General features: G+C 45.0%; 48 protein-coding genes (2 of these 48 cut by a window edge). 24 read left to right on the forward strand and 24 right to left on the reverse strand.

What is annotated here, in order from left to right:
* Window positions 1-726, reverse strand: partial view of an amidohydrolase gene (locus B3O12_RS15645; protein ID WP_189631058.1) — the 5' portion only. Its footprint begins 645 nt before the window's first position; 726 of the gene's 1371 nt are visible here — the first part of the coding sequence; it begins with the start codon at window positions 724-726; its stop codon lies beyond the left edge, outside the window.
* 11 nt (window positions 727-737) lie between these two features.
* The gene (locus tag B3O12_RS15650) at window positions 738-2432 is read right to left on the reverse strand and encodes an amidohydrolase family protein (protein ID WP_189631059.1); all 1695 of its coding nucleotides are present in this window, start codon (window positions 2430-2432) and stop codon (window positions 738-740) included.
* Window positions 2433-2655: 223 nt separating this feature from the next.
* Between B3O12_RS15650 and B3O12_RS15655 the strand changes: the two genes are divergently transcribed.
* The 3 genes from B3O12_RS15655 (at window position 2656) to B3O12_RS15665 (ending at window position 6383) form a co-directional block, all read left to right on the forward strand.
* Window positions 2656-4569, forward strand: a complete 1914-nt coding sequence (locus B3O12_RS15655; RefSeq protein ID WP_286756988.1) for a tetratricopeptide repeat-containing sensor histidine kinase — start codon at window positions 2656-2658, stop codon at window positions 4567-4569.
* A 2-nt stretch (window positions 4570-4571) separates the two neighbouring features.
* Window positions 4572-5336, forward strand: a complete 765-nt coding sequence (locus B3O12_RS15660; protein WP_189631061.1) for a LytR/AlgR family response regulator transcription factor — start codon at window positions 4572-4574, stop codon at window positions 5334-5336.
* 93 nt (window positions 5337-5429) lie between these two features.
* Window positions 5430-6383 (forward strand): LamG-like jellyroll fold domain-containing protein, encoded by a 954-nt coding sequence (locus B3O12_RS15665; protein WP_286756989.1) that lies wholly within the window; start codon window positions 5430-5432, stop codon window positions 6381-6383.
* 245 nt (window positions 6384-6628) lie between these two features.
* Here the strand turns inward: B3O12_RS15665 and B3O12_RS15670 are convergent, their stop codons facing one another.
* The gene (locus B3O12_RS15670) at window positions 6629-9112 is read right to left on the reverse strand and encodes a zinc-dependent metalloprotease (RefSeq protein WP_286756990.1); all 2484 of its coding nucleotides are present in this window, start codon (window positions 9110-9112) and stop codon (window positions 6629-6631) included.
* 114 nt (window positions 9113-9226) lie between these two features.
* Here B3O12_RS15670 and B3O12_RS15675 point away from each other — a divergent pair, with 114 nt between their 5' ends.
* Both B3O12_RS15675 and B3O12_RS15680 read left to right on the forward strand, forming a co-directional pair.
* Window positions 9227-10141: a sterol desaturase family protein gene (locus B3O12_RS15675; protein WP_189631064.1), complete on the forward strand. Its 915-nt coding sequence runs from the start codon at window positions 9227-9229 to the stop codon at window positions 10139-10141.
* Between the two features lie 105 nt (window positions 10142-10246).
* Window positions 10247-10762 (forward strand): hypothetical protein, encoded by a 516-nt coding sequence (locus B3O12_RS15680; RefSeq protein WP_286756991.1) that lies wholly within the window; start codon window positions 10247-10249, stop codon window positions 10760-10762.
* 11 nt (window positions 10763-10773) lie between these two features.
* On the opposite strand, the gene B3O12_RS15685 is transcribed toward B3O12_RS15680, so the two are convergent.
* Window positions 10774-11424 (reverse strand): protein-L-isoaspartate(D-aspartate) O-methyltransferase, encoded by a 651-nt coding sequence (locus tag B3O12_RS15685; RefSeq protein ID WP_286746391.1) that lies wholly within the window; start codon window positions 11422-11424, stop codon window positions 10774-10776.
* Between the two features lie 108 nt (window positions 11425-11532).
* Here B3O12_RS15685 and B3O12_RS15690 point away from each other — a divergent pair, with 108 nt between their 5' ends.
* Window positions 11533-12117 (forward strand): riboflavin synthase, encoded by a 585-nt coding sequence (locus B3O12_RS15690; protein WP_189631066.1) that lies wholly within the window; start codon window positions 11533-11535, stop codon window positions 12115-12117.
* Window positions 12114-13202 (forward strand): o-succinylbenzoate synthase, encoded by a 1089-nt coding sequence (locus tag B3O12_RS15695; protein ID WP_286756992.1) that lies wholly within the window; start codon window positions 12114-12116, stop codon window positions 13200-13202. Before B3O12_RS15690 ends, B3O12_RS15695 begins: the two co-directional genes overlap by 4 nt.
* A 3-nt stretch (window positions 13203-13205) precedes the next feature.
* Here B3O12_RS15695 and B3O12_RS15700 read toward each other — a convergent pair whose 3' ends face one another.
* Window positions 13206-15404: a DUF5916 domain-containing protein gene (locus B3O12_RS15700; RefSeq protein ID WP_286756993.1), complete on the reverse strand. Its 2199-nt coding sequence runs from the start codon at window positions 15402-15404 to the stop codon at window positions 13206-13208.
* A 242-nt stretch (window positions 15405-15646) separates the two neighbouring features.
* On the opposite strand from B3O12_RS15700, the gene B3O12_RS15705 reads away from it, so the two are divergent.
* Together B3O12_RS15705 and B3O12_RS15710 are read left to right on the forward strand one after the other, a co-directional pair.
* On the forward strand, window positions 15647-16708 hold the full coding sequence (locus B3O12_RS15705) for a sensor histidine kinase (RefSeq protein WP_286746398.1): 1062 nt from the start codon (window positions 15647-15649) through the stop codon (window positions 16706-16708).
* A gap of 4 nt (window positions 16709-16712) precedes the next feature.
* Window positions 16713-17441 (forward strand): LytR/AlgR family response regulator transcription factor, encoded by a 729-nt coding sequence (locus B3O12_RS15710; protein ID WP_286756994.1) that lies wholly within the window; start codon window positions 16713-16715, stop codon window positions 17439-17441.
* Window positions 17442-17464: 23 nt separating this feature from the next.
* On the opposite strand, the gene B3O12_RS15715 is transcribed toward B3O12_RS15710, so the two are convergent.
* The 7 genes from B3O12_RS15715 to zwf form a co-directional block, all read right to left on the reverse strand.
* Window positions 17465-18181, reverse strand: a complete 717-nt coding sequence (locus tag B3O12_RS15715; RefSeq protein WP_286756995.1) for an HAD family hydrolase — start codon at window positions 18179-18181, stop codon at window positions 17465-17467.
* Between the two features lie 50 nt (window positions 18182-18231).
* Window positions 18232-18837, reverse strand: a complete 606-nt coding sequence (locus tag B3O12_RS15720) for a protein-tyrosine-phosphatase (protein ID WP_286756996.1) — start codon at window positions 18835-18837, stop codon at window positions 18232-18234.
* Window position 18838: 1 nt separating this feature from the next.
* Window positions 18839-19297, reverse strand: coding sequence for a DUF6428 family protein (locus tag B3O12_RS15725; RefSeq protein ID WP_286756997.1), 459 nt, complete (start codon window positions 19295-19297; stop codon window positions 18839-18841).
* Window position 19298: 1 nt separating this feature from the next.
* Entirely contained in the window at window positions 19299-19637 is a 339-nt protein-coding gene (locus tag B3O12_RS15730; protein WP_286756998.1) for an ArsR/SmtB family transcription factor, read from the reverse strand.
* Between the two features lie 90 nt (window positions 19638-19727).
* Window positions 19728-21710 carry a monovalent cation:proton antiporter-2 (CPA2) family protein gene (locus B3O12_RS15735; RefSeq protein WP_286756999.1) on the reverse strand — a complete coding sequence of 661 codons (1983 nt, stop codon included), beginning with the start codon at window positions 21708-21710 and terminating at the stop codon, window positions 19728-19730.
* Between the two features lie 29 nt (window positions 21711-21739).
* Window positions 21740-22459, reverse strand: coding sequence for a 6-phosphogluconolactonase (gene pgl / locus B3O12_RS15740; RefSeq protein WP_286757000.1), 720 nt, complete (start codon window positions 22457-22459; stop codon window positions 21740-21742).
* A gap of 15 nt (window positions 22460-22474) precedes the next feature.
* A complete protein-coding gene (gene zwf / locus B3O12_RS15745; protein ID WP_286746412.1) occupies window positions 22475-24001 on the reverse strand; it encodes a glucose-6-phosphate dehydrogenase in 1527 nt (508 codons plus the stop codon).
* Between the two features lie 147 nt (window positions 24002-24148).
* On the opposite strand from zwf, the gene gndA reads away from it, so the two are divergent.
* On the forward strand, window positions 24149-25552 hold the full coding sequence (gene gndA / locus B3O12_RS15750) for an NADP-dependent phosphogluconate dehydrogenase (protein ID WP_286757001.1): 1404 nt from the start codon (window positions 24149-24151) through the stop codon (window positions 25550-25552).
* Here the strand turns inward: gndA and B3O12_RS15755 are convergent.
* Window positions 25549-26898, reverse strand: a complete 1350-nt coding sequence (locus tag B3O12_RS15755) for a GntP family permease (RefSeq protein ID WP_189631079.1) — start codon at window positions 26896-26898, stop codon at window positions 25549-25551. The genes gndA and B3O12_RS15755 overlap by 4 nt on opposite strands.
* 31 nt (window positions 26899-26929) lie before the next feature.
* On the reverse strand, window positions 26930-27418 hold the full coding sequence (locus tag B3O12_RS15760) for a gluconokinase (RefSeq protein WP_286757002.1): 489 nt from the start codon (window positions 27416-27418) through the stop codon (window positions 26930-26932).
* Between the two features lie 96 nt (window positions 27419-27514).
* Between B3O12_RS15760 and B3O12_RS15765 the strand changes: the two genes are divergently transcribed.
* Window positions 27515-27934, forward strand: a complete 420-nt coding sequence (locus B3O12_RS15765; protein WP_286746424.1) for an OmpA family protein — start codon at window positions 27515-27517, stop codon at window positions 27932-27934.
* A 193-nt stretch (window positions 27935-28127) separates the two neighbouring features.
* On the opposite strand, the gene B3O12_RS15770 is transcribed toward B3O12_RS15765, so the two are convergent.
* Window positions 28128-28682: a DinB family protein gene (locus tag B3O12_RS15770; RefSeq protein ID WP_189631082.1), complete on the reverse strand. Its 555-nt coding sequence runs from the start codon at window positions 28680-28682 to the stop codon at window positions 28128-28130.
* A 69-nt stretch (window positions 28683-28751) separates the two neighbouring features.
* Between B3O12_RS15770 and B3O12_RS15775 the strand changes: the two genes are divergently transcribed.
* The 5 genes from B3O12_RS15775 (at window position 28752) to B3O12_RS15795 (ending at window position 36424) form a co-directional block, all read left to right on the forward strand.
* Window positions 28752-29966, forward strand: coding sequence for an NAD(P)/FAD-dependent oxidoreductase (locus tag B3O12_RS15775; protein ID WP_286757003.1), 1215 nt, complete (start codon window positions 28752-28754; stop codon window positions 29964-29966).
* Between the two features lie 76 nt (window positions 29967-30042).
* Window positions 30043-33078 (forward strand): WD40/YVTN/BNR-like repeat-containing protein, encoded by a 3036-nt coding sequence (locus B3O12_RS15780; RefSeq protein ID WP_286757004.1) that lies wholly within the window; start codon window positions 30043-30045, stop codon window positions 33076-33078.
* Between the two features lie 47 nt (window positions 33079-33125).
* The gene (locus B3O12_RS15785) at window positions 33126-34481 is read left to right on the forward strand and encodes a YfcC family protein (protein WP_286757105.1); all 1356 of its coding nucleotides are present in this window, start codon (window positions 33126-33128) and stop codon (window positions 34479-34481) included.
* A gap of 117 nt (window positions 34482-34598) precedes the next feature.
* Entirely contained in the window at window positions 34599-35753 is a 1155-nt protein-coding gene (gene argE / locus B3O12_RS15790; protein ID WP_286757005.1) for an acetylornithine deacetylase, read from the forward strand.
* Entirely contained in the window at window positions 35750-36424 is a 675-nt protein-coding gene (locus B3O12_RS15795; RefSeq protein WP_286757006.1) for a peptidoglycan DD-metalloendopeptidase family protein, read from the forward strand. The genes argE and B3O12_RS15795 overlap by 4 nt, the downstream gene beginning before the upstream one ends.
* Here B3O12_RS15795 and B3O12_RS15800 read toward each other — a convergent pair.
* Both B3O12_RS15800 and B3O12_RS15805 read right to left on the reverse strand, forming a co-directional pair.
* Window positions 36421-36798 carry a response regulator gene (locus B3O12_RS15800; protein WP_286757007.1) on the reverse strand — a complete coding sequence of 126 codons (378 nt, stop codon included), beginning with the start codon at window positions 36796-36798 and terminating at the stop codon, window positions 36421-36423. The two genes, B3O12_RS15795 and B3O12_RS15800, sit on opposite strands and share 4 nt — an antisense overlap.
* A complete protein-coding gene (locus B3O12_RS15805; RefSeq protein ID WP_286757008.1) occupies window positions 36795-40289 on the reverse strand; it encodes a PAS domain-containing protein in 3495 nt (1164 codons plus the stop codon). The genes B3O12_RS15800 and B3O12_RS15805 overlap by 4 nt, the downstream gene beginning before the upstream one ends.
* Before the next feature lie 579 nt (window positions 40290-40868).
* On the opposite strand from B3O12_RS15805, the gene proC reads away from it, so the two are divergent.
* The 4 genes from proC (at window position 40869) to B3O12_RS15825 (ending at window position 45184) form a co-directional block, all read left to right on the forward strand.
* A complete protein-coding gene (proC, locus tag B3O12_RS15810) occupies window positions 40869-41711 on the forward strand; it encodes a pyrroline-5-carboxylate reductase (protein ID WP_286744993.1) in 843 nt (280 codons plus the stop codon).
* Window positions 41712-41714: 3 nt separating this feature from the next.
* On the forward strand, window positions 41715-42494 hold the full coding sequence (gene proB, locus B3O12_RS15815; protein ID WP_189631090.1) for a glutamate 5-kinase: 780 nt from the start codon (window positions 41715-41717) through the stop codon (window positions 42492-42494).
* A 10-nt stretch (window positions 42495-42504) separates the two neighbouring features.
* The gene (locus B3O12_RS15820) at window positions 42505-43704 is read left to right on the forward strand and encodes a glutamate-5-semialdehyde dehydrogenase (RefSeq protein WP_286757009.1); all 1200 of its coding nucleotides are present in this window, start codon (window positions 42505-42507) and stop codon (window positions 43702-43704) included.
* Window positions 43705-43858: 154 nt separating this feature from the next.
* Window positions 43859-45184 carry a dipeptidase gene (locus B3O12_RS15825; protein ID WP_286757010.1) on the forward strand — a complete coding sequence of 442 codons (1326 nt, stop codon included), beginning with the start codon at window positions 43859-43861 and terminating at the stop codon, window positions 45182-45184.
* Between the two features lie 104 nt (window positions 45185-45288).
* On the opposite strand, the gene murB is transcribed toward B3O12_RS15825, so the two are convergent.
* Genes murB through B3O12_RS15840 form a run of 3 tightly spaced genes read right to left on the reverse strand, consistent with a single transcriptional unit; the run spans window position 45289 to window position 48470 of the window.
* Complete coding sequence (gene murB / locus B3O12_RS15830) at window positions 45289-46296, reverse strand: UDP-N-acetylmuramate dehydrogenase (protein ID WP_286757011.1); 1008 nt, start codon at window positions 46294-46296, stop codon at window positions 45289-45291.
* Window positions 46297-46302: 6 nt separating this feature from the next.
* A complete protein-coding gene (locus tag B3O12_RS15835) occupies window positions 46303-46755 on the reverse strand; it encodes a DinB family protein (protein ID WP_189631094.1) in 453 nt (150 codons plus the stop codon).
* Window positions 46752-48470: a phospho-sugar mutase gene (locus B3O12_RS15840; RefSeq protein WP_286757013.1), complete on the reverse strand. Its 1719-nt coding sequence runs from the start codon at window positions 48468-48470 to the stop codon at window positions 46752-46754. The genes B3O12_RS15835 and B3O12_RS15840 overlap by 4 nt, the downstream gene beginning before the upstream one ends.
* A gap of 293 nt (window positions 48471-48763) precedes the next feature.
* Here B3O12_RS15840 and B3O12_RS15845 point away from each other — a divergent pair, with 293 nt between their 5' ends.
* Window positions 48764-49186, forward strand: coding sequence for a hypothetical protein (locus tag B3O12_RS15845; RefSeq protein ID WP_189631096.1), 423 nt, complete (start codon window positions 48764-48766; stop codon window positions 49184-49186).
* Window positions 49187-49418: 232 nt separating this feature from the next.
* Here the strand turns inward: B3O12_RS15845 and B3O12_RS15850 are convergent, their stop codons facing one another.
* On the reverse strand, window positions 49419-51734 hold the full coding sequence (locus B3O12_RS15850) for a S9 family peptidase (protein WP_189631097.1): 2316 nt from the start codon (window positions 51732-51734) through the stop codon (window positions 49419-49421).
* A gap of 141 nt (window positions 51735-51875) precedes the next feature.
* Here B3O12_RS15850 and B3O12_RS15855 point away from each other — a divergent pair, with 141 nt between their 5' ends.
* Window positions 51876-53078 (forward strand): PQQ-dependent sugar dehydrogenase, encoded by a 1203-nt coding sequence (locus B3O12_RS15855; RefSeq protein ID WP_286757014.1) that lies wholly within the window; start codon window positions 51876-51878, stop codon window positions 53076-53078.
* A gap of 325 nt (window positions 53079-53403) precedes the next feature.
* Here B3O12_RS15855 and B3O12_RS15860 read toward each other — a convergent pair whose 3' ends face one another.
* Window positions 53404-54420, reverse strand: coding sequence for a pirin family protein (locus B3O12_RS15860; RefSeq protein WP_286757015.1), 1017 nt, complete (start codon window positions 54418-54420; stop codon window positions 53404-53406).
* 178 nt (window positions 54421-54598) lie between these two features.
* On the opposite strand from B3O12_RS15860, the gene B3O12_RS15865 reads away from it, so the two are divergent.
* Window positions 54599-55411 (forward strand): TolB family protein, encoded by an 813-nt coding sequence (locus tag B3O12_RS15865; protein ID WP_286757016.1) that lies wholly within the window; start codon window positions 54599-54601, stop codon window positions 55409-55411.
* Between the two features lie 50 nt (window positions 55412-55461).
* On the opposite strand, the gene mog is transcribed toward B3O12_RS15865, so the two are convergent.
* Window positions 55462-56007 (reverse strand): molybdopterin adenylyltransferase, encoded by a 546-nt coding sequence (gene mog, locus B3O12_RS15870; RefSeq protein ID WP_189631100.1) that lies wholly within the window; start codon window positions 56005-56007, stop codon window positions 55462-55464.
* Between the two features lie 68 nt (window positions 56008-56075).
* On the opposite strand from mog, the gene B3O12_RS15875 reads away from it, so the two are divergent.
* Window positions 56076-56672 carry a peptidylprolyl isomerase gene (locus B3O12_RS15875; protein WP_229838718.1) on the forward strand — a complete coding sequence of 199 codons (597 nt, stop codon included), beginning with the start codon at window positions 56076-56078 and terminating at the stop codon, window positions 56670-56672.
* Here B3O12_RS15875 and B3O12_RS15880 read toward each other — a convergent pair.
* Window positions 56669-57671, reverse strand: the 3' portion of a protein-coding gene (locus tag B3O12_RS15880; RefSeq protein ID WP_286757018.1) for an MFS transporter. 158 nt of this gene lie beyond the right edge of the window; only the last 1003 of its 1161 coding nucleotides appear in the window; its start codon lies beyond the right edge, outside the window — the gene reads right to left on this strand; the stop codon is at window positions 56669-56671. The two genes, B3O12_RS15875 and B3O12_RS15880, sit on opposite strands and share 4 nt — an antisense overlap.

Genomic DNA, 57671 nt, shown 5'->3' on the forward strand with positions numbered 1-57671 from the left:
CAGTACGTCTCCATTCAGAATGTCTACCAAAGTTTGTAGCCTGAGGTCGTATTCAGGAGCTACTTTTCTTGGATTCTTATCGGCTCTGTAGGCTTCCCATTTCTTCTTGTACTCTACAGCCTGCTGAAAAGAGGTACGCAGCATGTTCTCAACACCCATTCTACTCTGTGGTTGAATACCACGTGCTCTACCACCTCTTGTTGGGTTTTCTCCAAGTGCAAACTTGATGGTTCTCGGAGCTCCTTCAAAACGTAACTGATCGGGGTCGGTAAGTCCCCAACGGAGCTTCATGGTTTCATTTTGACCACCGATTACGTTGGCCGATCCGTGCATCAGGTGAATGCTTGTCACACCTCCGGCCAGGGCTCTGTATATGGATACATCGTAAGGGTCTACCACATCTTCCATGCTTACTTCAGAAGTTACCTGGCTTGTGCCTTCGTTGATGGCCGAGCCGGCAATGTGAGAGTGGGCATCAATAATACCCGGCATAAGGTATTTGCCTGTAATATCAATGGTTTCCACTCCATTTGGAGCTCTTAGTCCTTTGCCTATTCTGGCAATTTTTCCATCTCTTACCAACACATCGGTGTTTTCGAGAGTACCGTTGGTTACGGTGAGTACTGTACCACCTTTGAACAATACGTCACCTTTTGGTACCTGCTGCCCCCAGGCGGTGAAGCCTACTAGTAGGAGGAGGGATACCAGTATATTTTTAGTTTTCATAGTTCTGTTCATTATTGCTCGTCTTTGGTCGCTGTAAGGTTCATGCTAAAATCCTGTCCACCAAATGAGACAGTTGCAGTTGCATCGTAGGTTTTTCCGTTGATAGTGCCAACTACCACAATTTCTACAGACTGACCGCCAGCATCGATGGTGAAATCGAAAGCCAACTCATTGTTTCTGTAGCTAATGTTGTTCATGGTGTTGTCAGGGCTTCCGTCATCGCTGGTCAGGTAGCCGGAGTAGGCTCCATTTTCACGGCTGATCACCATTTTACCACCCTGGTCGCCCTGAGGGGTTTCTAATGTGTAAGACCACGATCCGGCCAGAGGATCGTTGCTTGTAGCAGCATTGTTGTTGGTGTTACGGCCATTACCTTTAGACTCTTTGGTTTCATACTCGAACTTGTCGCCATCAACAAACATCAGTTTTACCTGAGCATCTTTGCTAAAGATAGGAGCAGTACTTACCAATAGGTTGGCTAGTTTGCCTTGCTCTACTGTACCGGCAATGTTAGAAATACCAAATATTGAAGCTGGATTGGTTGTGAGTGCGGCCAGAGCAGCATCTTCCGAAAGGCCATTTTCAATATAGGTCCTTACATTTTTGAGTACAGCGTTGGCTCTTACGTTGCCTACTGAGAAGCCAAAGGGAATTCCGGCTTCTGAAAGTTTAGCAGCCTGAGAAACATGAATCTTGTAGAATTCCATTCTGCGGGCTTCAAGGGCTTTCATTTCGGCCGACTTATCGTCTTCTTTGGCATCTTTAGGCTCATCGGGAACATCGAGCGAAAGGAACAATGGTGTATTGCTGCTTTTAATTTCGTTGGTCAACTCCCAGGCTTGCTCAACACCGGCTACCATAAGAGGAAAACCAAGGTCTTTTTGCAGTCGCATGGCTCTACGTGCATCCAGCACACCATCTACATTGAACATAACGGGCTTTTGCTTAGCAATTACCGGGAAGAACGCCTGGCTAACTCGGTCGTTTTCCGGTCTCGGAAGCCCTGCCGGATTCTCTGCATATAGCTCAAAGTGCTTTTTATCTTGTTCGGCATTTCGGTAGAGGTTTCTCCATTTGGCCATCATACCCAAAATATTGCCAGGGTAGGCACCGGGTGCTCCAATCCACTGAGCAAATAAAGCCACATCTTTCTTTAGAATAATTTCGTCCGGATGCTCAGCATCGTTCAATAGAATAAGAGCTGTGCTTCCCGGTAGCATTCGTCCATAAGGCACTGCGTGCGAAATGGCAAAACCGGCTTCTCTCAGGCTTCCAATGCTGGAGTTGGTCACATCCAGTTGGGCAATAACACTGTTTTCTGGGGTTATTCCCGCATATTCATTGGGCGGATCGGGAGTGAATAGGTTTTGAGGTCTTTCCGGGTTTTCAGGTCTTTTGGCACCGGTATTTGACATACCGTCTATAAAAGCCGCATAAACGTATAGTTTAGAGGCATCTATAACCTGAGCCTCTGCCGGAATGGGTACATTCTTACCCACACGAACAATAAGACCGTCTTTAATGACCACGGTTGTTTCTTTCAATTCGGTGCCCGGTTTGGTTATTACCGTGGCGTTGGTCAAGGCATAGGTGCGGGTTACGGCCGACTCTCCGGTGGGGTCGCTTTGTGCCCTGCTACTCAATGCGATCACCGACATGGAAAGCAGCAACACAGCGTGAAGACATAACTTTCGGAGTGATTTCATATTTAGCAATTTAGTTTAGTATTTAATTCAAGCAGATAAGTTAAGTGAATCGCCATTTGATTTCAAAATCAAATATGAGAGTGGTAGCATAATCGTTTTGAGGGTCAATGTGTAGCACTGCGCTTGGCTTGCAATTATTCAGCAACACCCAACACTTATCAATCTTAGGCTCTTCATGTGCCCATTTTTCACAGGTTTGTTTTACTTTAATAGGATGGTACCAATGCGCGTGTGGTATTTGTGCTTATCGGCAAGCCTTTTTTTAGGCGGTTTTCCTCTGCTGGGTCAGGAAACTACCGAAGAGGCCATGATGAAGGAGCTCGATAGTCTCTATCGGGTTATTTTTACCTTTAATTATGCCGATGATACTACCACGATCAACGATTTTGAGAGTTTTGAGCATAGACTTTCGGTCATTGAAAGGAGAGCTTATGAACAGGAGTTGAACGCTCCCTATTTTCAGGCACGTAATATTTGGTTTCTACACTTTAAGTATCAGGAAATGCGCCAGGAAGCCACCCGGTTGCTTGATGAAACCATTGCCACGGCTCGCGAATGGCGCGATGAAGAAAAGGAGGTTAGGTTTGTCTATTTTAAGGGTAACCTTTCCTTTCGGTTCGATGATTTCGATTCGGCAGTCTACTACTTTCAGGATGCTCTCTCTATGGCCAGAGCCATGGAGAGCCTTTCTTTGCAGGCGGCTTCTATAAATGCTCTGGCGGTTTGTTATGCGCAGTTGGGGCGCGATATGGAGGCGACAACTTACTACAAAGAGTCTTATGCCATAGCCCAACAAATAGCCGATAAAAAGCAGGTTTTGACAGCTGCCCTAAACCTGAGCAATGTGTACGGCCGTCTGGAACAGGCCGACTCGGCACTTTATTTTGGGCAGGAGGCTTACCATTTGGCCATTGAACTTGACGAGACCTCACTCTATTGGAGTTGCCTCAATGCCCTGAGTGTGGCTCATCTCTTGAAAGGGAACTTCAGTCAGACTATTGCTTATGCTAAAGATTTGGAACAGGCCGTATTGCCTATTGGTGAAACCGGCTTTCTTATCACTTCTTATTTGACAAGGAGTAAGGCTTTGTTTGCCCTTGGAAATGCAGTAGAGGCCCTGTCTTATGCCGAAAAGAGCCGACTTCTGGCTATTGAGTATGGAGCGGTAGACAATGAGCAACGCACCTTAAAATGGTTGGTAGAGCTTAGCAGCTATCTCAATGACTTTAAGCAAGCACTGCACCATCAGCAAAGGCTTAGTTTTTTGGAAGATAGTCTAAGCCGAATAGCCGTGAATGAGCGGCTGGAAAAGCTAGCGATTGCCTATGAAACCGATAAAAAGCAGGCGGCTTTGGAAAACCTGGAGTTGCTTCAGGCCCAAACCGCACAGAAACTGAGGTTTCGAAACCTCATGATAGGGACCATTGTTATTGCAGGCCTACTGCTGGTGTTATGGTTGGTTTATTTCTTTAAGCGCAGGGTAGAAAAGGAGAAAATTGCCCAGCAAAAAGCACAAAACGAATTGCTTCGCACTCAACTCAATCCCCACTTTCTTTTCAATGCACTTTCTTCCATTCAGCTTTTCCTTATCAATCAGGGGCAAGGTAGCCATGCGCTTGAGTACCTCTCTAAGTTTGCTAAATTGATGAGGCGCATTCTGGAAAACAGCCGGAAAGATTTTGTATCCCTGGAAGAGGAGATAGTTACACTTCGCCATTACCTGGATTTGCAAAAGGTAAGGTTCGAAAATGCCTTTGACTATACGCTCGATGTAAATGTAGAAGACCATCTCTCTGAAATAAAAATACCTCCTATGTTTGCCCAGCCATTCATTGAAAATTCACTTGAACACGGTATCTCCAGTATTAAAAATGGGCTTATAGCCATCTCATTTCAACAGAAAGGGGATACCATGCTCTTTAAGGTAGAAGATAACGGTGTGGGGCTTAGCCGTTCGGCTGCACTCAGGCAAAATAAGGAACATGTTTCGCTGGCTACTAAGATTACCCGCGATAGAATTGAATTACTGAAAAGACAGCTAAAAAAGAATATCTCGTTTGTGGTAAAAGACAGGCTTAATGAAACCAATGAAGTGGTGGGAACAGAGGTGATTTTTGAGATTCCAATACAATTTTAAGCATGAAAACACTCATAATAGACAATGAGAAAAGCATTAGGGAAGGGCTGAAACAAATGCTGGCTACTTATTGCCCCAAGGTGGTGGTTGCCGGTGAGGCCAATAGTGTAGCGACTGCCAAAGAACAAATTTTGCAAAACCAACCAGAGCTCATGTTTTTAGATGTAGAACTTGGTGATGGTTTGGGTATAGACCTTATTCGTTCATTCAAAAAGCTAGAAACTCAGGTGATCTTCATTACGGCTCATCACAAATATGCCATAGATGCTTTTCAATGCAGTGCGCTCGATTTTTTGCTTAAGCCCATAGATCCGGAAGATCTGGTAAATGCAGTGCGCAAGGCAGAGCAGTTTAGTCTGGTAAAAGACCTTGAGGCCCAGCTAAAAGTATTGGAAGACCGGTTGAACAAAGCCAATCAGCTTCCTGAAAAAATAGTTCTTACTGATTCTGAGAGTATTTATCTGGTGAAAGTGAACGACATTCTTTGGTGTGGGGCTGAGGGTAGTTATACCCGTTTTACTCTGGCCGATGGCTCCGAAATACTGGTATCTAAGAACCTGAAAGCGTATGAGGGTATTCTGGAGGGAGACCGTTTTTTGCGCATACATCACTCATACCTCGTTAATATTCAACACATCAAGCGGTTCGAGCGTAGCGAAGGAGGACTTCTTGTGATGGACAATGGCCAGATATTGCCCGTTTCGGTTCGAAAAAAAGACAATCTCATGCAGTTGCTAAAGACCTGGAACGAAACACTTATTAAGTAAAAAAAGGCAACTGTCTACTTATTCCTTTCGATGGCTAAACCCTTGGGTATTTGGGCCATATTCTTAGCAAATTGAAGACTATACACTAGGGCTATGAAGTGGTTATTTTCTTCTGCTATTTTTCTTACTTCTCTTTGGTTTACATCCGGAAGTGGTACCCCAAACGGGCAGTACCTAAGGGTTTTTGCCGACTTTGAGGCAGAACAACTTACTGTTGAACAAGGCCAGAAGGTAAAGTTTATGGACAGGTCTAAAGGCCACCCTAACTTCTGGAGCTGGAGTTTTGAACAAGGATTGCCCAACCGGGCCATAGGAGCAACCCCCGAAGTGTATTATGCCAAAGCCGGGGTGTACGATGTAACTATTACAGTATCAGACGGGGAGAGTACAGACACCAAAGTAATGAAGGATTACATAAAGGTAAGGGGGGTGTTGCATAACCTGCGGTTTGACGGAATGCTCCGTGACGATGCCAATGTGAACACAGCGATTGAGTTTAATGCCCGGCCTCAGTTTGAAAGAGACAGAAGCGGAGCTGCCGGCAGAGCACTGCATTTGATTGGGCATGAGCGAATTAAGCTGCCACCTAACCAGAGGTTTAAAACCAATGAGCTAAGCCTTAGCCTTTGGCTTAAGGCTCCTAAGAAGCAAGATTCTCAGATGATTATAGTAGAGCAGTATGCGGGCCGTTCGGCCGACTTCGGTTTTCGGTTGTTGCTTACCAATGGCCACTTGCAATTTGAGGGCAGAGATGGCAGCCAGCTGATGCGAAGCAGCGGGCTTAGCCGCACTACTGTAGATGATAACGAATGGCACCATGTGGTTGCCGTAATGACTGCCGATAGCCAATGGCAGGTTTGGGTAGATGGCATTTTAGAAGCCCACAATGCATATACATACACAATACCGGAGCAATACAATCCGGCCAATTTAACCATTGGGCATTCAGAGCGTTTCGATTTTCGCACGTTTGAAGGCTTGCTCGATGAGGTCGTGATTTATAATAAAGCACTTAGCATGAGGTCCATTGTAGAATTGCTCAATTAAGAGCCATTCTGCGTTGACTCATGGTTTTGGTTGTGTCAATAGAGAGAGTGTCTTAAAAGCATTTGTCTGCTGTTGCTCCAACGTGTTTGGAAAGGTTCTATTGAGGTGGATTTGGTTGGTATCTATTCTCCTCAATGGTCAACAGTTTAAGCCCGGTGTTTTTGGTGCTCTCTTGGATTCTGGAATTAGTTGATTCTTGGAATGAGGTGAAAAGGAAGGTTCGTACGGAACCTTCCTTTTTCAATTTAGTTATCCAGGTCTAAAATTTCTTCTATTCTATCTTTCAGGTCAGCCAAGTGCAGGTTTCCTGCCCGGTCAGAGGTATATCTTCCTCTGGCCGATCCAATGTCTCTCAGCAGAGCTCTCAATTCGGCTTTTACCACCGGTCGAATGTCGGACTGTGAGATGTTGACCTCCCTGGCCTGGAAAGAACTGGCTTCATTTTTTAACAAATATTCCATTCGCTCCACAAAGGCTCGTTGCAAATTTCTTCGGTAAGTAGAAATAGGAGCACCGGAAGCCAACTCAGTAAAGAGTCCTTGGCGTACATCGGTCACCAATTGATATATGGTGTAGGTATTGCGACCTTTGAAAGCTTCGGCCTCAATCAGGCGTTGCATGCGCACAGGGTCTAGTACAGAGTTGAGGAACGATGACTGTGTACTTCTGATACGGTTCACTGCCCCAAAGTCTTCCAGCTTTCGCAACAGATTCTCATCTAAAAGCCAATCAGGAGTAGCAAAAGCATATTTCATTAGCCAGTTCACGGCCTCAGTTTGCTGGCTCTCCGGAACAACCTCAAAAACAGCTCCCTGCTGGTCGGTCGATTTTAGGTTTTCTGTTACACCTCCAATGTTGGTGATTACATGGCCTACAAACCTTCTCCACTGGCCAATTATTTCGCCATAAATTTCTTGAGTGTCATCATAGCTTTCACCGGCAGTAGTGGTCCACTCCAAAAGGTTGGGTACTACTTTCTTTAAATTTTCCATACCATAGGCGCTTGCCTTCATGGAGTTATCTCCCAGGTCTTCGGTTTGAGCCTCAGGGTTTGAGCCATTGCTAGATCCAAAGCGGAACATACCATCATTGGCCTTTTCTAAAATCCACCGATCGAGAGTATTGGTTTCGGCCTCCGGGCTATTTGCACCGGGAATTACCCGGTAACCCCAGTTGATCACGTATTTATCGTATGGTCCTATTTTTCGTATAAACAGTGTTACTCCATCGCCCGGCTGAGCAATGTAGTTAAGCCGAGCATAATCCATGATGGTAGGAGCAACACCATATTCTTCAGCAAACTCCGGGTTTCGAAGTGACTCAACAGGGTAGGCAGAACTGGCCTTCATGTTGTGGGGGAGTCCGAGGGCATGGCCTATTTCGTGGGCAATTACGGCACGCATCATTTCTCCAATGTCATCTTCGGGTGTATTGAGGGTGCGGGCCCTCGGGTTGGCCGCTCCGGTCTGAATCATGTACCAGTTGCGGTAAGAACGCAGATGGTTGTGAAACCAGATAATGTCGCTTTCAATAATTTCTCCGGTTCTGGGGTCGGCAGTGCTGGGGCCTACTGCATTTCGGGTCATACTGGCAATGTAACGCACTGTAGAGTAGCGGGCGTCTTCAGGACTCCAGTCGGGGTCTTCTTCTTTGCTGGGAGGGTCTTTGGCTATTATGGCATTTTTAAATCCGGCTGCTTCAAAAGCAACCTGCCAATCTTCTATTCCCAGCTTGAACCATTTCCTGAATTTTTCAGGAGTAGCCGGATCAAGGTAGTAGACAATCGGCTTTACAGGCTCCACCAGTTCTCCACGGGCATAGGCGGCCGGGTCTTTTGGCTCTAGTCTCCAACGTTTGAGAAAACTCACCTGATCGCCTTTGAGTGCATCGGAACTGTAGTTGATATTGCCTACGGTGAACCAGCCTACACGCTCATCGGCCAACCTGGGCATCATGGGATTTTCAGGGAGTTTAACCATCGATTGGCTCACCTTCATGGAGATTACTCCGGCCGATTCGTTGGAAGGAGGCCTGCCGGCATCGTACGTCATTACCTGGCGTACTTCTATATTAATGGGAAATGACTTTACCGATTCAACGTAGCTTTTGTCATTTTCCAGTCTTCTTATTTGCAGCTGGCTTCTCAAGCCCGAGCTCAGGGCGCTAATGGCTCTGGTGTCTTGATTGAAAAAGCCGGTAATATCAATAAGGTAGGCCGAAGAGTCTTTTGGTTGTCCTTCAATTTTAAAAGAGCCAATAATAGGCGCAAAGTTATTGTCGGCTACCGATTTATAAATGGCGTCTGTGCTGTCGGCCACATTGTTATAAGAGATCGATTTCAGGTAAATTCGCCCTTTTATTTCCTGCCACTGTACCACCTGCTCGTTCATTTTCCATCCCGAACCTAAAAACGGACTTAGGTTTTCAGGACTGGAAACCAGCCGGGTAATCCAGAGCATGTCTTTGTTGAGCTCCGACTTCGGGATTTCAAACATAATCTTCTCATCGTTCTGATATACCTTGAAGAGGCCATCATCGGCTTTCAGGCCTTTCACAATCGATTCGTATGTTTTTTCATTTTTTTTAGGAGCTTCTTGCTTGGGACTTTCAGGGGGAGTATCCTGCTTGTCCCGGTTTCTGCGTTGAGCATCTACATGAGTAGTGGTCAGAAGCAGAAAGGCCGCGGCCAGCAATGCCGCTGACGGTCTTAAAATGCGGGTGACTTTCATAGAATTGATAAATTTGAAATTTAGATGTAACCAAGTGAATTAACCCTTAGGAAAAAAAGTTATTCTTACCATTGGTTAGAGTTTAGTTTAACAGCGGGTTTAAAGCGGCTAATTGTGGAGAAGTATTTGGAAATAATTGCTAATGCATACCGTGGCTATGCTCAGTACTTGTGGCAAGAGATCACTTTTCAGTACGATTACAAACCCTGGTGGCAAAACTATTTTTGGGCGCTAATTCTTATTTCTGCCTTTTTTTTGCTCTGGGAGTGGCTCAGACCCTGGCGCGAAAACCAACCCCGCTTTAGAAAAGATTTTTGGCTCGATGCCTTTTACATGTTCTTTAACTTTTTCCTCTTTTCGCTTATTGTTTTCAATGCGCTTTCCGAAGTTGTTGTCAATGCCTTCAATGATTTACTGGCCGTTTTTGGTCTTTCCAATATAGTAGCTCTAGAAATTGCCTCCTGGCCTGTGGGCTTGCAGTTGCTAACCTTGTTTGTGATTAGAGACTTTGTACAATGGTGGACCCACAGATTGCTGCACTACGTGCCTTGGCTTTGGGAATACCACAAGGTGCACCACTCGGTAGAAGAAATGGGCTTTGCGGCTCATCTGAGATATCATTGGATGGAAACAGTAGTGTACAGAACCATTGAATACATTCCGCTGGCTATGATTGGTTTTGGTATTGACGACTTTTTCTTTGTACACATGTTCACACTGGCGGTAGGGCACTGGAACCATGCCAATATTCGGGTGAAACTGGGTCCCTTAAAATACATCTTCAACCACCCTAACATGCACATGTGGCACCATGCCCACGACTTACCTGCCGAAAGAGCACGGGGAGTGAACTTTGGCCTTACGCTTAGTGTGTGGGATTATATTTTTGGAACGGCTTACATACCACACTCCGGCAAATCCATAAAGCTGGGTTTTCCCGGAATCAAAAGGTTTCCTAAAACCTTCTGGGGGCAGATAACTCATGGATTTAAACGCTCGGAAGAGGCACAGGCAGCTAAGAAGCCCTAATTGATCGCTCCAAGAGAGTGCTTGAGCGTGTGTATGCCTGATATTTAGCAAGTACCACATTGGCTATATCTACTATATTTAGCTTCTGGATAATCTTCAACCATCATGAAAAAAGTAGCCTATCTATTCCTTTTTTGTGCCATAGGTTTTTCTAGCCAGGCTCAAACCGCCAAGCCGGAAGACGTAGCGTCTATGGACGCTATTCTTACGGCCTTATATGATGTTATTTCAGGCCCCGCTGGTGAAAAGCGTGACTGGGAACGCATGAAAAGCCTGTTCATACCAGAGGGCAGACTTATTCCTTCCGGCAAAAATCAGCAAGGTGATTTAGTGTACAGGTGGTGGTCGGTAGATGAGTACATTCAGACCAACGGGCCGGCCCTGGAACGCTCAGGTTTTTATGAAACGGAAATTGGCCGAAGGGTAGAAGAGTATGGCACTATTGCCCACGTTTTCAGCACCTATGAAACACGAAGGTCTGCCAGTGACAAGGAGCCATTTATGCGCGGCATTAATAGCATTCAGTTGCTCAACGATGGAAAACGATGGTGGATTGTGAGCGTAATGTGGATGGGAGAAAACCCTCAGTTTCCTTTGCCCGATAAGTACCTCAGGAAGTAGCCTTTGAATACTTACTTTCGCCATCCATCAGCGCCCAGCAATGGCACAAACTTAAAGTTGTCGAACGATTCTGTTCTCACCTTGTTTTCGGCTGTTTTTGTAATGCGGAGCATACGTTGGGTTTTGGCATCGCCCACAGGAATAACCAGTACACCGCCAACGCGTAGTTGATCAATGAGCGCATCGGGCACAGTAGGCGCACCTGCCGTAACAATTATCTTGTCGTAAGGGGCATATTGGGGTAATCCTTTGGAGCCATCGCCAAAGAAAAAATTGGGTTTATAACCCATGGAGGGCAAAAATCGCCTGGTTCGCTCATAGAGCTCCTTTTGGTATTCAATGGTGTATACATCGGCCCCAAGTTCGAGCAGCACTATGGCCTGATAACCCGAACCGGTGCCAATTTCAAAGACCTTGTCGCCCGGTTGTACTTGTAGAAGTTCCGACTGAAAAGCTACCGTGTAAGGTTGAGAGATGGTTTGCCCGGCCCCAATGGGAAAGGCCTTGTCTTCGTAGGCGTGTTCCAGAAAAGCATTTTCAAAGAAAAAATGTCTGGGTATTTTGCCAATGGCAGCCAAAACCCGCTCATCCTCAATGCCCTTCTCTCTGACAACCTTTACCAGTTGCCTTCTCATGCCTTTGTGTCTGTAAGAGTCTACCATAGAGCCTTCGAAGTTATTTCAAAAATCAGAGAACCATTCAAAAAAATGTCTGTTTTCATTAGAGTTAAAGAGAAAATTTTTTCTGAATTAATTCATTAACATTGCCCTATGTTTACCGGAATAATTGAAACCCTTGGTCAAGTAGTTGATATTCAAAAAGAAGGCACTAATGTGCATTTCGATGTAGAATCTGCCATTGGCCACGAACTAAAAATAGACCAAAGTGTGGCCCACAATGGCACCTGTCTTACCGTGGTTGCCCTCAAAGAGAAGGTGCACCGGGTAACGGCCATAGATGAGACTCTCAAGAAGACCACCCTTGGCAATTGGAAAGTGGGTACATTGGTTAATTTGGAGCGCTGCATGGTGGCCAATGGCCGTTTCGATGGGCATGTGGTGCAAGGCCATGTGGATCAGATTGGCACAGTTACGGCCATTGCCGAACAGGAGGGGAGTTGGTTGTTCGACTTTGCTTATGATGCTTCTTTGGGGAATGTGACGGTTGAAAAAGGTTCTATTTGCATTAACGGAACCAGCCTTACCTGTTTCAACTCTCAGCAAGGGAGCTTTAGAGTTGCCATTATTCCATACACTTTTGAGCATACCAATTTTAAAGAACTACGGGTGGGCGATAAGGTCAATCTGGAATTTGATATTATTGGTAAGTATGTAAAGAGACTTTTAGGCCAATGAGACTTAGGTTTCAGGTTATTCCTCATGTATTAAAGTTTCGGTTCGAAGCCGGTACTTCGCGTGGTTCTTTTACAGAGAAAACCACGTGGTTTATAAAAGCCGTTAATCAGGAAACCGGCCAGGTAGGTTGGGGAGAGGCCAGCCCTTTGAAAGGTCTTTCTAAAGACTATGTTCCAGATTATTCCAATCGACTAGAGCAATACCTCAACGCTTGTGAGGGAAACGATATTCCTGAGACAGAGCCGGAGGTACTGGAGTTTGTTTCTCAAGTTATTCCTGCCGAGTTTCCGTCCATGCGTTTTGGCCTCGAAACAGCCTTGCTCGATATCGCTCAGGGAGGCGGTTTTTGCCTGTTCAACAATGATTTTGCAAAGGGCAAAAACAGAATTCCTATTAACGGATTGGTGTGGATGGGCGATGAAAGCTTTATGAGAAGGCAAATTGAAGAAAAATTGAAAGCCGGCTTTGGTACCATAAAAATGAAGATTGGCGCCATTGAATTTTCAACGGAACTAAGCCTGCTCGAATTCATTCGAAAACACTACACCAGTCGTGAAATTACCCTCAGAGTGGATGCCAATGGTGCTTTTGATGCTCACAACGTGTATGACCATTTGCACGAGTTGGCGGCTTTAGAGATTCACTCCATTGAACAGCCCGTGGCTCCGGGGCAATGGTCACTAATGGCCGAACTTTGCCAGGCAAATTTAATTCCCATAGCTCTGGACGAAGAGTTGATTGGAGTGCATGACACCGGAGAAAAAGTACGCTTGCTGGAAACAATAAGGCCGCAATATATTATTCTAAAACCATCGTTGGTAGGAGGTATAGGCTCTAGCCGTGAGTGGATAAATCTGGCAAACTCAAGGCAGATTGGCTGGTGGATGACCTCCATGCTCGAGTCGAACATAGGTTTGAATGCCATTGCGCAGTTCACCGCTCAATACACTAACCTATTGCCACAAGGCTTGGGTACAGGCCAGCTGTACCACAACAACGTGTCTTCTCCACTCACCATTCGAGGTGGGCAATTGCTCTACGATTACCACCAAGCCTGGACCATACCCCATGCACTTCAAGGTTGAAACTTACATATTGAGCCAATAGGTAACCTTAAACACTACCTGTCGGTTTTTTATGTTCAACCCATCAATTCCGTAATTGTCGGTGTAGACTATGAACAGGTCTGACATGGGCTTGTAGCGCCATTGAAAACGCGAGAAGATGTTGTAGTTCTCGGCCTGAGAGTTGTATTGTACGGAAGTGGTCCAGAACATACGGTTGGAAAAACTGATTTCCGTGTTGAACCTGAAAAGGTGCAGGTCGGTTTCTCCAAACCCTTCAGCTAGTTTCACTTTATTGAAGTCGTAGTTTACACTAAAAGTACCCCATGGCTGTGCCCGCATATTGAGTCCACCGGAGAGTCCTGTTTTGGTACCGTTATAAAAGCTACCGTAGCTAAGCCGTAAGTCGGTGCTGAAAATCTTTCTTCGGTCGCTGGAGTAGGATACAAAATTATCGCTGAACCGGTAATTGGCCACCGGTAAGTTCCGGTCTCCTCCAATCAGATTGGTTGGAACGGGCAGTTCTACTTCAAAAAACATACGATTAAAATTGAGCTCAGAAGTGTTTTTGAAGATAAAATCATAGGCCATCCCATGACGCCTCTCATTGAGGCTTCCATCTGTATTGAACCAGGCCATATGCCAGGTGCGTATGCCGTGTTGGTTGAGAGCGGAGCTTGGGTTTTCGGGCAGAAACCTATACATGAGCCAGGGGTTAATGTGTGCATAGCCTTGACGCGTTACCTCTTTGGTTTCTGCATTGTAGTTGTACAGTCGTGGGTTAAAACCCAGTTCTGTCTCGTGGTTTTTTCCTACCACATCTAAAGCCCAACCCATGCGCAGATTTCTGTCGCGATAGCCTCCACTCATGCCATAATAGTGATTGTCGCCCAGCTGCTCTTCAGTTTCTGCCAAATGGTATCTAAGGGTATTGTTCCAACTTCCTGAGGGGTGTACGTAGTTAAATTCAATTCCTCCGTTTCGGCCATAGTCGCCATTTGCGCCTTTTCGATTCATGAAAACTCCCTTAATGACCGACCGGCTTAGCACTCGCTGATGGACAGCTAATACCGAGTAGTTGTTTGAGGCCAATTCTTCGGTCGATCCGGTTTGCACGTTCATGGCCCCCACACGCATGTTATCTGTTACATTGCCGGTGAGCCGTGCACCGTAGGTTATGGGCACCTGCCGGCCATTGTTGAGCCCGATGGTTCTGGAGAAGAATGGCTGCACTTGCCAGCTACCGAAGTTGGAAAATATATCACCGTTTTCCAGAAAGAAGTTTCTGCGTTCGGGAAAGAAAATACTGAAACGGGAGAGGTTGGTGACCTGTTGATCGACATCGGCATTGGAGAAGTCCGGGTTTAGGGTCAGATCCAGATTGAGCGAACTGGTAATGGCCACCTTGGCATCCAGCCCTGCATCAATTTCACTTTCGTAGTCTTCCTGCACTTCGGTTTGAAAGTCTCTGGTAGTCGATCCGGCCAGATAAGGGATAAGTACTACTTTGCCTTCGGCTTTTTTAGGTGGAGCATCCCATTGCATAGTGCCCATAAAGTTGATGTCAACGCCACCAAAACTGAGCGGAAACTGGGTCCAGGTAGAGTAGTGGTTACGCTCCATATCCCCTCGAATAAAATTGACTCCCCAGGCTGTAGACTGGCTATTGTAGCGAAGGGTTTTAAAAGGTATGGCCATTTCTACCAGCCAGTGGTCGGCATAGCTCTTTACCTCCGAAAACCACTTGTTGTCCCAGTTCTCATCGAAGTTGGTGTTTCCATTTTCTACATTCATAAGAGCCTCAATTTGAGCTCCTCCGGCATTTACGCCAAAGAAGAAACCACTCTGCTTGTTATTGAAAGGATCAATTATAAAAGTGAAATTATCGCTGTTCCAGTGAGCTTCTCTATTGTCTCTTCGGAGCGACTGAACCACCCGATCTCCGTTGTCGTAGAGTTTGGCCATAACGTAAATAAACTCATCGTCATAGGTGCACCATACCTCTGTGCGGGCTTCGGCCTCGCCAGTATCGTAAGGCCAGTGGTTCATCAGTTTGTCAATTTTACCGGCCTGTTGCCAGGCCGGTTCATCAGCCGAACCATCGACTATTATGGGCGATTGAGTCTTGGTAATTCGGTACTGATAGGTACTTCTTGTATCGGTTTGTTGAGCTGTTAGGCTCAGAGTAACTGCACAAAGCGCAAGAGTTAAAAAAGCTTTCATTTTGAGTTGTTGACTTGGGTGTTAGCTGCTTTTACTCCAATAATTTCCTGAGGTTCAGTGAATAGCGGCTTTTTAGACTAAAGACTTAGTTTTGGTGTCTAATGGCATAAAACGGGCTACGAAGTCACTCGTCATAGCAATGGTGTATTTGGTGCCATTAGTTGTGTAGTTTGTCTATTTGTATGAATATTAGAAACTTATGGCCTAAGTTTAGTGCTTAAACACATGAGTTCACCAGTCTTATGAGCAAACCCCGTTTAGAGAATCTCCTTTTCAATAGCCCCAGAATTGTCTGGCATCTGGTTTTCTGGGCGGTTTATATTCTCTTTTTCGGCATTGTTTACGGAAGCTTTGAGGAGAAGTATGCGCTGCAAATTCTGATTCAGTCTACTGATGCTTTGGTACAACTACCGGCTGTCTATCTTACCCTTTATGTATTAATGCCGGTTTACCTGTTCCGTCAACGGTATGCCCGTTTCTTTGGCTGGTTAATTGTACTCATTCTTACCTTTTCCATGCTGGCCTGGATTGGCTATCTGTTAGTGCAACAGCCTTTGTTTTGGCCGGAAGATACTTACCGAAGTCCTATCATAAACATTGGCAAGATTCTAAAATTCACCACCAAGATATATCCGGTAGTGTTTCTGGCTGTTGTGATTAAGTGGTTCAAGTATTGGTATTTGGAGCAGAAGAAGAATCAACAGCTTGTAGAGGATAAACTGGAGGCGGAGTTAAAGTTTTTGAAAGCTCAAATCCATCCTCATTTCTTGTTCAACACGCTAAACAACCTTTATGCGCTTACCCTCAAGCGAAGCAAAGATGCTCCAGAGGTGGTTTTAAAACTTTCGGAATTGCTCGATTACATGCTCTATGAGTGCAATGCCGATAAAATTCCTTTGAGTAAAGAGGTAAGACTACTGCAAGGCTATATTGAACTGGAGAAAATTCGTTACGGGGAGCGGCTGAATGTGAGCTTTAATATGACTAAAGAAAACGGAGAGAAAATGATTGCTCCTTTGGTCATCTTGCCTTTTGTTGAAAATGCCTTTAAGCATGGGGCCAGTGAGGAATTGGAAGACTCGTGGATATCGATAGATATAGCCTCAAAAGATAAAAGCCTAACCTTAAAGGTTGAAAACAGTAAAAGTAATCATACCGATTCGGAAGATCACTTCTCTTACAAAGAGGGTATTGGGCTCAAAAATGTGAAGCGAAGGCTGGAAATACTTTACCCGGAGCAGCATGAATTGAATATCCACGAATCGTCAGACTCTTTTTTGGTGGTGTTGAAACTGAATTTTTAGACCAATGAAACTTAAATGCCTGGTAGTTGATGATGAACCGCTAGCCCGAGAGGTGATTATATCGCATATAGAGAAAATTGAGGCTTTGGAATTAGTGGAGCAATGTGATAATGCGCTCAAGGCCTTTGAAGTACTCAAGAAAGAACCGGTCGATTTAATATTTCTGGACATTCAAATGCCTAAACTCAATGGTATTGAATTCTTGAAAGTGCTGAACCCCGAAGCCCAGATTATTTTCACAACGGCCTATAGAGAATATGCTCTCGAAAGCTATGAGTTGAATGTGGCCGACTATCTGCTAAAACCTGTTTCGTTTCACCGTTTTCTCAAAGCCGTAAATAAGGTGGTAGAAGTGCAACAAGAAGAAAATAATGCTGCAGAACCGGCCGACAAATTAAGAACAGACGAACCGCACATTTTTCTAAAAGCCGACCGCAAAATGGTGAAGGTATATCTGAAAGACATTCTGTATATCGAAAGCCTCAAGGATTATGTGCGCATTAAACTACCCGGAAGAGAAGTAATTTCGTTGCAGAAAATCTCATTTTTAGAAGAGAAACTTCCGGAAGACTGTTTCATAAGAGTACACCGATCGTTTATAGTTCCTTTCAAAAAAATTGAAGCTTTCTCTAACCATGCGGTTGAGGTGAATGGTGTAGAAATTCCTATTGGCCGCAACTATAAGGAACAGGTGTTAGAACAGCTCAACTCAAGCAAATCTATTATTAGTTAAGGCCATACGATTGTGTGCTTCGGTTAGGCCCGGTAACCTGCATTTTCTTTGAGCCAGCCTGGCAATTCGCTAATAGATGTCAGCCGCGGAAATTTATAGCCGTTTATTTGGGCTGAACCTAACTGCTCGTGTGCCCAGGTATCATGAAAGGGTATGTGAATAGCTTGTGCACCCAGATCGAGTAGTGGAATTATATCTGACTTAAGCGAGTTGCCCACCATAAGCAATTCATTTTCTGTTAGCTGGTGTCTTTTAAGCAGGGCAGCGTAAGTGGCAGTGTCTTTTTCGCTAACTATTTCAACTACACTAAAGTACCGATCGAGGTTAGACCGCGCAATCTTATTCTCCTGATCCCACAAATCACCTTTGGTAATAACCATTAGCCTGTAGTGATTCTCCAGCTCATCGAGAACCTCTTCTACACCCGGTAATACTTGCACGGGATGTTGGAGCATTTCTTTACCCAACCGGATGATACGTTCTACATCACGACCCTTTAGCGCATAGTCTGTCAGCTCCAAAGCTGTTTCTATCATTGAAAGAGTAAAACCTTTTATACCATAGCCGAATAGTTGAAGATTTCGTATTTCAACCGCGTAAAGCTCCTTTTCCAAACCGGAATCAATGGTCATATAGTCGCTTAAGATAGCTTCGAATTTTAAGCGGGTATCGGTGAAAATGGGTTCATTGACCCAAAGCGTATCGTCTGCGTCAAAGGCAATGGTGGTAAGGCTAGGCATGCTTCAAATTAGCAACTAATAAGCCATTTCCGGCAAGGAAATATAGGTTTTTATGACTGGTCCTTTTGTAATTCTCTAAACACGTAGAGCATTTCAGAGGCCACTTTCAGGTTTGTATCGTCATAGGCCAATTGCACATCTGGTGTGTTATCGAAAGCCTTGGGGTCTGAATAGGTAAGAGGAATTCTGGCTGAGGCTTGCGGTATGTAAGGGCATGCTTCATAGGCGGCATCACAGGTCATTACTGCAATGAAGGGGTGTTTTAGGTTGTCGGGATGATCGAAAAGCTTGGAGTACATGGTCAGCCGGGTTTGCTTATCGATGGTAACTCGATGCCTGGGGTTTTCACTCTCGTCCATGAGCTCAATGCCAAAGCCCATTCGTTGACAGGAGGCTGCTGCATGGGCATTGAATCGGGTTACTTCCGTTCCTCCGGAAAGAGAGCGTATGTTGTAGCCAAAAAAGCGCGCGGCCGTTAGGGCCCAGAGCTGGGCCATTTGGCTTCTGCGAGAGTTATGGGTACAAATGAACTGTAGGGTAGGAGTGCCGGAACACTCCTTTATTTTACCCATTAATTCATTTAGAAGGCTCTTTCTTTCATGAGAAATAGGAAGCTTTTGAGCCTTTTCAATGGTGTGGAGTAATAGCGCATTCATATTAACAACAACCACCTCCCGGGCTGCAACAAGCCGCTGACGCTTCTGCCTGAGAGGCCGGTTGTTCAATTCCGCAACTGTCTTTGGCCAGGCAGTCGGTTTGTTGGGTAGTGAGCCAAAACTCTCCATTGTAGAAGTCCAGACCAAATTTTTGGATGGTCGCTTCACCCTGATATTCTACTTCAATTACTTGATCGGTAAGGTTGAGGTGACGCTCCGAAAGAGATATGATAGATTTTAATTTTTGAGGTGCTAGGCGGTGGTCATGGTCATTGGAGGTCCATAATTGAAAATTAATGACCGATTCTTTTCGAATAGTTCCGCCACAATCTATAAAGTGTTTGGTAACGGCACCAACCTCTGTCACATGAAAGTGCGAGGGTATTTGAGTGCCGTCAGGCAAACGAAAAGAAATTTCTTGAAGATTCTCCAGTATGTGTTTTAATTCAGATAGCTTCATATCAACAGCGTTTAGAGTTACACGGATCATGACTATAAGACTGAAACAAACGATTTAGTCTCGACTCAAAATATTTCCAACGTTCGGCATTAATACAATAGCTCATGCTTACACCTTCTATAGTCCCTGATATGAGCCCTAGACTTTTGAGCTCTTTTAGGTGTTGACTAATAGTAGCCTGAGCCAGTCCTAGTTCGGCAACCAAATCGCTATTAATGCAGGCATTGGCTTTAAGTAAATGTTCGAGTATGGCTATTCTGGCCGGGTGAGCAAGAGCCTTGGCCATATTGGCCAGTTCGTTTTGCTCGGTGGTAAATAAATCTGTTTTTGTTAGCCCCATAAATACATTGCAATATTACGATGAATAGATCATTCGACCTAACTTTGGGTATATATTTTTCCCTTAAGTTCTGTGTTTTCTGTACCGGGCTCAGGTAGCCAGCCGGTAGAAATTCTCAATGTTGTGCTGTTCACCCTGCACGTAGACAATATCGCCCTGCTTAATCTTCTGGTCAGCACTAATGTTCTGAATTAGTTCATTGTTTCTGGATATGGCCAGAATATTAATGCCGTAATTGTTCCGTATTTGCAGGTCTTTAAGCGGCTTACCCACCAGTTTGGAGCTATCGGTAGTCACCCGGAGGCAGGTAATGTTAAAGTCTGGAAATTTAGAGGGCTTAAAGGTTCTCGGTAGCGATTTTTTATTTTGAAAGAGCTCGTAGTTATCGGCCCTAACAGCTTCAATAAAGCGGTTGATGTCGTCTACCGGTACTAAAAACTGGTGGAGTATTCTGGAGAATATTTCAATGGATGTTTCGAATTCTTCAGGAATAACTTCGTCAGCACCAAGGGCCAACAGCTCATTCATTTCTTTTACATATCGGGTGCGGACAACGAGGTAAACCGATTGCGATATGCTTCTTATATTACTAATGATGGCCTTGGTGGCCTTGGGGTCTGAGATAGCAATTACCACCCCTCTGGCCTTATGAAGGTGCACATGTTCTAAAATGTGCTTTTGAGAGGCATCGCCAAAAAGTATAGGTATCTCCTTTAGCCTTTCTCTTCTTACTGTTTCTGCGTTGAGCTCTAGCACCACATAGGGTATTTGATTTACCCGTGCGGCATGGGCCACATTCGAACCATTCACTCCATAACCAATTATCACCAGGTGGTTGTTGAGTTCATCGGGCGCATCTTCTAAAACAGGTTGTAGTCCGCTCATTTTCTTAGTAACCGAGTCGACTAACCGAGACCTAAGGGCCAGGCTGGAAAGCCGCTCAGAAAACATCATAACAAAAGGTGTGCAGAGCATAGAAAGAATGGAAACGGCTAAAAAGTATTGGTTGGTTTGGTCATCAATTAGCCCGTATTCTATTCCTGTTTTAGAGAGAATAAAAGCGAATTCTCCAACCTGAAAGAGTGCCAGTCCGGTAATGATAACCGTGCGTGGCGGGTATTTAAGCACAGCCACAGCAAAAGAGGCAATGGCCGATTTGAGTGCAAACACACCTACGAGCAGCAAGAGTATTGGCCCCAGATTTTCAAGCAAAAAGAATACGTCAAGCAACATGCCTACCGATATGAAGAAGAAGGAGGTGAACAGCTCACGAAAGGGGAGTATTATGCTTGTGGCCTGATGGCTATATTCCGATTCTGATATGATGAGTCCGGCCAAAAAAGCTCCTAAAGCCAGTGAAAGCCCGGCCTCGGAGGTAAGAAAGGCCACAGCAAAACAGATGGTAATGGTGGCCAATAAGAAGAGCTCTTTGCTTTTGGTCTTAGCTATGGCATACATGAGCTTAGGCACCAAATAACGCGCACTTAGAATGGTGACAAGAATAACCACAGCCGACTTTATGACCAGCTCGATAACACTTTGGGTTACATTGGTGGTTGCTCCGGCAATAATGGGAGTAACCAGCATCATTGGCACAACTATGATGTCTTGAAAAATGAGAATTCCCAGAGCATTTCTGCCGTGTGGTGTAGAAATTTCGTTACGCTCCTGAAAAATAGAGAGCACAATGGCTGTACTGGAAAGTGAGAAGAGAAAGCCCGTAAAAACAGCTTCATTCCAACTACTACCCAAAAGATAATATATACCTCCGGAGAACACCACTGTGAGCCCCACCTGCAACAGCCCCCCTATAAAAACGGTCCGTTTTATAGACATTAGTTGTTTGATGGAAAGCTCCATGCCAATTACAAATAATAGCAGAATGACTCCGATTTCGGCAATAATTTCTACCTGTTCGGCAGCTTCTACCAGGCTAAAGGCATAAGGGCCAATGAGAATGCCTGTGAGCAAAAAGCCAAGTATAGAGGGCAATCGTAAACGCTGAAGAAGAAAAACAATGATTACTGAGAAAACCAGCAATACCAGTAAGTCTTGAAGCAGCGGTAGGTGCATAATCTACTTAATTTAGGGTGTTTGAAAGGTTAGGGCTTTTTATAGCTGCTTGCCGCAGCTTCATCGAGAAACCAGATTAATTCTCCTTCTTTGGGGTTGATGTGATAGGCCGGATATGATTTGGCCACATCTTGTTCTTCAAAAATCTGTTTTATCTTCTCCTTTTTGTTGTCTCCGGTCACCAAAAAACATACGGAGCGCGCCTGGTTAAGTACCGGGCCCGTGAGCGTGACTCTTTTCTGGCCGGTTTCCGGGTGGTTGGCTACTTCACAGGTTTTGGCACTGTCCAGCAATTCGATTTCATGAGGAAAAATTGAAGCTGTATGGCCATCGGTTCCCATGCCCAGAATGATTATGTCGAATACCGGATTTCCGTCTTTCTTTGGTAGGTTTTGCTCAATTAACTGTCCGTAGCGAATGGCTTCTTGTTCAGGGTCGTTTTCTCCCAGCACTCTGTGTATGTTGCCTTCAGGAATGTTCACCTTAGCCAGTAAATGCTCATTGGTCATTTTATAGTTGCTGTCGTTGTCGGTAGGTGCTACACAACGTTCATCGCCCCAGTAAAGGTTTATTTTTGTCCAGTCAAAGGCTGCGGCATAGTCTGTAGCCAACAGGTCGAAAAGTATTTTTGGTGTAGAGCCACCGGAAAGTGCCACATTCATTGCTCCATGCTGTTTGTGCCAGGCCAGCATATATTCGGCAAAGGCTTTGGCGGTAGCAACGGGGTTTTCACAAATATTGATTTGCATAATCTTCTTCTTCAGTTAAAGTTCACAGTAATTCCCATCGTTTGTCAGGTTGCTGCAGGGGTATCGCCAGGTCATTTTATCCCCTTCAATCAGGCTGTCTGCATTTTCCGGCCCCCAGGTTCCTGAAGGATATCCATAAATGGGCACTTCGTCATTGGCCCATGCTTTGAGTATTGGGTCTATAAATTCCCAGGCAGCTTCGGTGGAGTCGCCACGGGCGTAAAGAGTAGCATCTCCCTGCATGCAATCCAGTATCAGGCGTTCGTAAGCATCAGGTACATACACATTGCTGAGATCGTCATAGTGAAAGTCCATATTCACATGCTCCGTATTGTAGCCGGCTCCCGGAATCTTCATGGCGAATTTCAGTAATATACCTTCGTTGGGCTGAATTCTCAGTACCAATGTGTTTTGCGGGTTGGCCAGATGCGGGTTGGCCGAGAAAAGGTGATGATGGTTAGGTTTGAAGTGAATAACCACTTCTGTAACCCGTGTAGGGAGGCGTTTTCCGGTGCGTATATAGAAGGGTACACCTGCCCAGCGCCAGTTGTCGATATAAAACTTGAGAGCAGCATAAGTTTCCGTTTTAGAATTCGGGTCAACTCCTTCTTCTTCGCGATAGCCCGGCACTTTTTCTCCTCGAATGGTAGAGGCCGTGTATTGGCCTCTGATTACATTTTTGGCAATATCTTCAGTGGTGTATGGTCTCAGACTTTGAAACACCTTAAGTTTCTCATTTCTAATACTTTCGGCATCGGCTTTCACGGGAGGTTCCATGGCTACCAGCGCTACGAGCTGAAACAAATGGTTTTGCACCATGTCGCGCAAGGCCCCCGAAGAGTCGTAGTATCCGCCTCTTTTTTCTACTCCCACGCTTTCTGCCGCGGTAATTTCAACCCGATGAATGTAGTTCCGATTCCATAGGGGTTCGAATATGCTATTGGCAAACCGGGTAACAAACATGTTTTGTACCGTTTCTTTACCCAAGTAGTGATCGATTCTGTATATCTGATCTTCCTCAAAGAATTTTCTCAGGTGTTGGTTCAAGTGCCTGGCCGATTCCAAATCATATCCAAAGGGTTTTTCTACAATCAGCCGGCTCCATCCGTTTTTTTGACTATTCAAGCCATTGGCCGCCAGCCCCTCGGCAATAACCTCATATAGGCTGGGAGGGGTAGAGAGGTAGAAAATGTAATTATGACAGGTAGCCTTCTCCTCGTCTAGTGCCCTAAGCCTTTCTTTGAGTGTGGCATAAGCCTCTATGTTTTTGGTGTCGAGCGACTGGTAATGAATGAGCTTGGAAAACGCATTAAGGTCGTCTTGACTTACTTTATTTTTGTCGGTGAGATGCTCGTTCTCAAAAACCACACTCTGCCTGTATTCTTCATCGCTGTAAGCCGTGCGCCCCACACCAACTACAGCATAGCACTCGGCTAAAAAGCCTCCTTTAAAAAGATTGAAAACTGCAGGGATTAACTTGCGCTTGGTCAAATCGCCTGAGCCTCCGAATATTACCAAAACTTGATCGTCAGTTTTTTTCATTAATGTTTTATGCCTTGCTAAGGCTTTGTTTCTTTGTAAAGTCTAAATCAGTTTTACCCGCTAAAGTTCCGCGATAAAGATAATGGGTTGTGGTCAGAGTAGAGGAACTTAATGGTAGTTTTAGAACTTGGAAATTAAAACAAAAGCATGTCTCAAGAAAAGTATGATTTTGGCCTGATAGGGCTGGGCGTAATGGGTAAGAACTTTATTCTTAATGTGGCCGACCATGGTTTTTCGGCTCTGGGTTACGACCTGGATCAGGGCAAGGTAGAAGGGCTCATTGAGGAAGCCGGTAATGATAAAGTTTCGGCCACAACAGATGCAGATACTTTTTTGGCCGGACTAAAGCGACCTCGAAAAATTATGCTGCTGGTTCCGGCCGGAAAACCGGTAGACGCAGTAATAGAGAGTTTGAGGCCTAAGTTGGATGAAGGAGATATTATTATAGATGGAGGTAACTCGTTTTATACTGATACCGACCGGAGGTTTGAATCGCTGGCCAAAGACAAAATTCACTTTTTTGGAGCCGGAGTTTCCGGTGGGGCTAAAGGCGCCCGGGTGGGGCCTAGTATTATGCCCGGGGGCAATAAAGAGGCCTATGAACATATCCGACCTATTTTTGAAGCCGCATCGGCTAAGGTAAATGGTGAACCTTGCGTGGCGCACTTGGGAAATGGTTCGGCCGGAAATTATGTGAAGATGGTGCACAACGGCATTGAGTATGGCCTTATGCAGCTCATTTCAGAGGCATACGATATAATGAAGCATGGCCTCCGAATGTCTAATGTTGAAATGAAAGCCACTTTCGAGGCTTGGAACCAAGCCGAACTCGGTTCTTTCCTTACAGAAATTACGGCAGACATATTGGGAGTTCCAGATGATTTGGAAACCGGTGCATTGGTAGATGCTATTTTGGATAAGGCAAAACAAAAAGGAACCGGAAAATGGACTTCGCAAAACGCCATGGATCTGGGAGTGCCAATACCTACGGTAGATGCTGCTGTACGGATGCGCGAAATTTCTTCGTTCAAAAGTATGCGCGTTGAGGCAGCTAAACTATACACTTTGCCCATGGCTAAGCGGGCCGATTTATCGACCGATGAACTGAAAGCCGCGCTCTATACTTCCTTTATTGTTACTTATGCGCAAGGACTCCACCAGCTATCGGAGGCTTCTAAGGAATATAATTATGACCTGAATCTGGAGGTGATTGCTAAAATTTGGAGAGGCGGATGCATTATCAGGGCAAAATTCCTTGAAGAGATTCGTAAGGCCTATTCGTTCAATAAATCGCTTCAACATCTGTTGCTCAATGAGCAAATAGCCGAATTAGTGAAAACTAACCTCCCTCATTTAGCTAAGGTTTGCGCTGAGGGTATGCGTCTTGGTCTGCCGGTTTCGGCTTTGGCAGCATCACTTAACTATTTCAATGCATTCAAGGCCGAACGTTTGCCGCTAAACCTCATTCAGGCCCAGCGAGACTATTTTGGATCTCATACCTATGAGCGATTGGATCGGCCGGGTATTTTTCATACGGAGTGGGAGGCCTAAACGAACTGATAGGCAATAAGCACGAGTATAAAGCTGGTAACAGAAATAAGGCTCGACTGTATGGTCCATGAGCGCAGGGTTTGTTGCACAGACTGGCCTAAAATGCGATTGACTAACCAAAAACCACTGTCGTTTACGTGAGACATAACGATGCTGCCTGAGGCAATGGCCATCATGATGAAGGTTTTCTCCAGCATGTTCAGGTCCATTCCCGGTAATACAGCGGCTACAATTCCGGCACCGGTGAGCATGGCCACCGTAGCACTGCCTTGCATAATACGAACCAGCACGGTAACCAGGTAGGCTAGCAGAAGCACAGAAAAGCTTGTATTTAGCATGCCCTGGGCTATTATATCTCCTATACCGGTGTTAATCATTACGGTTTTAAGAACTCCTCCTGCCCCGGTTATCAGAATAATAGAGCCGGCCGGAGCCAGTGAATCATTAGAGAGTTTGAACAAGGCCTCTTTTCCTAAACCCTTTTTGACCCCAAGAAAGTAAAGGGCTAGAAAGGTAGCCAATAGGAGCGATACAAACGGATGTCCTATAAAAGCCGCAACATCGACAAAAACCGAAGAAGCTATGAGGCCTTCACGAGCCATTGTGTTTAGAAATGATCCTAACAGTATAAGGCAAATGGGAAGCCCCAAAACCCAGAAAATGGTACGAACCAGCCCTTCGTCCAGAGCTTGGTCGGTCGTTTCAGTTGCTATTTCCAATTCACCATCGGGAGTATCGGGTACCAGAAACTTAGTCATAATCAGCCCGCAGAAAAGCGCAACGGGGATGCCAACGAGGGCTCCTACAACAATGGCATAGCCCAGGTCTACCTGCAATATATCTGCCACCGCTACCGGCCCGGGTGTAGGAGGAATAAAGCTATGGGTAATTCCCAGTCCTGTCAGCAAGGGAAGGCCATAGTATAATACATGGCGATTACTCTTTTTGGCCAGTGCCTTTACCAGGGGCATAAGAATGATAATACCTACATCGAAGAATACAGGAATAGAAACTATAAAGCCTGTGCTTAACAGGGCCAGCCGAGACTTGGATTCTCCTCCTTTTTTTAACAGGTAACGAGCCAATGCCTGAGCACCCCCCGAATGTTCCAGTATGGCTCCAAAAATGGCTCCCAATCCCACAATGGTAGCTACAAAGGCCAGCGTATCGCCCATGCCTTTTGCTATAGAATCGATTATCTCGTCAGTATTCAGCCCTCCTAAAAGGCCTACCCAAATGCTGGCAAAAAGCAAACTCAGAAAAGCATTGAGCTTCCACTTCATAATTAGAAAAAGGAGCAGGGCTACTCCCGAAACAATGGCCAGATAGAGTTGTAGGTTTTCCATGAAAAAGTAATGAAGCCAAGAAATTAGTCAATTACTGTAAAGTGGAAAAATGTTCGGCCAGTAAATCAACCGATTTGGTAATATTGAGGGTGGCCGATAGGCGAAAAGCACTTGAAGGGATCTCTAGCGCATCGAGCTGAGATTGTACTAATGTAGCGGGCATAAAATGACCTTTACGTCTTTTTAGTCTTCTGTGAGCTTCTTCGGCAGTAATCTCTAAGTAAACCAGATGTAGTTTTAGGCGTTGGGCCAGGTACAACCTGTAACTTTCTTTAAGGGCGCTACAACCCAATACAAAACATGGCCTATGACTTTGTAATATGTGTTCTACTATGGCTGCAAGCCAAGGCCATCGGTCGTCATCGTCTAAAGGCTGCCCGCTGCTCATTTTCATCACGTTTTCGCGAGGGTGAAAATCGTCAGCATCTAAAAACGGCATGCCCATACGTTTGGCCAAGGCTTTTCCCACGGTGCTTTTACCTGCACCGCTTATCCCCATCACCACTATAACTTCTTTCAATGTTTTTTCCGTTTGTCACTTAAAATTCAGCAGTTCAAGTTATTTGAAAAACTCTACATCTGCCAAAGCGTTAATAGTCAGGTAATAAGGAGTTCTATGCTCAGGTGGTTTATTATATTATGGCTTTTAACGAGTACTCTATTCTCAGTAAACGCACAGACGTTTGGCGAGCCATCGGCTATTCGAAGTATTTATTTTGGAGGAGGAAGTGCCCGTGTGGACATACGCCAGGCCAATCAGCTAAAATCATTTCTGGACTCTATACCAAATATTCATGATTATTTTATCACAGTGCATAGCCATACCGACAATATAGGTGGCAAGGAGTATAATGAGCGGCTCAGTAAAATGAGGAGTCAGTCCGTAATTGATCTAATGCTAAAGCTGGAGAAGATTAAAAAGGAAATGATAGAGGTACGAGATTTTGGGCTATATAACCCGGTTTACGATAACTCAACCTGGGAAGGACGTATGAAAAACAGGCGGGTAGATGTGATTCTTTGGCTGGTTATTTAAAGAAACTGCCGAAATCAAAACCTTAAGGCTTTCTTTCGACAGCTTTTCTTTCGAGTGGTTTAGTGATGTGTCTACTACTGCCACAAGCTGTACCCACCCGGTATTTTATTACTGCTATTTCTGCCAACATCAATGGAGTTGAAACCCGGAGTCTGTTCTTTAGCTTGCCAGATTGGTCTCTCCATTATTGTTTTTAGAAAAGCTTTTCGGGTGGTGGTGTTACCCCTTTCATTCTCAGGTATACTGTAGTTTGCCCTCTGTGGTGAGTTTGGTGTTCAAACGCTTTTTTAAGCCACTCTACCCTGGAAATATTGAAGCCAAAAGATTCAACTTTTTCTTCGCCTTTGGTCATATCCATGTTTTTTACGGCAGCAATACACCAGTCGTAAGCTTCAACAGTGATATCACGGAGGGCTTTTTTGTTATGATATTTGCTTTCCTTTTCAAGGTTTACCGTAGCGTAAATACGCTCAGCGCCCGTAGCATTGGCTACAATACCAATATTGCCCTGAGCCATGTGTAGAAATTGTTCGGCAAAGGTGCGTACTCCTTCGGTAGGTCTAAAAGTTATGCCGTCTTCAGGCATGGCATCAATATACTCCAATGAGTAGGCCTTAGCTCGTTCCCAGTCGGCAACGAAACCTTCTTTCATCGACTCCTCCACTGCAGAGTCTCCCGTTACGATCAGATTGGCCGAAGCAAATATGATGAGCGTAAGTGCTAAAATGGTTTTTGTGAAGTTTTTCATGAGATTTGAATAAAAGTGTCTTAAAGTCTTACGGTGATATTGGCAAAATGATTTGTTACTTTGATCCCCATGAACAATAGAGTGGCCATTATAGGTGGTGGAGCGGCCGGTTTTTTTGCAGCTATTTCGTGTAAAATACATGCCCCAAATGCCAGGGTTGTGTTGTACGAAAAATCCGTCAAACTGCTGGCTAAGGTAAAGGTTTCCGGAGGCGGTAGGTGTAATGTAACGAATGGTTGCCAGGGTATTCCTACTTTTGCAGCACATTACCCAAGGGGTGAAAAGTATCTTAAAAAAGCCTTTTCACAATTCAATGCCTCAGATACAATCGAGTGGTTTGAAAGTAGGGGAGTACAACTAAAGGAGGAAGCCGATGGGCGCGTGTTTCCTGTGACGGACAATTCTCAAACCATAGTAGATTGCCTTTTGAATGAAGCTCGAAAGCTTAGGATTGATATTCAACTCAGTGCGGCCGTACAGGCCATTCAGAAAGAAGGAAATGCCTTTAAACTCCGTTTTAAAGAAGGAACCGAACAATTCGATAGAGTGATAGTGGCAACCGGTGGCAGTCCTAAACCAGAAGGTTTTGGCTGGTTAGAATCGCTCGGTCATCAGGTAGAACCGCCAGTGCCCAGTCTTTTCACTTTTAACATGCCCGGGCAGTCCATTACTCAGCTCATGGGTGTATCGGTGCCTGCCGCAGTTGTAAAAATTCAGGGTACACGCCTAATGGAAAAGGGACCTTTATTGATTACCCATTGGGGTATGAGTGGCCCGGCCATTTTGAAAACATCGGCCTGGGGTGCTCGTTTGCTTCACGAAATGAACTATAAGTTCATAGCTCATATTAACTGGTTGGGCCTTAGCGAAACGGAGTTAAGGGAGATGTTAGGGCAAATACAGACAGACCACCCCAAGAAAAAAATTAAAAATCAGATGCCGCAGGGGCTTACACAGAGGCTATGGGAACATTTTCTGACAACCCTTGGAATAGACGAAGATAAGCCATGGGCTGAACTGTCGAAAAAGTCACTTAACCGTTTGGTGGAAAAACTCGGCAACGATCAGTATCCGGTGAACGGAAAAACCACTTTTAAAGAAGAGTTTGTGACAGCCGGGGGGGTAAAACTGGGTGAGGTAAACTTCAACACCATGGAGAGTCGGGTGGTTGAAGGCTTGTTTTTTGCTGGAGAAGTGCTCGATATAGACGGTATTACGGGAGGCTTTAATTTTCAGGCTGCCTGGACCACCGGCTACATTGCCGGAAAACACTGCCTGGCTTAGTTCCGCTCGTCAAAATGCTGCACCGCTTTTTGCAGTATTTATTTTAATTTCCCCATTCTTAAAATTTAAAACTATCATGAAGATTAGACATCTGATCATTACATGTCTTGCAGTGTTTTCTTCCATGGGTCTACAGGCCCAGGATCTGCAGGAAATTCTTAAAAACTATGAGTTCCGAAACGTAGGCCCACTAAGGGGAGGCCGTGTTACAGCCGTGGCCGGAGTAGCCAGCCAGCCCTCCGTTTTTTACATGGGAGCCACAGGTGGTGGCGTTTGGAAAACCGATGATTACGGAATGACCTGGAACAATGTATCAGATGGATATTTTTCAACCCCTTCTATTGGAGCCATATCGGTTTATCAAAAAGATCCCAATATCATTTATGTGGGTACAGGCTCTGACGGTTTGCGCTCCAATGTGATTACAGGAAAGGGCATGTACAAATCTACCGATGCCGGTAAAACCTGGGAGTTTATAGGCTTAAAAGAAACCGGGCAGATTGGTGCTGTTGAGATTCATCCGGATAATCCCAATGTGGTTTATGTGGCTGCTATTGGTAAAGCTTTTGGTAAAAACGAAGAGCGAGGAGTATTTAAAACAGTCGATGGAGGAAAGTCTTGGCAAAAAGTATTGTATCATTCCGATAGTGTGGGTTTCTCCGATTTGGAATTGGCTCCTGACGACCCGAATACGATCTATGCCGGAGCCTGGCGTGCAGAACGTAAGCCCTGGACAATTATCAGTGGTTCGTCTGAGGGAGGCGTGTACAAGTCGACCGATGGAGGAGTGAACTGGACCAAACTTACCAACGGATTACCAACCCGACTGATTGGTAAGATAGATTTTGCCGTTTCGGCAGCGAAGCCGGAGAGGGTATATGCTAATATTGAAGCTTCAGACGATCAGGGCGGTTTGTACAGATCGGACAATCGTGGCGAAAGCTGGGAATTTGTTTCAGACAATTCTAACCTTACCAACCGGCCTTTTTACTACACCAATATTTATGCAAATCCGAAAAATGCCGATGTGGTGTTCAACAGTGCACTTCGCTTTTTAAAATCGACCGATGGGGGCAAAACCTGGCGGTCTGTGAGTACTCCTCATGGAGATAACCACGATATTTGGATTAACCCTAACGACACTTCCATTTGGATTCAGGCCAACGATGGGGGAGCAAACGTAACACTCAACAATGGCCGAACCTGGTCTACTCAATTCAACCAACCAACAGCCGAGCTGTATCAGGTAGAGGTAGACGATCAATACCCGTATTGGTTATATGCCGGCCAGCAAGACAATTACAGCACTATTGCAGTGCCCAGTATGCCAACAGAAAGTGTGCAGTCGGGGAGCAATGCTTTTATCATAAACACCGGTGGTTGTGAAACAGGCCCTGCCGTGCCTAAACCCGGAAATCCCAATATTGTATACTCCAATTGCAAGGGGCGTTTTGGAGTATATGACAAGCGCACCGGCCAGGAATTACAGTACTATGTGGGGGCAACCAATATTTATGGACACAATCCCAAAGATCTTAAATTCCGTTTTCAGCGAGTGGCTCCCATTCATGTATCGCCTCATAATCCCGATGTAGTGTATCATACCTCACAGTATGTACACAAAACCACAGACGATGGAAAGACCTGGGAAATTATTTCGCCAGACCTGACAGCCTTTGAAGCTGACAAGCAGGTGGTACCGGGAGAACCAATTACCCGCGATGTAACGGGAGAAGAATACTACAGTACCATTTATGCCATTAGAGAGTCTACCTTGCAGGAAGGCCTTATTTGGGTAGGGGCTAATGACGGACCTGTGCATGTAACCCGAGATGGTGGTAAAACCTGGACCAACGTGACTCCTGACATGCCCAAAGGGGGCAGGGTAGATGCAGTAGAACCCTCACCTCATAATCCGGCCAAAGCTTACGTGGCCGTTTTGCGCTATCAATTGGACAATGACTTTAGCCCTTACATCTATAAAACAGAAGATTATGGGCAAACCTGGGAGCTCTTAACTCCCGGTAATAATGGAATACCGGCCGATTACCCTACCCGCGTGGTTCGTGAAGACCCTGAGAAAGAAGGGGTGCTCTATGCCGGTACCGAGTTTGGGCTTTTTGTGTCGTTCAATGATGGTAAAAACTGGCAGGCTTTTAATAATAACCTGCCTGTAACCCCAATTACTGACATTAAGGTGCATAATGATGACTTGGTGATGTCTACCATGGGTAGAGGATTTTGGATATTGGACAACATTATTAGCCTTAGAGAACTGGCCGATGTAAAAGACTATCAGGCTTATTTGTTCGATTTGAAAGACGGAATAAGAAACCGTATGAGAGCCTCTAGCGATTATAATGGCCCGGAATATCCATCGATGGGAGTTACAATTGACTACTATATAAAAGACCAAGACCAGCCGGTAAAGCTGGAAATTGTGAATAGTGAGGGTCAGGTGGTTCGTTCTTTTGTAAATGGAAGACCAAGCCCTCCGGTAGATACAGAACGAGACATGTCTACGGAATTTTCTGAGCCGCCAGCCGCTGGAGGACTACCAAATAAGCAGGGAATTAACCGCTATGTATGGAATATGCGCCATGCAGGAGGCTGGAGTGAGAATCCAAGAAGGTCTTATCTTGGCAATGGGCCAATGGTATCGAATGGCACCTATACGGCCAGACTTACTGTGGGCGATCAGGTGATGGAAGAACAGTTTAAAGTGGTACTGGACCCAAGAGGCAGCCTGGTGAATGATGATGATGTAGCTGAGCAAGAGCGGTTGGCTTTGGAGATTCAGTCGTTTGCCGATGAGGTGGCTCAATTGGTAGCTACGGTAGCCAAGGCCAGAGAAGACCTGCAAAACAGCCTTGAAACTGAAAAAGCAAGTAAGAGAGCGCAACGCAAGAAAGAACAGTTAGATGCGATTTATTACCAATTGGTAACGCCTCCGGGTACATACATGCAGCCAATGTTGCAGTCACAGACCGGCTATCTTTCGAGCATGATTGGGCGGGCAGACCAACGTCCGGGGCAAGATGCTTATGAACGTTTTGAAGAATTGAAAAGCCGCTTCGAAGCAATTAAGAAAGAATTTGAGTCGCTTAAGTAGTGGCCGATAAGTCAATCAATAGGCTCCGTTTTAGCTTTCCACACCCAGTGGTAATGCTCTTCGGGATTTTAGTGCTCACAGCTTTGATGAGCTATCTAATACCTGCAGGAGTTTTTGATAGAGAAATAATTGATGGCAGGAGCCGGGTAATTCCCGGCTCTTATCATACCATAGACCCTACACCATTATCATTCCTAGATACTTTTCTGGCAATTCCCGGAGGTTTTGCCTCTGCTATTCCCATCATATTTGTGGTGCTTTCTTCGGGCATTATGTTCGGCATGTTAGAGAAGTCTGGCATGATCGAAAACGCGGTTGGTAGTTTTGTTAAAAGGCTGGGAGTGGAGAGAAGGTTGCTGGTTGTGGTGCTTCTAACTTACTTATATGGCTGTTTAGGAATCTTTATTGGGTATGAAAACAATATTGCCCTTATTCCGCTTGCGGCCATTACTTCTCTTGCACTTGGTGGAGATCTTATGCTGGCCGCTGGTATATCTGTTGGAGCGGTTACGGTGGGTTTTGGGTTGTCTCCGGTAAATCCTTATACCGTAGGAACAGGGCATACACTGGCACAAATGCCTATGTTTTCCGGATGGTTATTGCGACTTATTCTCTGTTTGGGGGCTTTAACCGTGTTGGCCTATTTTAACCTGCGGTACTTTAAAAAGATAATTAAGGAGCCTGAGAAATCGCTCTCTCTTGGTATAGATACCAGCGGTTTAAAGCTTTCAAAACCTTTGCATACCTATGCCATGAGCACCAACAACTGGCTGGTGCTTTGGGCTTTCGTTTTAGGCATGATCGTTATGCTCTATGGGGTTTTTAAGTGGCACTGGTACATCAATGAAATTTCTGCCATGTTCATAATCATTTCTATTGTGGCAGGATTGCTATCGCGAATGAGCGGTAAAACTATTGGTGAGACCACCTTGCGATCGGTAGCGGTTGTGGCACCCGGGGCGTTTATGGTAGGCTTAGCCACCAGCATTAAGGTGGCCATGGAAATGGCCAATATTTCAGACACCATAGCCTTTAATCTTTCAGAAGGTCTTAAAGAATTGCCGCTTTATGCCAGTGCTCTGGCTATGTCAGGTTCGCAATGTGTCATTAATTTTTTTATACCTTCCGGCAGTGGGCAGGCCTTGGCTACTTTGCCCATAATGTTGCCTTTAGGAGATGTTTTGGGGCTTACCCGACAGTCCACAATTCTTGCATTTCAGATTGGGGATGGTGTAACCAACCTGATCAATCCCACTCTCGGGGGGCTTATTGCTATGCTGGCTATGTGCAGAATTCCTTTCGACAAATGGATACGTTTTATCGCTCCGGTTGTAGGGCTGGTACTGCTTATGGCCTGGATTGGACTGAGCGTGTCGGTGGCCATTCATTGGGGGCCTGCCTAAAATTACCTTCGCTTTGCGACCGTTTGCAAAACCAAGGATTGTACTAATTTAGGCCACCGATTGACCAGCCAATGGCTGGCCGCATCGACAAACCTTGACTTACCGAACCTTATGCGTATGACCGTTGAAGAAATATTGTCTAAACTGGTGTCTTTTCCTGTCTTAGGAGGAGAAAGTAACCTTTCTATCATTCATTGGATACAGGAATACATAGAAAGCCATGGGGTGAAAACCACGTTGGTGCCGAATCCTGAAGGCACAAAAGCTTCATTACATTGTAGGATTGGGCCCGCAGTAGACGGTGGGGTCATCCTATCCGGTCATACCGATGTGGTTCCTGTAGAAGGTCAGGACTGGACCACAGATCCTTTTACTCTTACCGACAAAGGAGATGGCCTGCTCTATGGAAGAGGCTCATGCGATATGAAAGGGTTTGTAGCCTGTTGTTTGGCCGCCTTGCCCGATATGACCCGGGCCAACCTTACTAAACCAATTTACTTTGCCTTTTCATACGATGAGGAGATTGGCTGCCTTGCCGCTCCCGAATTGGCCCGAGCCATTAAAAGTCACTACACAGAGACTCCTCGTTTTGCCATTATTGGTGAACCAACCATGATGGTGCCAACTGTTGGACAAAAAGGGATTTGTATTTTTCAGACTAAAGTAACCGGTAGCCAAGGACATAGCAGCCGAATAAAACAAGAAGTAAGTGCTATACACGAGGCCATGCGTCTGATTCTCTGGTTAGAGTCTAAAATGGATGGATTAATTACTTCGGGTTCGGTCGATGATCGATTTACACCCAATCATACGTCTATACACATAGGTAATATTTCCGGTGGGTTGGCGCCAAACATCATTGCCCAGGAGTGTGTATTCAACTGGGATGTAAGAACTATTCCTTCGGAAACTCCACAGCAAATATTAAAAGAGTTTGAGGAGTATTGTCGCCAGAGAGAGGCTGAGCTGAAGCAGCGTTTTGCGGGGTTCAGGATTTCTACCACCAACAAACACCCTGCGGTTCCGGGGCTAGATACCCGTTCAAACCAGGCTATTGTAGCTTTGGTAAAAGAACTGGCAGCCAACGAGACCACCGATGCAGTTTCTTATGCGGCCGAGGCAGGGCAGTTTGCCGAAGTTGGTTTTGAAGCAATGATTTGTGGCCCGGGAGATATTGCACAGGCCCATAGGGCCGATGAATTTATAGCCAAAGAGCAGCTTGCACTGGGGGTGGAGTTTATGAATCGGTTAATTAAAAAATTTTCTGAATGAACCTGTCAAAGTTACTTGCTGAAGCCGGTATTTCGGCCGTACAACCCATTCGGTTTGGCTCCGGTGAATTTTGTCAACTGGACTTAAGTAAAAATAACCCTTCATTGGAGCGTATAGATCTGAACGATGAAGAGCAATTTACAGCACAGGTTTTCGGCCAGTTGAAGGCCAATGGAGCCAGAGTGGGTATTGGTGGATATTTGGAAGAACGGGGCTTGTATTCGCGCAGCGAGCTTTTTACTGAAGATGAACCCCGCACCATTCACCTGGGTATCGATTTATGGGCACAGGCCGGCACAGCTGTTTATGCACCTTTTAAGGGTGTTGTTCATTCGTTTGACAACCGCAGGTCTCATGGCGATTACGGTCCGGTAATTATTCTTGAACACGAGGAGGCCAGCCTTACTTTCTATACTTTGTACGGGCATTTGAGTACCATGTCTTTACACGGACTGTATGAGGGTAAGCCCATTAGGAAAGGGGAGCAGTTTGCCAGTCTGGGAGCTTACCACGAGAATTTTCATTGGCCCCCTCATCTTCATTTCCAGTTGATAATGAATATGGAGGGCTTTCATGGCGATTATCCCGGGGTTTGCAAGGCTTCGGAAAAGGACAGGTACTTACAAAATTGTCCCAATCCTGAATTCATAGTCATGGCGGGGTTGCACTAGGTAAAGAGTTCTCCCACGTGTTTCTTTAAAAAGTCTACGGAAAGAGGTTTAATCTCGAAACCGTTTACCTCAGGGTATTTTGCAGCCTTTCGTTCATCTTCGGGGTTTATGGAAGAGGTGAGAATAAATATACGTGTACCATCGTGCCCCTCAATGTTCTGGTAGGCATCCAGAAAGTCCCATCCGCTCATGGTAGGCATGTTAATGTCTAGAAAAATTATATACTGGCCTGGGGCTTCTTTAAGGTAGTCCAGGGCCTGTTTGCCATTGAGAAAAGTCTTGATAGTTAAAGGTACAGAAGTGAATTTTTTAAGAATAATTTCATGCAAAACATTGGTTGGCTGGTCATCATCCACTAATAAAATCTTCCTCATTTTAGCTCAGTAGTTTTGTTCGAAATTTCACCAATAATTTGATCCAATTCTTTGGCCGAGTCTAATATTACCTTTTTTATTTCATCAAAACTAAGCGATTCAACCTCATTCTCATTGAGCAAAGCCACATAACCCATAAGACGGGCCAATGGAGCCCGAACAACGTGCGACTGTATCCAGGCAATTTCACGTAAGCTTTTATTTTGCTCTTCAATTTTTTTCATGCGCAGTTTGGACTCCGTGATGTCCATTACGGAGCCTACCACTCGTATGGGTTTGCCAGTTTTATCGCGCAAAATTGCACAGCGGTCTATAACGTAAGACACTTGGTTGTTCTTATCCAAAATACGGTATTCTTGCTGCCAAACCTCATCGGTGCCTTTCATGGCTTGTTCAAAGCTTTTCCATGAGCTTTCCTTATCGTCAGGGTGTATGCGCTCAAACCATGAGTTCTTCTTGTTGAAATTCTCAGACTCTTGAAGGTAGAAATTAGACTCCCCACCTCGTGTAATGGTACCGCTGTTGGGGTCGTAATCCCATATAATCTGGTTACTGGCGTGTATGGCCAACTGAAAGCGCCTGTTACTTACAGCCAGTTGCTGCTCAAAGTCTTTTCTCTCGGTAATGTCTTGAATAGTGCCCTCCATGTATCGCGTTAGGCCACTAGAGTTTTTAACCACATGTACTTTTTGGTATACCCATCGTAATTGATTGTCGGCCGTAATGATCCGGTGTTCCAACTGAATGTTGTCTTCAGCCTTTATTACGTTTTTCAACCACTCATTCATTAGCTCCAACTCATCGGGGTGAAAGGTAACGTGCAGGTTGTCTACGGTTGGGGTAAAGCTTTCTTTGGAGTACCCGTAAATGCCATATGTTTCTTCAGACCACTCGAAGTGACTGGTGTTAATGTCTTTTCGCCAATAGCCAATGAGCGCGAGTTCCTGGGTGTTTTTGAGTCTCTGGTTGGTGCGTTTTAAATGGCTCTGCACCTGTTTTTGTTCTGTAATATCTTTTCCCACAAAGAGCAATAGATCATCGGCCACACTATACCCCATATTGAGCAATACCCATACAAGGTCGCCAGTTTTGGTGGTCAGCCTTATTTCATAGCCAATCGGATTGGCCTGATCTTTATAGGGTTCAAGTAAAATCTGATCGATTATTTGAGAGTCATCGCTATAAATAAAGTCTCGAATGCTCATGGTACTTACGGACTCCCTGCTGTACCCTAAAACCTGCAGAAAAGTATTGTTGGTTTCTTTTAGCAAACCATCCCGATTAGTAGAAAAGTGCAGGTCGGGGGATATGAGCTGAAACTGGCGGTTTCGCTCTTCGAGCAATCGCTGCTTGAGCAATGGGGCAATGGCCTGGCCCATAGCGGCTATGGTTTCCTTAAGGTTTATGAAGTCGCCTTTGTCATGGCTGGATAAGAACACCAGTACCCCTAAGAATTCTTTGTTGTTGATTATTGGAACACCAAGGGCACCCTTAAGCTTAAAGTCGTTTACTAAATCGGCCCTGACAAACTCTGTTTCAGGTTGGTCGATGCTGTGCCACATAATGGCCTCTTGTTTTTCCCAGACTTTACCCGGTAGTCCTTTGCCTTTAGCAAAGCTGGAAACATTACTCTTTTCGCTGTAGGCCAGTAGCCCCATCGATTCTTTGAGGAAGAACTCAACCCGATTGAGTTTGGGCTCATCGTGCGACTTGAGCCATATTTCACAAATATCGAATCGTGTTTCTTCCACTATGGTGCGCAAGGCAGATTTAAGACTGTCTCTGAGTGGTTCTGCTTGTGAAAAAGTAGCAATAAGCGTATGCAGAACATCTTTTATGCGCTGCTTAAGTATGGATTCACTAATATCTCGCACAGTTCCTACCAACCGAATGGCATGTCCGTTTTTATCGCGTATAATGTGGCCGGAGTCTATAATGGTATAATAGTTTCCATTTTTTCCCCTAAACCGGTATTGCAAAATGCAGCGATCTTTGGTCTGATCTTCCAGAACAGCCTTAAGGCTATCGTACACATAGCCCACATCTTCCGGATGAATATTGGGAAACCAGAATCCTTCTTTATTCCAGTCGGCCTCTTCATAGCCAAACAGGGCTTTTAGGCTTTGCCCGGTACGCTCCACGTGGTTGGAAGCAAGATCCCAGTCGTAAATGTGGTCTCTGGAAGTCATACTGGCCAGGCGGTATCGCTCATTGGCTATTTCCAACTCATGTTCTGTACTTACTTGCCCGGTCACGTCTTTGGCATTGATCACAATTCCCTTTACTGCGGGGTTGTCGATCATATTGGTGAGTTGCATTTCAATGAGGATGGTATGACCATAGGCCGTGGGCACTTGAAAAGGTCTGAGCTGGGCAGAACCTTCATTGAGAGTTTCTTCTATTTTGGATCGAACATAGTCTACCTCAGACTTATCAATTAAATCATAGATGTAGCTTCCCACCAATTGTTTGGCCGGTTTGCCCAGTTTTTTCTCGCAGGTAGGGCTCACATAAGTGTAGCAACCATCGCGATTCATAATGGCCGTGAGGTCGTTGCTTTTTTCAACAATCGATTTGAATTTCTTTTCACTTAAGGCCAGTTCTTCTTTTATCTGCAGATTACAAACGGCTTGGGAGATACTACTTACTACAGTTTCAAAGAATTTTATCTCTTCACTGGTCCATTGCCTGTCTTTTTTGTAGTCATCAAAACAGATGTAGCCACCGGTAGAGTCTTCTTTTTGTACCGGAGCCAGATATAGCGATTTGGTGGTTTCAGGATTTGTGTACAGGTGTTCTTTAAAAACCTCCAGTGCCTCATCGAAGGCTTTGATAACAATTTTTTCGCGAGTCTTTTCTAGTAAGGCTACTGGGATAGTGGGAGCTTTCTCTGGGTTTTCTACCACAAACTCATGGTCTTTCCAGATGGCATATACCTGGCCATGCTTGCTGTTGCTGCTTATTTTAAAATAACAGATGGAATCTATCTCTGCTACCGTAGCCACTAGCTCAAATGTACCTGAAAGGGCCTCATCAATGGTTTCGCAACTCAACAAGTAGGAGTTAACCTCTGAAATAGTGGTAAGAAAAAGCTGTTGCTGCAAGAGCTTATTGTCTTTTTCCCGGTCATCGGTTAGATCAATCACACTCACTAGCTCGCCCGGGCGACCGTCATAGTCTATGGTGTTTCCTTTAATGTGTACGTAGAGTATCCGCCCGTCTTTGGCCTTGTGTCTGTACACTCGCTGTGGGGTTTTTTCGGCTTTGCTTTTGAGTCGATCTATGGCTTTGAGCAGTAACTGAACATCTTCTTTAGGTCTGATGTCCTTCAGTGTCATGCTCAAAAACTCTTCCCGGCTATAGCCATAGAGTCGAATGGCCGAGTCGTTCACATAGAGAAAACGCAGACTTTCAAGGTCATATACCCACATAGGGAAGGGGCTTAGGTCTATGACCTGCTTAAACGATTTAATATCGTTTACTACTTCCATATTTGGGATTTGGTTCATGGGTATAATTATCCAACTTAATAGATGTACAATAAGTTACTCAATAATTCAACTACGTGCAATGGAGGTGAAGAATGTATAACCAGCTATAAACTTATTCTGACGATTGTTAATGAGAATCGGAGGTGACCCGATGTAAAACCAGCATGGTTGAGGCAGGCACTGGTATAGCAATCAATCATTCATTGTACTAAAGCTAGTTAAAAATTGTGGTTTGTTAATACAATACCATTGCATTCTCTCGAAAGATAAGGGTTCTTTGAAAGGCCTGGCTCCATTTCTTAGACTTTGATATTCAATCGTTTTCAGGGTTTTTGAAAAAAATCTGAACTATGCCGCCCTCTTTGTGTTTTATTAGTGTTATGAGCTACGCAGAGAATAGAATACATCCAAAAGATAGTATCGAGTCTCATCCTACAGGCCTGTTTCTGGCCAAATGCTCCTTTAGAAGTTAAGATGCTTTGAAATACTTTCTCTGATCCCGGCATTTTCATGTTCGGGCTGAAAGCTATTGTCAATTCATTTGTCAAACCATCATTCATTTTTAATCACAAATAAATTATGAAAGTACTAGTTATTGGGGCAGGTAATATGGGCCTCACTTACGCCTCGGCTATTGGAAAGTCGGGCTACCTGAAAAAAGAAGACCTAATGGTCTACGATAAGTCTATTGAATTGAGGGAAACCTTAAAGAAGGCTAATGAAAACTTTGAGGTATATGACACCCTGGAAGAAAGTTTGCCTGTGAGTGATATCATTTTTTTGGCTGTCAAGCCTTATCACAACGATGAGCTTATGGCCGAAATGAAGGAAATGATGAACGATCAGCAGTTGGTCATTTCGATAATGGCCGGAGTAACCATAGAAACCATTCAGAAAGGTTTGGGCATTAATAAGGTAGTTAGAGCCATGCCTAACCTTCCGGCTCAGGTAGGAAAGGGCATGACCTCATACCTGGCGGCTCCCGAAATTTCACGCATTGAACTCTGGATGGTTGAAGACTTACTTAACTCCACGGGAAAATCGGTTAGGGTCGATTCACAGATGTTTATTGATGCATCCACGGGTATTTCCGGTAGTGGTCCTGCCTATGTGTTCTATTTTATGGAATCCATGATGGAAGCAGCCAAGAGCATGGGCTTTTCTGATAACGATGCAAAAGTGTTGGTAAGCACCACCTTTGAGGGAGCCATTGAGCTCTTTAACAAAAACAAACTATCGCCCAACGGTTGGATGAAACGAGTGGCCTCTAAAGGAGGAACTACCCAGGCTGCTCTGGATTCTTTAGAAGATAACAATGTAAAAGAGCTGATTCATGATGCGGCTTACGCTGCTTTTAACCGGGCCGTAGAGCTGGGACAAACTAAAGAAGAGAAAGAACAACTTGAAGAAGTAGAAAAATAGGTTTTGGAGAAATCAGAAAAGAAAAGAATAGTAATTAAAGTGGGTACTAACGTACTCACCAATAAAGACAACCGATTAGTAAGACCCATCATTCATCAAATAGTGAAGCAAATTGCGGAGCTGTATGAACAGGATATTCTTTCCGTACTCATCTCTTCGGGTTCGGTGATTTCCGGAAAAGAGGTAGTGGGCAGTTGCAATATAAAAGATAAGGCCACCCGAAGACAGGTATTTTCATCGGTAGGACAGCCCCGCATGATGCGCCAGTACTACGAAACATTCCATGATTACGGCATGAAATGCGCTCAGGTGTTGGCTACCAAACGAGATTTTAACCCGGGAGTATGGAGAGAAAACATGATTAACTGCTACGAGGGGCTACTTTCAGAGGGTATAATACCCATTGCCAATGAAGACGATGCCACCTCAGTTTCGCACTCCATGTTTACCGACAACGATGAGCTGGCCAGTCTGGTAGCAGAATTAATAGGCGCAGATATGCTCATTATTCTGACCGATACCCATGGCCTTTACAATGGCCACCCAGATGATGATGGCACAAAAATAATTAGAGAGGTAAAGGCCGATGAACGCCTGGACCACTACATACGAGAAAGTGGCAAGGGCGAGGCAGAAGGTAGAGGAGGAATGGGCTCCAAACTTAAAATTGCCCAAGGTGCGGCCGCTAAAGACATTACCACCTACATAGCCAATGGAAAGCGTGAACGCGTGATACTGGATATTGTGGAAGGCAAACGGGTAGGTACAAAGTTTACATCATAAAATATTGACAATGAATTTATTAGATACAGATATAAAGAATAAAGTTTTAGATACAGTTATAGAATTGCTCGACCGGCACAGAGCTGAAATCATTCAGGCCAATTCGCTGGACTTGAAAGCCTTTAACAAGGACGATAGAGCCATGTATGATCGGCTGGTGGTCGATAATAATAAAGTGGATGGAATGATAAAAGCCGTAAAAGAGGTGAGGGAGCAGGAAGACCCGGTGGGTAAAACACTATCGGAAGTAGAGCGCGACAATGGACTGAAGATAGTCAATAAAACGGCTCCCTTCGGTACCATTATGATCATCTATGAGTCCAGACCCGATGTTACGGTAGAGGCGGCTGTATTGGCTTTTAAAGCCAATAATAAAATTTTGCTTAAAGGAGGTAAAGAGGCAATTCATACCAACAAAGTGTTGGTAGATCTATGGCACAAAGCCCTTAGGCTCAATGGCCTTTCTGACGAGTATATTCAATTACTCAACCTGAAAAGAGAAGAAACACAGGCCTTTCTCAAGAATCCTACTCAGCCCATAGATCTGATTGTACCTCGCGGTGGTGAGCGGTTGATTCAATTTGTGAAAGACCATGCGGCCTGCCCGGTATTGGTATCGGGGCGAGGCAACAACTTTATTTATGTGGACCATACGGCCGACTGGGAACAATCCATTAAGGTAATACTCAATGCAAAAACCGATAAGATATCGGCCTGCAATGCTTTAGATAAAATATTGATCGACAAGAGATTGCCTGATCTTGAGAAGAAGCTAGTTCATCTGCAAAAGGCATTACATGAATTTGAAGTGGCTTTGCTGGTCGATGAGCAGGTAAAAGAAGTATTGCCCAATGAACAAGTAATAGAAAATGAAGAAACATGGTATGAAGAGTTTTTGGCACTCAAAGCATGCGTAGCGCTTGTGAGTGACGAATTAGAGGCCATAGAGAAAATCAACAAGTACTCTGGTGGCCACTCTTCTGCCATTATGACTAACGATATGGCTAAAGCCAGAGAATTTATGGATAGGGTAGACAGTGGAGCCGTTTACCATAATGCATCCACCCGATTTACAGATGGTGGGCAGATGGGTGTGGGGGCCGAACTGGCCATAAGTACCGACAAGCTTCACCACCGGGGGCCATTAGGCCTCGAACAGTTGGTTACCAACAAATACTATGTATATGGCCAAGGGCAGGTAAGGGTTTAAATACACGCCCCATACATACACTTTTCAGGCAACTATCTCTGTCAACCAGAGGTAGTTGCTTTTCCTTTTTTATGACCATTGAAAGAATTGTATTCTCAGAAAGTCATAATAGTGATTAGATTCAAGGGAGAATTCAACCTAATTTAAAACAAACATGATAAAACGATTTTTAAGCCTGGCTTCGGCTACACTCATTTTTTGGTCGTGTGGTCCCAAAGAAAAGGAAACCACTGATGTGAGCAATATGACAGAAGAAGAGCTAATTAATTATGCCAAAGGTGTTCACGACCGGGTAATTACGCTCGATACGCATGACGACATCAACACCACCAATTTTACAGAAGAAACCAATTACACTCAGCGCCTTTCCACGCAGGTGAACCTGCCAAAAATGGAAGAAGGGGGGCTGGATGTAGCCTGGTTTGTGGTGTATACCGGACAGGGAGAACTTTCTGAGGAGGGATATGCCCGAGCTTATGAAAATGCCGATGACAAATTCAAAGCCATTCACAGACTGTGCGAAGAAATTGCTCCGGATAAAATTGAGCTGGCCTACACCTCTGACGATGTGCGCAGAATTGTAGCCGCAGGAAAAAAAGTAGCCATGATTGGAGTGGAAAATGCCTACCCGCTGGGAATGGAAATAGACAGGGTGAAGGAATTTTACGATAGAGGTGCGCGTTACATGTCGCTCTCTCACAATGGTCATAGCCAGCTGAGCGACTCTAACACGGGCGAAAGAGACTCTGTTTGGTTACATAATGGATTGAGCGATTTTGGTAAACAAGTGGTGGCCGAAATGAACAAGTGGGGCATAATGATCGACCTGTCACACCCTAGCAAAGAGGCCAATATGCAAGCCATGCGATTGAGTAAAGCTCCGGTAATTGCTTCGCACTCTTCGGCCAGAGCTTTGAATGACGTGAGCCGAAACATGGACGATGAGCAACTAATGATGCTGAAAGAGAATGGAGGGGTAATTCAGACCGTGGCGTTTAAGAGCTACGTAAATGCCAAAAAGAACCGCTTGCACAGTGAAAAGATGAATGAAGTGATGGAGCGAATTGCCGGTGAAGAAGGCTTTGAGATCAAATCCAGAAGTGAGCTGAGAGAAATGTCGGCCGAAGATCGGGAATCCTATTACGAGCAGCTCTCTGCCTTTAGAGAGAAGCACGGAGAAACCATTGAGAAAGAAGTTAATGCAGTGGCTCCACCGGTTGATGTAGCCGACTTTGTAGATCATATCGACTATTTGGTGAAAAAGATAGGCCTTGAGCATGTGGGCATAAGCTCCGATTTCGATGGTGGAGGGGGTATTGAAGGTTGGAGCGATGCTTCAGAGACCTTTAATGTGACGCTCGAACTCGTAAGAAGAGGCTATACCGAGGAGCAGATAGCCAAGTTGTGGAGTGGAAATCTGCTAAGAGTATTGGATGAGTGTCAGGCCATAGCCAAGAAAATACAGGCCGGAGAGCTTTAGAATACTAGTGATTGGGTTAGAATACCCTAAGGAGCATTGAGTCCCATAAAAACCCTTCAGTACTACGTGTATTGAAGGGTTTTTTTAGTTTATATAAGCCTATGCTAAATAATATTAACCTCCGGGTGCAGCTCTATACCAAATTTTTGACTTACTGAAGCTTGAATATCAAAAGCCAACTCTTTGATGGCATTTCCATTTCCTCCACCATAGTTTACTAAAACCAGTGGTTGTAGTTTATGCACCCCAATATTGCCAAAAGTCTTTCCTTTCCATCCGGCTTGCTCAATGAGCCAGGCTGCAGGGATTTTCACTTTACCATCCGGCTGATTGTAGCCCGGTACATTGGTGAACTCCGCCTTTAAACCCTCATAATCAATTTTATCTACTGAAGGATTTTTGAAGAAACTGCCTGCATTACCAATTTGTGTGGGGTCGGGGAGTTTACTTTGCCTTATTTTGATAACAGCATCTGAAATAGCCTTTATGCTCAGCTGCGTTACTGCCATTTCATCAAGGGTTTGCTGTATGGCTCCATAGGAAGTGTTGAACTCATGGGCTTTGGTGAGTTTGAAAGTAACTGAGCAGATAATGAAACGGCCTTTAAGTTCCTTTTTAAAGACACTTTCGCGATAGCCGAAAGCACATTCGGCATGGTTAAATCGCCTCAGTTGGCCACTGGCAATCTCCAGGGCTTCTAAATGATCGAATACCTGCTCTATTTCTACACCGTATGCACCAATATTTTGCATGGGAGCTGCCCCCACAGTACCCGGAATAAGCGAAAGGTTTTCAATACCTCCCCAACCGTTTTCAATGGCTTTTAGTACAAACTGATGCCAGTTTTCACCAGCCTGAACTTTTACATAGTAGTGCTCCTCTGTTTCTTCAAGGAGTTCTACACCCCTTAACCCGTTTTTTAAAACCAGTCCCTCAAAATCGCGCGTTAGCAACACATTGCTTCCTCCGCCCAATACGAGAATGGGCATGCCTGCGCTTTGCTCAAGCGCCTGCTGCAATTGGTCAACCGACCGAAAGGTGAAGAAATGGGACGCTTTGGCTTCAATACCAAAGGTGTTGTACGACTTTAGCGATACGTTTTTTTCGAACATGAACGATTACTTATCAAAGAGCCTGCGATGATAATTGAGCTGACCCAAGTGGTAGTTAAGGTGACCATAGAGGTGATAAATAAAACTGAGGGTGCTCATTTCCTTGTTAAAAACATTGACAGGATAAACCTCAGAAAGCTGAGTTTCTTGTATGTTTTCAAGGGTTTCGGTTACAATTTTTCGGGTTTGTTTAATCTGATCTATGATCTCCGATCGCTTTACATCTTTGAGATTAAACTCATCGTCACGCTGTCTAATGTAGCCACTACCACCCAAAATGGCCCCAATAAAATGCCTGAGATTGCCGCAAAGGTGCAGGGCCAAATTACCGCCACTGTTGGCAATGTCGCCTCCAGTCAGCCACAAGTTTTCCTCCTTTTTATATGATTTTACTTCTTTCAGGAGCGTATCTAACTCCCTTTGATAAAGCTCTATTAATGGTTCTATTATAGCACTCATAGTTTTAAATCAGCTTTTATATGCTCTATTTTGGCCTTTAGGCTCTCTTTTACCTGTTGGTAGGCTTCGCTGTTGGCTAAAGGCGCGTTTACACTTATATAAAATTTTATTTTTGGCTCTGTGCCTGATGGCCGGGCCGATACTTTGGAGCCATCCTGAAGCAAAAACTGAAGTACATTAGATTTTGGTAAATCAATTGTCGTCTCATTGCCAGTTATCAGATCTTTGCTTATTGAAGCCTGATAGTCAATGCTTCTGACCACCTGCTGACCCGCCAGTGTTGCGGGAGGGTTGGCCCGGAAATCAGCCATCATTTGCTGAATTTCTTCTGCTCCCTTCATGCCTTTTTTAGTAATGGAAATGAGGTCTTCCAGATAAAATCCATATTCCCGATAGATTTTGGCCAGCAGGTCGAAAACGGAGAGCCCCTGGTCTTTGGCCCATGCACACATTTCGGCTAGCATGGCACATGAAGCAATGGCATCCTTGTCGCGCACAAAGTCGCTGATCATGTAGCCATAACTTTCTTCTCCACCACCAATAAACTCCTTTTTACCTTCCAATTCTCTAATGAGAGCGGCTATAAACTTGAAACCCGTTAAGGTATTGGGGCAATCAACCCCAAAGCCTGTGGCTATCTTATCCAGAAGGTCAGTAGTTACAATGGTTTTTACAATCATTTGCCGGCCATCCAGCTTGCCTCTGTTTTTCCACTGAGTAAGCAGGTAGTAGATGAGTAGGGTGGCGGCCTGATTTCCATTAAGAATCTCAAACTCCCCGCTATCGTTTTTAGCCGCAATTCCCACACGGTCGGCATCGGGGTCGGTGGCCATCACCAGATCGGCATTTATAGCTTTGGCTTTGGCCAGGGCTATGCTCATGGCTTCTCGTTCTTCCGGGTTGGGATATACCACCGTTGGGAAATTACCATCGGGAGTAGCCTGCTCTTCTACCACCGTAACGTTTTTAAAGCCCTTGCGCTCTAACACTTCGGGCACCAGGGTGATGGCAGTGCCGTGAATAGGAGAGAAGACTATTTTGAGTTGGTTCTGTCGCTCAATTGCCTCAGCATTAAGAGTGAGGTTCAAAATTTCATTGATGTAGGCCTCATCAACTGCCCGTCCGATAAGTTCAATCTTGCTATCATCTTTTTCAAACTTTACCTGTTCTACTCCGGAAATAGCCTGAACTTCCTTGATGATGTTCTTATCGTGAGGGGATATTACCTGAGCACCATCTTCCCAATAGGCTTTATAACCATTATATTCTTTGGGGTTGTGCGAAGCAGTTAGTACCACACCACTTTTGCACCCAAGCTTTCTAATCGCATAGGAGAGTTCCGGGGTAGGTCTCAACTCCTCAAACAGGTAGACGTGAATGCCATTGGCCGAAAAAACAGCGGCTGTTGTTTCGGCAAAAAAACGGCTGTTGTTTCGGCTGTCATGAGCAATGGCCACCTTTACCGTTTCATTCGGAAAGCATTTTTTCAGGTAATTGGCCAGGCCTTGAGTGGCCATTCCAACAGTGTATTTATTCATTCGGTTGGAACCTACACCCATTATACCCCTAAGGCCTCCGGTGCCAAATTCAAGGTCTTTGTAAAACGCATCGGCCAGATCGGTATCAGACATGGCTCTTATCGATGCTTTACTGTCTTCATCAATGCCCGAATTGAGCCAGGTATTTATTTTTGCTTGTATTTGTTCGGTGATCATACGTTCAGTTTAAGCGTGGTGCACATCAGAGTTGTTAAGTGAAAAACTCAAATGCATGTGGTTTATTATTACTTGTAAAAATGAGTCTCTGAATACACTTCAAAAATAGATGTCCATTTGGATTGGAAAAAGGAATTGCCGGTGAATATATGACAAGAAGTAATCCTTTGGGTTTTGGGTAGGGCATTTCACTTCATAAAAAATCGGATTAGTGGCCTCCTTTTCCCAGCTTTTCTATTGAGAGTTTGGAAGTTAAAAATGAACTCAACAGCTTTGCACACAAACGATAATTCATGGACGTAGATAAACTGAACAGGGACTTTGCATTGATTGCAGATAAAATCAACGAATTAGACGAGTTGGACTATAACGATGAGCGTTATGATGATCTGGAAGAGGAGCTGCACGACTTGGAAGATGCTTTTATAGAGGAGTTTGGTGCCGATTTGGAAGAGGCCATTGCACTGGTTCACGATGAATTTTGCCCCGATAACGAGGTACTTTTGCCAATTGCCTACTTTGCCAAAAACTATATCAGAAACCAAAAAGACAATCAGGGCCGATATAGCTACGATGTGGAGTATGGAGAGGGTGTTCCGGTTCAGGTAGATGACTTCCCCGATCAGGAGGTACGTTTGGTATTGGTACCCGGACCAACGCGTCTCATTGTTACAGTGGGTAATACGGCCAAGCAGGTGGCCTGGAGAGCAAAGTAATTGAGGTTATAGGCTTTCTTACTTCTCTCGCATGTTGTGACATTTTGCCACCATTGATGTTTTCGCAAATGGTTGTTAAAAGACGCTGTGAGTACACAGTTTATGGCTAGTATACTGGGTCTAACAAAATGCGATCTAAATGAGTAACCCCATAAATTAATCATAAAGACATGAAAAAGCCCGCTCTGAAGTCAGAGCGGGCTTTTTTGTTAGGTTATGCCTTCTGTAACCCTTAGTTATCATCGGGCAGGTCTATGTCTACATTGTTTCGGTAGTCGCCCAAAAGGTGTTCGGCAAAGAAATACCACATCATGTATTCGTAGTAGTCTCTTTTGCTACCGTAACCATGGCGCGAACCCGGAATAGGCATATAATCGAAGCGTTTGCCGGCTTTCATCAGCTCATCGGCTACGCGCAAAGAGTTGCCCGGATGCACGTTATTGTCGCGCGTACCATGGGTTAGCAACAAGTGACCTTTCAGGTTTTTGGCCAATGACTGGTTGGTTTCAATCTTGGCATTCCATGTGGTTTGCGTAGTTTCGTTGCCATCCTTGTCTTTCTTTTTCTTGTCCACACGCTTTACACCATTGTGCGTTTCGCTCCACCATTTGTTATAAATGTTGTTGTCATGATTACCGGCCGAAGAAGCTGCGGCATCATAGAAATCGGGGTAAGTGAGTAAAGCGGCTGTAGACATAAAACCACCACCGGAGTGCCCAAAAATACCTACATGATCCAGGTCTATGAATGAATGACGTTCCGCCAGTTGCTCAAGCGATCGCTTGTCATCTTTGAGGGCGTAGTCACGCAAGTCCTGATAGCCATAAGTATGGTAATACTTATCTCTCATGGGGCTACCGCCACGGTGGCCCATAGAAACTACAATGAAACCTAGCTGAGCCAGTGCGGTGTTGTAGCCGCCTGTAATACTAAAGTCGTTGCCGAACGACTCCGTTTGTGGTCCCGGATATACGTAAGATATGATGGGGTATTTACGAGTTGAATCGAAATCGAAGGGCTTGTACATTACGCCATACAGATCGGTAATGCCATCGTCTGCTTTTACCTTAAAGCGTTCCGGCATTTTAAAGCCTGCCTGATTAAGCAGAGTCATGTCAGCCTCTTCCAGCTTCATTATTATGTTGCCCTCGTTGTCTTTTAAATATGACTGAGGTACCATGTCTACAGCCGAAAAGTTATCTACATAGTACTTGCTCGACTCGCTCATGCTCATAAAATGATTGGCCGGTTCAGTGCTCAATGCTTTAAAGCCAGTTCCATCCAAATTAGCCTTATACATTAGGGCATAGTATGGGTCAACTCCCGGCTCACGACCTCGCGCTTCAAAGTATACCTTTCTACCTACCGTGTCTATTTGTTGTATTCGGCCGGTCACAAAGTATCCGCTGTTAGTGATTTTGTTTTTAAGGGCTCCGGTGTTGCCATCGTACAGATACAATTGTCCCCAACCGTTGCGCTCAGACCACCAGATGAGTTCTTGACCCTCGTTGAGTATAGCCAATTGCTGATAGCTCCAGTTAAAATAAGGGTGGTTTACATCGGTAAAAAGTGTAGTTACCTCTCCCGTAGCCGTATTTACGCGACATACGTCCAGCGTATCAGAGGTTCTGTTCATTCGGGTAAAGAACATCTTGTCGGAGGTTTTACCCGGCAGGTAAGCACTTATAGTTTGGTCGGTGTATTTGTCAATGTCCAGAATGGTTCGGGTGCGTGTGGCCACATCAAAGAGCTCTAACTGCTCCTGAGGCACTTCTTGCTCTCCCGGCATGGCATATTTATAGATCTCAATTTCCGGTCTTGGGTTCTTTAGTTCGTCAATTACAAATAGCTCACCTACCTTGCGGGAGTCAGATCGGTTCACAAACATCTTACTTTCATCTTCGAACCACCGGGCTCTTGCACGACTCTTTTTGTCTTTAGCGGTATCACCCTGATCCCAGGCATAGCTAAACCAACGCTCGCCATCTTCGGTAAGCTGAATTTCAACCGAATCAGGATCATCGGCTTTCATAAGATAGAGGTTATGATTCTTCGCAAAAGAAATCCAGGTACTATCAGGAGAGTAGGTAGCCCAGTTATTACGCTTAGGAGCTTTTTCGGTTGAATCTCCTTTGGTGATGAGCTTGGTGTTAAGATCGAAATGATAGTCGATGCTATCTACCATAAAGGTCAGCGTTCGGTTATCATCTTCCAGTTCAAGCCCTTTCAGATCAAGGTCCAGGTAGTTCCATGGCTTACGGGTCAATTCACTCAGCTGTGCAGCAAAGTCTTTGTTGTTGAACATGAGCGTTTTGGTCTTTTTGGCCGGATCAACCACATAAAAGTTTTTTCCATTGGTGGTTGTGTAGGTATACCAAAACTTATCGCTGTCCTTAAACCACTGCGGGCTTACCCGGGTGCTTTTAAGCATGTTCCGGATGTTGGTCGACTTAAACTTCTCAGCCGCCTTAAAGTTGGCTTTGTGCTGTTGGGCTACAGCACAGAAGCTTAGCAGCACAAGCAGCATAGATAGGTAGAGTTTCTTCATAGTTTGTTTGTATTTGGCCATCAATAATATAGGCTTTATCATTTTATTAAAACATCAATTGAGTTGAGTGGTCAATAATGGTATGAATGGAGCTTTGGTATTGTTAGTGCAGCAAGGCATACTTGCTTAAAATTATCCATCATGCCATTTACAGTTTTTTTAAAACCATTTTTAAGCCTCATTGCGTTTATTGTGTATACCTTAAATAAAACCATGAGAATAAAATCACTTCTTTTTACCACCGTATGGTTATCAGCTTTGGCCTGCACGGCAGGGCCTAACGATGTACCTCTCACCGAAAAAGATACTGAACCAATAAGAGTAAAAGCCGAGCTGGTAAACGATAAGCTTAAGAACCCGTGGGGAATGGCTTTTTTGCCCGATGGCCGGATTTTAATTACTGAAAAGGAAGGTAGGATTGTGCTTCTCGAAAATGGTGAGATTGTCAATGACAATGTAGCCGGAGGGCCTTCTAGTGTAGTGAGAGGGCAGGGTGGTTTGCTGGATATTGAGTTGCACCCCAATTTTGAGAACAATCGATGGGTATACTTTACCTATGCCAGCAATGAAGGTGATGGAGATGGAGCCATGACTGCGCTGAGCCGCGCTCAGTGGAACGGTTCGGCCTTCGAAAACCATGAGGTACTCTACAAAGGAAGTCCGAATACACGAGCCAGCCAGCATTTCGGCAGCCGAATTGCCTTCGACCGCGATAATCATGTCTACTTCTCCATTGGTGATAGAGGAAATAGGGATGGGAACCCTCAAGACATTACACGAGATGGAGGAAAGATATACCGCTTGAACGATGACGGTTCAATTCCTGCAGATAACCCTTTCATTGGGCATAAGGGAGCTAAGGAAGCCATTTATTCTTATGGACACCGCAACCCGCAAGGGTTGGCCATGCACCCCGAAACCGGAGCTATTTGGTCTCATGAGCATGGCCCTCAGGGTGGCGATGAACTTAACCTAATAAAGAAAGGGGCAAACTATGGCTGGCCTGTAATTACCTATGGGGTGAATTATGGTGGCTCGCCAATTACCGATGAAACTACTCGCCCCGGAATGGAACAACCGATTACTTACTGGGTGCCCTCTATAGCTCCCTGTGGAATGGCCATTGTTCATCAATCGAATTATGAAGGGTGGGATGGTAATATCATTGTTGGCTCTCTTAAGTTCAATTATTTGGTGCGTTTAGTAGTAGAAGATGATGAGGTGGTGGCAGAAGAGAAAATAGCCGAAGGAATTGGCCGGGTAAGGAATGTGGAAATGGGCAATGACGGTTATTTGTATGTTGGAGTAGAAGGGGGCGGACTTTACCGATTGGTTGCCGACTAATAGATTAGAAGGACTTCCGGTGGAGGCTACGTCCATCTCAGTAAGAGCCATTTGTGAAGACACCAGTGGTGGCAAATGGCCAAAGCTAGGCCGTGCCGCTTAAGTAAGCCAACTCGCTTTTAAGATGCCCTCTTACTTCTCGCAAGCAATGATAATTGCTTGCTCATATGGGCCGGGAAGGTTCCGAAATCAAATGCTTTTTGATTGCTATAATCACTCTGAAACTTGCCTTTGCCACAGGCAGGCAAGCTCAGTGTGACGCTTACAAAGTTTTCCAGACGCTCTCTTCAGGCCTGTGAGATTAGAAATCTACCTAAATAGCCCTTTAGCCTTTTTCTTCCAGCCTTCCATCGGCATGCAAGGCAAACCTACCCCGATCGGGAGCATGTGTGTGGGCATAAGAAGGCCAGGGCCAGCCACCGAATTCAGTCTGCTGAAACTGAGCAAAGACATTCTGAATTTCCTGATGTGAATTCATCACAAAAGGGCCATACTTAGCCACAGGTTCACCAATGGGTTTGCCCTGAAGTAAAAGTAGTTTTGCACCGCTGGCCGAGGCCTGCAAGTTGGTGGTTTGTTCGGCTTTTAATTTTACGGTATGCATGGCCGGTACCTCAGCACCTTCTACATCGAGCGAATCACCGTTATACAAGTAAATGCTGCGGTTGGTGTCTTTGCGGCTGGCGGGCAGGGTGAAACTGGCATTTGGAGCCATATCAATCAACCAAATGGCTACATCGTTTTCAGGGTTGGCCGCAAACGAATCTGGCGCAGGCGCATAACGCTTCACTTCGTTTAATTCACCACATATTACTTTAATGCGACTCAATGCTCCACGACTGTCGGTAAACTCCACTATAGGAATGTCTTCATTCCAAAGCATTCCAAAGTAAGGCGGTACTTTTTTGCTTTTAGCCGGAAGGTTAAGCCAAATCTGAAAGAGCAGTAAGTGATTTTCTGCATCTTCTTTGAGCAACGGAAACATTTCGGCATGTTGAACGCCTCCTCCTGCGGTCATCCATTGCACATCGCCATTGCCAAACCTACCGGCTGCTCCTAAAGAGTCCGAATGATCTACCAGTCCTTTTTCGGCAATGGTTATGGTTTCAAAGCCGGCATGCGGGTGGGCCGGAAAACCCGGGACGCTTTCTCCATGATACATGCTCCAACCGTCTTTAGCACTAAAATCGGATCCAATATTTCTGCCGCTGGTTCCCCCAAACGGCCCAAGGTGCCCATTTCCTCGCGGATATTTATCGTTGTGATAGGCGCAAAACAAAAAAGGGTCTTGCGTTTGCCAGGGAAATTGAAGGGCTTCTATTCTAATGATGGGATTGCTCATAAAATTCGGTTATACATGTAGCAACATACAAAAAGGAAAGAAAGTTTTGTCTCTTTAATGCGCACATATTTTACCAATTTAAGCCGAAATAGAGACTTCTGATTGGCCGACTATGAAACACCCCTTGTTCTTTTGTCTATTAATGATACTGGCCGCATGTAGTGGCAACTCATCAAAGATGGGAGAAAGGCTGGTATACCTTAAAATATCGGATGGAAATGCTGATTTATATAGTGCCGATGTATTTGGGCAGTGGGAAGAAAGACTTACTTCCAGCCCAGGTTATGACCAAAGTCCTAAATGGAATGCAACGCTGAATAAACTGATCTATTACTCCAACGATTCGCTGGGAAACTTTAACGTATTGTCTATGGATTTGAGGACAGGAACTACTGATACGCTTCCTTTTTCAGATCTAGATAACTATCAGTTGTCGCCCGATGGTCGTTTTATCTTCTATACGGTTTCGGAAGGGGAGACGACTCATATTTGGAGGGCCAATATAGACGGAAGTAATCCAGAACAACTAACTCACCATGAGGGCTACAACGGACGCTTTAGTATTTCTCCTAACGTTGAAAAAATGGCTTTCATTTCTGACCGAACAGGTACTAATCAGCTCTTTATTCTGGACTTGAAGAGTATGGAGTTAGAGCAGATAAGCTTTTTTCCGCTGATGGCAAAATATTCAAGCTGGTCTCCTGATGGAAAGCAATTGGCCCTATGCTTAGCAGGAGATGCGGAAGAATTGCAGTGGGATATTTGGTTGTACACCACAGCCAATGGAGCACTTGAAAGAATTACCAATACAGTATATTCTGAACAGGAAATTGCCTGGTCCATCAGTGGCCGAAAAATTGCTTTTCACGGAACCACTGCAAGCGATGGAGATCAAATCTATACCATCGATTTAGTGGATGGAAGTTTTGTTAAAATCACCTCGGGCAATTTCTATCACGGTGAGCCCACTTGGGTGCCCTCTCCTAAATAGTGTACCCTCTAGTATGTTTATTGATTTTGCCAAGGCTAAGAACGGATGTCTTAGGCCTTTGGTCGAAATACCTTGATAACTTCCTCTTTTGTTTTCAGGTACGGGCCATTGATTAAGTCTATGCAATATGGAACGGCCGGAAATACGGCATCCAGACATTCGCGGATAGACTTGGGTTTGCCGGGCAGGTTAATAATAAGGCTACTGCCTCTGATCCCGGCTGTCTGCCTCGAAAGAATGGCCGTAGGCACATACTGAAGGCTTACCTGACGCATAAGTTCGCCAAAGCCGGGCATCATTTTGTCACAAACCGTCTCGGTTGCTTCAGGTGTAACATCGCGTGGAGCCGGCCCGGTACCTCCTGTGGTCACAATAAGGCAGCATTTTTCTTTGTCTGCCATTTGCTTAAGGGTGCTTTCAATAAGGTATTGTTCATCAGGAATAATCTGGTGAATGGGTTCCCAGGGAGTAATGAGGTAGTCATTGAGTGTGTCGATAATGGCCGGACCTGAGAGGTCTTCGTACTTTCCTTCGCTCGCTCGGTCCGATACTGTGATAATACCGATTTTTACCGGTGCTGTTCCATCCAATTCCATGCTCAAAGAAACAATGGAGCCTTCTCAAATCCAATGCATGCCTTAAGATTATGCCTTATATTGGTGTCATGAAAAAGTATTTTGTAGCCCTGATAGCCGCTTTACTTCTGGGTTCAGCACCCCTTAAACGATACGAAGTGGCCCAAATTAACACCCGATTTGGTGAAATTCTGGTTTGGTTATATGACGATACACCCAAGCATAAGGCGGCATTTTTAGAGCTGGCTCGCGAAGGATATTTCGATGATTATACCTTCAATAGGGTTATTGAAAACTTTGTAGCTCAGGGTGGTTGCCCCGATACTCCGGAAGGCTTTGCCTACTCGGTGCATCTGTTGGAACCGGAGTTTGAAGCCGGGCATAAGCATATTTACGGAGCTTTTGGTGCAGGAAGAGATAACAACCCCGGTAAACTATCTGCGGCTTGTCAGTTTTACATTGTGCAGAATAAGGAGGGGCTTCCACGGCTTGACGGTAATTATATGATCTATGGGCAAGTGATTAAGGGAATGGATTTGGTTGATCGCATCGTAAAGGAGGAGAAGGATAAAAACAATGCTCCTTTAGAGCCGATTCCGCTCGATGTAAATGTGATTGAAATGACAGCCAGAGAGCTAAAGGCTTTGGGGCTGGATGTTGCCACCCAAACATTTAAAGGATATTAAGGGGTCTTAAAGAGTCTGCGGGTATATATGAGCCCAAATAAAGGCCCAATGAATAAGGTGAATAGTAACCATTCTACGGGTAGGAATGTACTCAGAAATTGCAGCATCTGAATACTCGGAATGGTAAGAAAAAAGCCGATAGAAACGGCCAAAGTAAGCGCAGTACCCTTAAGTTCTGTGGGAGCTTTTTGGGCGTTGAGAGCGGAGAATTGTGCCGAATCGCCAATAACGGCATAGCCCCATAGACAAAGGGCGATTAAGTAAAGCCATTGAGGCAGAGAGAATAATAATGGAGAGATGAGGCAAAGGGTCCCGGAGGTCATAAGAAAAGCATAGGCTACCCGGTCACTTCCTTTTTTCACTGACCAGTACCCACCTGTTACACAACCAATGGCACCCATGGCCATCACAACAAAGGTCCATAAACTGGAGGGCAATGCTTCAGAGTAATGTCCAAGAACCAGGGGTAAGAATGCCCAGAAGGTGTAAAGCTCCCACATATGGCCAAAGTAGCCGAATGCAGCATGGCGAAACTCTTTCTTTTTAAATACATGAAGAGCCTGTTTCATCGAAAATCCATTCGATTTGACTCGTGAGGGACCATCGCCCACAAAAAAGAAAATGAGCGTTCCCCCAAAAACGGCAAGGGTGGAGGTTCCAATCATTACCGGTTGCCAGTCATAGCCGCCCCCCAGGTGGTTGAGTAAGTGTGGAAAGGCAGAACCCATGACCAGAGCACCGACCAAATAACCTAAGGCTTTGCCCAATCGGCCTTCAAACCAATCGGAGGCAATTTTCATCCCCACCGGGTATATCCCGGCCAGGGTAATACCTGTAAGAAAACGAAACAACAGGAGCAATTCGAACGACTGTCCTGTAAACAGTACGGCACCATTGAGTGCTGCACCCAGCAAGGCACATATAAAAAACACCTTAGAGGCACTGAACCGATCGGCCAGAGAGCTTAGTGCGAACAGTAGTGTGCCGCTAATGAAGCCT

The organism is Roseivirga sp. UBA838 (assembly GCF_002296035.1).
In the GTDB taxonomy this organism is placed as follows: domain Bacteria; phylum Bacteroidota; class Bacteroidia; order Cytophagales; family Cyclobacteriaceae; genus Roseivirga; species Roseivirga thermotolerans.

Bases quoted from the DNA above. Each gene is read 5' to 3' on its own strand.
- B3O12_RS15690 (WP_189631066.1), top strand. From the start codon at position 11,533: ATGTTTACCGGAATAATTGAAACCCTTGGTCAAGTAGTTGATATTCAA.
- B3O12_RS15700 (WP_286756993.1), bottom strand. From the start codon at position 15,404: ATGAAAGCTTTTTTAACTCTTGCGCTTTGTGCAGTTACTCTGAGCCTA.
- B3O12_RS15715 (WP_286756995.1), bottom strand. From the start codon at position 18,181: ATGCCTAGCCTTACCACCATTGCCTTTGACGCAGACGATACGCTTTGG.
- B3O12_RS15730 (WP_286756998.1), bottom strand. From the start codon at position 19,637: ATGGGGCTAACAAAAACAGATTTATTTACCACCGAGCAAAACGAACTG.
- B3O12_RS15795 (WP_286757006.1), top strand. From the start codon at position 35,750: ATGAACCTGTCAAAGTTACTTGCTGAAGCCGGTATTTCGGCCGTACAA.
- B3O12_RS15720 (WP_286756996.1), bottom strand. From the start codon at position 18,837: ATGAATGCGCTATTACTCCACACCATTGAAAAGGCTCAAAAGCTTCCT.
- B3O12_RS15685 (WP_286746391.1), bottom strand. From the start codon at position 11,424: ATGGTAGACTCTTACAGACACAAAGGCATGAGAAGGCAACTGGTAAAG.
- B3O12_RS15655 (WP_286756988.1), top strand. From the start codon at position 2,656: ATGCGCGTGTGGTATTTGTGCTTATCGGCAAGCCTTTTTTTAGGCGGT.
- B3O12_RS15805 (WP_286757008.1), bottom strand. From the start codon at position 40,289: ATGGAAGTAGTAAACGATATTAAATCGTTTAAGCAGGTCATAGACCTA.
- B3O12_RS15825 (WP_286757010.1), top strand. From the start codon at position 43,859: ATGATAAAACGATTTTTAAGCCTGGCTTCGGCTACACTCATTTTTTGG.
- B3O12_RS15695 (WP_286756992.1), top strand. From the start codon at position 12,114: ATGAGACTTAGGTTTCAGGTTATTCCTCATGTATTAAAGTTTCGGTTC.
- B3O12_RS15860 (WP_286757015.1), bottom strand. From the start codon at position 54,420: ATGAGCAATCCCATCATTAGAATAGAAGCCCTTCAATTTCCCTGGCAA.
- B3O12_RS15705 (WP_286746398.1), top strand. From the start codon at position 15,647: ATGAGCAAACCCCGTTTAGAGAATCTCCTTTTCAATAGCCCCAGAATT.
- B3O12_RS15835 (WP_189631094.1), bottom strand. From the start codon at position 46,755: ATGAGTGCTATAATAGAACCATTAATAGAGCTTTATCAAAGGGAGTTA.
- B3O12_RS15755 (WP_189631079.1), bottom strand. From the start codon at position 26,898: ATGGAAAACCTACAACTCTATCTGGCCATTGTTTCGGGAGTAGCCCTG.
- B3O12_RS15650 (WP_189631059.1), bottom strand. From the start codon at position 2,432: ATGAAATCACTCCGAAAGTTATGTCTTCACGCTGTGTTGCTGCTTTCC.
- B3O12_RS15680 (WP_286756991.1), top strand. From the start codon at position 10,247: ATGAAAAAAGTAGCCTATCTATTCCTTTTTTGTGCCATAGGTTTTTCT.
- B3O12_RS15800 (WP_286757007.1), bottom strand. From the start codon at position 36,798: ATGAGGAAGATTTTATTAGTGGATGATGACCAGCCAACCAATGTTTTG.
- B3O12_RS15770 (WP_189631082.1), bottom strand. From the start codon at position 28,682: ATGAAAAACTTCACAAAAACCATTTTAGCACTTACGCTCATCATATTT.
- B3O12_RS15670 (WP_286756990.1), bottom strand. From the start codon at position 9,112: ATGAAAGTCACCCGCATTTTAAGACCGTCAGCGGCATTGCTGGCCGCG.
- gndA (WP_286757001.1), top strand. From the start codon at position 24,149: ATGTCTCAAGAAAAGTATGATTTTGGCCTGATAGGGCTGGGCGTAATG.
- mog (WP_189631100.1), bottom strand. From the start codon at position 56,007: ATGGAATTGGATGGAACAGCACCGGTAAAAATCGGTATTATCACAGTA.
- B3O12_RS15875 (WP_229838718.1), top strand. From the start codon at position 56,076: ATGAAAAAGTATTTTGTAGCCCTGATAGCCGCTTTACTTCTGGGTTCA.
- zwf (WP_286746412.1), bottom strand. From the start codon at position 24,001: ATGAAAAAAACTGACGATCAAGTTTTGGTAATATTCGGAGGCTCAGGC.
- B3O12_RS15660 (WP_189631061.1), top strand. From the start codon at position 4,572: ATGAAAACACTCATAATAGACAATGAGAAAAGCATTAGGGAAGGGCTG.
- proC (WP_286744993.1), top strand. From the start codon at position 40,869: ATGAAAGTACTAGTTATTGGGGCAGGTAATATGGGCCTCACTTACGCC.
- B3O12_RS15855 (WP_286757014.1), top strand. From the start codon at position 51,876: ATGCCATTTACAGTTTTTTTAAAACCATTTTTAAGCCTCATTGCGTTT.
- B3O12_RS15665 (WP_286756989.1), top strand. From the start codon at position 5,430: ATGAAGTGGTTATTTTCTTCTGCTATTTTTCTTACTTCTCTTTGGTTT.
- B3O12_RS15840 (WP_286757013.1), bottom strand. From the start codon at position 48,470: ATGATCACCGAACAAATACAAGCAAAAATAAATACCTGGCTCAATTCG.
- argE (WP_286757005.1), top strand. From the start codon at position 34,599: ATGACCGTTGAAGAAATATTGTCTAAACTGGTGTCTTTTCCTGTCTTA.
- B3O12_RS15775 (WP_286757003.1), top strand. From the start codon at position 28,752: ATGAACAATAGAGTGGCCATTATAGGTGGTGGAGCGGCCGGTTTTTTT.
- B3O12_RS15725 (WP_286756997.1), bottom strand. From the start codon at position 19,297: ATGAAGCTATCTGAATTAAAACACATACTGGAGAATCTTCAAGAAATT.
- murB (WP_286757011.1), bottom strand. From the start codon at position 46,296: ATGTTCGAAAAAAACGTATCGCTAAAGTCGTACAACACCTTTGGTATT.
- B3O12_RS15845 (WP_189631096.1), top strand. From the start codon at position 48,764: ATGGACGTAGATAAACTGAACAGGGACTTTGCATTGATTGCAGATAAA.
- B3O12_RS15710 (WP_286756994.1), top strand. From the start codon at position 16,713: ATGAAACTTAAATGCCTGGTAGTTGATGATGAACCGCTAGCCCGAGAG.
- B3O12_RS15850 (WP_189631097.1), bottom strand. From the start codon at position 51,734: ATGAAGAAACTCTACCTATCTATGCTGCTTGTGCTGCTAAGCTTCTGT.
- pgl (WP_286757000.1), bottom strand. From the start codon at position 22,459: ATGCAAATCAATATTTGTGAAAACCCCGTTGCTACCGCCAAAGCCTTT.
- B3O12_RS15735 (WP_286756999.1), bottom strand. From the start codon at position 21,710: ATGCACCTACCGCTGCTTCAAGACTTACTGGTATTGCTGGTTTTCTCA.
- B3O12_RS15780 (WP_286757004.1), top strand. From the start codon at position 30,043: ATGAAGATTAGACATCTGATCATTACATGTCTTGCAGTGTTTTCTTCC.
- B3O12_RS15765 (WP_286746424.1), top strand. From the start codon at position 27,515: ATGCTCAGGTGGTTTATTATATTATGGCTTTTAACGAGTACTCTATTC.
- B3O12_RS15865 (WP_286757016.1), top strand. From the start codon at position 54,599: ATGGGAGAAAGGCTGGTATACCTTAAAATATCGGATGGAAATGCTGAT.
- B3O12_RS15820 (WP_286757009.1), top strand. From the start codon at position 42,505: ATGAATTTATTAGATACAGATATAAAGAATAAAGTTTTAGATACAGTT.